Below are 55,329 nucleotides of genomic sequence, written 5' to 3'. Positions count from 1 at the left end.
ATCCTGCGCGACGACACCGACCGCGCCGTCCTGATAGCCGAACGGCCCGAGCCGGTCCGATTCAGCAAAGGACTCCGTGTCCTGCCGGACCACACACTCGACGATCATCCACCGCTGGACGTACTGCTGATCCCGGGCGGGCGCGGCGCACGAAAGGTGGAGCCGTACAACACCGTCGTCACCGAATGGATCGCCCGGACAGCCGCAGATGCCGCGTGGGTTGTCAGCGTCTGCACCGGAGCGTTCCTGCTCCACGCCGCCGGCCCAGCCCGGGGACGCCGCGTCGCCACCCACTGGAAGCACGAGGACGAACTCGAAGCGCTCGGAGACGTCACCGTCGTCCGAGACGCACGATACGTCATCGACGGCAACATCCTCACCAGTCAAGGTGTCTCGGCTGGCATCGACAGCGCGCTGTGGCTCGTCGGCCAACTCCACGGCCGCGCGCACGCGCGGGCGGTGCGTCGCGAAATCCACTATGACCCGGCACCGCCCTACCTCGCCGACGAACCCGGTGTCCGGTGAGTGTGCGATCGATGACGAGACACCAGCCGGCGCACGGCTGTTGCCACGCCGAGCTGCCGGTGAACGGTCGTCCAGAGCACTGCCGTTGAACTCATCCGTGTGGCGGCGACCGCATCCGGGATCGCCGCCGCACGCTCCGGCGTCCGACATCACTTGTGGTCGACCGGACCGGTCAGCGAATACGTGGTCCAGGCTGCTCGCGCGGTGGGGTGGTCAGGGCCTCGATCCGCTTGACCGGCCACTGCTGACGCTTCTCGTTCTTGTCACCTGCCGCCCGATCCGATGGCTGCGGATACGCCTGCGGTATGACGACAGCCGTGCGTGGTCGAGGACGTTATTGATCGGAGCCCCCGGCGTCCCGGTCCCGGGTCGAACGTGACTTCTGGCGCTGGTAGTAGCGCGCGACCCGTGCGCGGTTGCCACATCGATCGGGTGAGCACCATTGCCTGCGCGGATGGGTGGGCAGGAACAGCATTACGCAATCATCGGCGGCGCAGCGTTTGAGCTGGGAGATGCGCGGGTCGGTGAGCAGGTCGATCGCCGAGTCGGCGAGCTCCGCGGCCACGCGTGCACCGGGGTCTCCGGCGCGGCGAGCGATTGCGATGACCGCGTTGCCGTTCCAGTCGAGGTGACGGGTGACCGGGGCCGCCTCTCGGGCGTCCTCCAGTCCGCGCAATGCCGCCGCAGGCGGGCGCTCCCCTCGCAGTAGTGCCTCGACCGCGGCGGTCAGGTACTCACGCACCGCCCGCACAGCGGCGAGGTCCTCGCCGGCCGGCGAGGAGAGCGATTCCGACAGGCGGCCGTTCTGCAGGTCCAGCCAGGCGGCGAGTTGCTGGGGCGTGCTCAATAGATCGGCCCCGAGGGGTCGGGTGTTGACCAGGTCCAGAGCCAGTGGTTCGCCGATCAGCGGTTCGAGATCACGCATGCACTAATGCTAACTCATCAGGTTGACGCATTAGAACCAATCGGAGTATCACTAATGTGACCTCGCGAAAGAAAGCATGTGAATAATGAATGAACTGCCACTGGTCCTGCACCGCCACCTCGACGTCGACGGTGTCGCGGTGTTCTACCGGGAGTCCGTCCCGCAGCGCCCGAACGCGCCGACCCTCCTGCTGCTCCACGGCTTCCCCTCGGCCTCTCACCAGTTCCGCCGCCTCATCGATGCGCTCGGCAACGACTACCGACTGATCGCGCCCGACTATCCGGGCTTCGGAAACACCATCACCCCCGCGGATTTCGAGTACCGCTTCGACAGGCTTGCCGATATCACCGAAGGTTTCGTCCAAAAGCTGGGACTGTCACGATTCGCGATGTACGTCTTCGACTTCGGAGCACCGGTGGGTTTCCGGCTGGCGGTGCGCCATCCCGAGTGGATCACCGGGCTGGTGATCCAGAACGGCAACGCCTACGAATCCGGGCTGTCGCAGGGCGCCCGCGAGTTCATCGGCCTGCGCCCCGACCAGGACGGGGCGCACGACACCATCCGCCGACTGCTCACCCTCGAAGGCACTCGCGGCCAGTACGAGGGAGGCGTCGCCGAGCCCGCACTGCTCGCACCGGATGGCTGGACATTGGACCAGTACTATCTCGACCAACCGGGACGAACGCGGGCGCAGGTCGAACTGGCCTTCGACTACCACTCCAACGTCCGCGCCTATCCCGGATGGCAGTCGTGGCTGCGGCGACACACCCCGCCCACACTGATCGTCTGGGGCGCGAACGACCCATTCTTCCCGGCGCCCGGAGCGCACGCCTACCTGGCCGATCTACCCGAGGCGCGACTTCACCTGTTCGACACCGGCCACTTCGCCCTGGAAACCCACCTACGCGAGATCGCCCCGCTCGTCGCGGACTTCCTCGACCACGACCTTGCGATGGAATCGGACTGACTGCGCGGACCGGGCGACCAACCTCACGACGCGCCCCGCCGAGCTGCTTCCCGAACCATCCCATCGCTCGACACTTCGCCCGAACCAGCGGGTCCGACCGAAAGGTGGTGATCCGGCCGAAGTTCGACTGGCCGAGCCCGGGTCCACAGGAAGTTTTCTCCACTGAACCCTTGCGCAGCACCGACATCAGTGCTATAAGAATCTATGTCTGGTGACACACTTAATCTGATTCGTTCTATTCAGGATAGAGTGAGTTGGAGGTGACGACCATGCTGATGCGCACCGATCCGTTCCGCGATCTGGAACGTCTGACGCAGCAGGTGTTCGGCACAGCGGCGGGCCCCGCAGTACTGCCGATGGACGCCTGGCGCGAGGGCGACCAGTTCGTCGTCGAGATCGACGCTCCCGGCATTGACCGTGATTCCCTCGGACTGGACGTCGAGCGCGACGTCGTGACCGTCCGCGCACGCCGACCGGAACTCGACGCACAGCGCGAGATGATCGCCACGGAACGCCCTCGAGGCGAGTTCAGCCGCCAACTGTTCCTGGGCGACAACTTCGATACCGACCAGGTCCGTGCCGACTATGCCGACGGCGTACTCCGGCTGACGATTCCGATCGCGGAAAGGGCCAAGCCGCGCAAGATCGCCATCGGGCGCGGCGACGGGCACCAGGCGATCGACGCCTGAACGCTGCGGCGGGAGGCACCGTCATGACCGGTTCCGCTCCGAGCACGCAGTCGATCGACGAGTTCGACGCCTGGCTGCTCGATCCCGACCTGGAGCAGCTGTTCGCCGAGGTGGACGCGATTCTGTGCGAAGCCCGCGACCGTATGCGCGGGCGGCCATACCCTTCGGTCCCGGCGCCGCGCTCACGGCGCACGCCGAGCCCGCGACCCGGCCAGGACCCGGTGGGAACGCCTGGGAGGCGGCCCGGGGCGGGGCGTGCCAGCCAACGCGCTCCTCCGCCGAGCCGCATACGACGACGTAAAGAAGGGAGGTGATGCCCGGATTCGACTGATGGAAAGGAGTTCCGCGGCGAGCCGTCGCCGCCCCTGCGCCAGGCGCATTCGAGCACAGCGTGCGACCCTGCTCCGCGCGCACCGCCGCATCATGCGGCATGGCAGGGAGGACGGCATCGCCGCAGGGACAACCTGCTCGTAGTCACGTCACTCTTCTCCAGGCCGGGGGAGGGACACAGGGCCCTCCCCCGGCCTGGGTCCGTACCACCGGTCAGCAGAACGAAAGGAGATTCGTCATGTCCGCCTTCCCCAGGAGCAACGACGCCGACTACGCCGAGCAAGACGTCCTCGCCTACCATGCCGACCACGACTTCGGACTCGACACCACGACGCTCACACCGCTGGCCGAACGCATTCGTACCGCGTTCGACACCGCTGGTATCGCCGACCGTATCGATCAGTCGCTGCTCACGCCGCTCCCCGACGAGGACTATCCCCTCGCCTACTGACTTCGACCGAAAGCGGTCCCCGGCACCGTCGCCTGGTTCATGCCCAGAAATCGGCGTGCACCGAGCCTGCCGACGCATACGCGCAAACTCCGCCAGCGATCCTCGGTCACCCATCGCTCGTCGCGCTGCTCATGCTGCGGCTGTCGGCGCCTCCGTGGTACTCACCTCGCCGGCGCGGAACCCCGCCCGGCACCCCGGTGCCGGCCGCAAGCACCGCCGACCTCGATCAATCACCGGTAAAGCCGGGGGTGATTCGGAACGCGGTGGGTATCTCCCTCCAGCCGAGACGTTCGCTCCACCCGCCGCCGCTACCCCGGAGAGACACAGCCGCGATCAGTTCGGAGGTTGTCGTGACCAGTGATCCACAACAGGCCAAGCGCCCGGTCAGCGGGCTGCTGGCAGGCCCCTACGGGCATCCTTTCCACCCGATCCTGGTCACCGTGCCGATCGGCACCTGGGTGGCGAGCCTGGTGTTCGACATCGGTTCACGGATCGTGGACGATCCGGACTTCCTCGCGCAGGGCGCGCTGTGGTTGATCGCGATCGGCGTGCTCGGCGCGGTGGCCGCGGCCGCCGTCGGATTCCTGGACCTGTTGGCGATCCCGAGCGGCACCCCGGCGTTCCGAACAGGTCTGCTGCACATGAGCCTGAACATAGCCGTCACGGTCGCCTTCGCGATCGGCTTCCTGTGGCGCCGAGCGGGCGACGGTCCGCACGGTCCCGTGGCGCTCGGTCCGCTCCTGCTGTCGGCGATCAGCCTCGTGGCCTTGGGCGTGTCGGGCTACCTCGGCGGAAAGCTGGCCTACCACTACGGCGTCCGCGTGGCCGACGAGGCGAGCCAAGCCGCGGGCTTCCGGCGCTGATCCCCATCCGTTCCGACCGAAAGGAGATCGTCATGGCCATCGCGGCATTGATCACCTGGCTGCTCACCGCAGGAGGCGGATTCGTCCTGCTCGCCTCGTGGATCTCGAAAGGCGGCACTCGGGAGCAGGGTACGACTCAACTGCCGCCCCCGGTGGTATTCGGCCACTTCCTGCTGGCCGTCGCGGGTTTGATCGTCTGGATCATCTACCTCGTCGTCGACGAGGACGCGCTGGCGTGGACGGCATTCGTCCTCCTGATCCCGGTAGCCCTGCTCGGCTTCTTCATGCTGGCTCGCTGGCTGCCGGTGTACCGCGAACGGGCCGCGGCCGGTCCACCGCAGACTCGGGCTCCGGCCGGCGCACAGCAGACTGCCGAAAGCCACTTCCCCGTTGCGGTCGTCGCCGGTCACGGCGTCTTCGCCGTCACAACGGTGGTACTGGTACTGCTGACCGCCCTCGGGGTAGGGGGAAGCTGACAGCCGCCGAAGTCGGACACCCGGCACTGGCACCTCGCTGACCAGGCGGGTGTGCCAGTCCGCGGACTCGGCCGCATCGGCGCACACACCGGTGGGGCCCCTGTCGCGTGACAGGGGCCCCACGGGTCGCGCTATGTCAGGGCTGGCGGGGGTGGGTGCCGGTGGTGGGAACGGTGCGGTTGTCCTTGCGGCGAGCCAGGCCGGTCAAACCGGCGAGCCCGAGGAGGCCCAGCAAGCCCCACAGGCCGGTCTTGTCACTGCTGTCGTCATCAACGTGGATGTCCTGGGCCAGCGGTGATGGCGAAGGGATGGGGGCTGCTTCGGCTACCCCTACCCCGCCGAGCGTGAGGGTCAAAGCGGTCAATGGGATCGCGATGGTCTTGCGCATCTTGCATCACTCCCTTTCTCTCGATGACCCACGGGCGGTACCCGGTGTGCGGGATCGGAAACAATGCGGGATCCGACAGTTCCCGGCCCACTGGCTCCCGGTCTGCCCGGACCCCCGACGGTCACCTTCCCGGGGCGCACGCGGTCGACTTCACCGGACTCGCGCGAAATATCGGACCGGCATTCGAGGCGACGGCAATGCTCCCCCGTCACATGGAGGCCGCTGCCGATCGGCGATCGAAACGTCATCGTGGGGTACGCGACCGCGCCTGTCGGCGGGGCGATCGGCCGAATATCGACTTCACGCGGTTCAGCAACGGGGCGAAGGGGCGTGGATCGACGTCGCGCAGTGCCTCGGTGAGCAGTCGGATGGGTTCGGAGCACGAGTCGTAACGGGTGCCGGGCTTCTTGGCGAGCGACCGGTGCAGGATCGCGTCAACCTCACGCGGAATCCAGTGATGGCGTTCGGAGATGTCGGGGGGTGCGTCGTGCAGGTGGGCCTCCGCGGTGGCCATGAGGTTCGGGTTTGGGAACGGCGGGAGGCCGGTGAGCAGTTCGACGGCCGCGCAGGCCAGCGAGTACTGATCGGTCGCCGGGGACACCGTGCCCGCCCGCAGCAGTTCCGGCGCGGCATACGGCACCGACGCCACGATGAAACCATCAGTGGCCAATGGTGGTTCGGGCCGGTTCAACCACCGGGCCTGATCGAAGTCCGAGATCTTCACCGTCGCCGGGTCGTCGGCGCCGAGCAACACATTCGCCGGTTTCACGTCGAGATGCAGGACATGGTTGGCGTGCGCGAAATCCAGCCCTGCCGCCATATGGGTCAGCATGTGCAGTACCCGGGGCAGGTTCGGGTGCTGGTGGGGCATGCGCACCAATGCCGCCCCCGTCGTGCCTGCCACGTACTCGCGCGCCGACCACAGTCTTCCGTCGCATTCGCCGTGGGCGTACATCCGCACGATGTCGGGGTGCCGCAAGGCGGAGAGGATCTCGAATTCGTGCACGAATCGCGCACGCGCCACGGCTGACCGACTGTCGTCCGGACCCAAGATCTTCAGTGACACCGGCCGCGACCGTGCGGGGTCCTCGGCCAGGTACACCTCGCTGCTGCCGCCGTGCCCCAACCGGGCCCGCACGACGAATCCCGCGAACTGTTCACCTGACTCGAGTGCCACCGCCTCACCATAGTGTGGTGGCGCCGGTCGCATCCCCAGCTCTGCCCAGCTGTGGAATGCTGCCGATTCGGCCAGTCGAACCGTCACGCCGAACCCAGCGGACGAGCCGAGGGAATCCGGTGTACCGCAGGTCGCGATTATGGCGTCTTGCCCGGCCCTCCCGACGAAAGCGGACCTACAGAAATTACAACAGGGTGTCATCGGGCTGCCCGTTCAAGCGGATGCCGGGGAACCGATCGAGTGCGCTCGCGCGATGACCTGGCTCAAGCCGTATCCATTGACGATCGGTATGCCATAGCGGTCTTCGAACTCCGTTTTCAATTCGATCCCGGCCGGCGCCGCGCAGCAGATGGCGAACCGGACGGACGAGATCGTTCTCGGAATCCGTCCGGGCAGCTCGGACAGCGCTGCGTACAGGCTGGGCACCGCAGAGAAGTAGGTGGGTCGGGTGCGCTCGATTCGTTCCAGGAACGTTCTCGGGTCTACGGCACCCCCCACAGTGGCGCGCCCCCCAGCGACCAGCGGTGACAAGGCTCCCACCAAGATGCCGCTCATCTGCCACATAGGCATGATCGACAGGCTGTGCTCGGTGTCGGTCAAGGCGAAGACCTCGATCACCAGCCGGCACATGGCCTCGAGGTTCCGGTGGTCGAGCACGGTGCGTTTGCTGCCTCCGCCGTATGTGATCAGCGCCGGTGCCTCCGGGCTGGGCGGCGCTGCTTCGGTGGCGCCGGGTTCTGCGACGCAGAGTTCTCGGACCGAGGTGACAGTTCGAACCGACAGGGTATCCGCCAGTGAGCGCTGCGCGATGAGGATCTCGGCGCCCGCCTCCGCGATCCGCCGACTGGTCTCCGAGTCGGTCAGCAACGGGTCGACCAGGCTGGCCGTGGCACCCGAACGCCAGGTGGCGAACAGCGACACCAACAGCTCGATGCTGTCAGGCAGCATGATGGCGACAACATCGCCGGTCGTGACGCGCGCGGCGCGCAAGCCCGCCGCGGCACGCCGCACGGCGGCCAGAAATCCGGCGTTGTCGAGTTGGTTGCTGTCATCGGCAAGCGCGGGAGCGTACGGCGCGGCGACGGCGCGACGGTCCGGGACGGTAGAAAGCGTCATGCGACATCCTCCAGCAACGGTGTAGGGGGAATGCTGACCACGGTAGGAACCACTGCGCGGGTCGGCACCGTCGCGAATCGATCAAATTCTTCGCCTGCTTTGTCGCCACGAGACAGTATCGGGCTCGCATGCGGCGTGCCCGCTCCACGACGAGGTAACTACTATCGAATGGTGACGGGTTCTCGTCGCAACGGCGATATCGAGCCCGACCGTATCGTCGCAAGAATCGCCGCCCGCATGACCGAGCGGGTGGCGGACATCAGCGCGAGCATCTACCGCGGACTCGGGGACGATATACCCGAACTGGGTGCCGATGTTCCCACCATCGAACTGCTCCGGGCCAGCGTGCAGGGCAACGTCGACACACTACTGCACGCGTTGCGCCACGATATTTCGGTGTCACGGATATACCTGCCTTCGGCAGCGATCGAATACACCAGGCGGTTGGCTCAGCACGGCGTCCCGCTCAATACCCTGGTTCGGGCCTATCACCTCGGCCAGCGGCGGGCAACCGAACTGATATTCGCCGAAATACAGGCTGCCGATATATCGCCTGCGGATCGCTTTCTCGTCGGACGCGCGATCAGCACCAGGCTGTTCCAGTACCTCGACCACATCATCCAGCAGGTCGTCGCCGCCTACGAAGAAGAGCGCGAGCAGTGGTTGGAAACTCGCAACAGTGTGCGCGCGTTGCGCGTGCGCGAGCTACTGGCGGGCAAGAAGGGCGTCGACATCGACCGCACGATCGACCAGATTCGCTATCCGCTGCGTTGGCACCATCTGGCACTCATCGTCTGGTACCCCGATACCGGGTCCTACGGTGACAGACTGCCCGAGCTGCAACGATTCGTCCGTGAATCGGCCGAGACAGCGCGAACCTCCGCGAGCGCCCTGTTCGTCGCCGACGATCAGATGAGCGGCTGGGCGTGGCTGCCCTACCGTTCGGCGCAACCCGACGCGGTCGACAGTGTCCGGGGTTTCGCGGCCACACAGCCGGATGCGCCATGGGTGGCGATCGGAACAATGGCGCCTGGTTTGGCAGGGTTCCGCCGGTCTCATCACCTTGCTTTGAACGCCCGCGCGGTCGCGCTGGCCCGGGCGGATGGCGAACAGCGCATCACCGCGGCCGGTGACTCCGGATTGTCGGTCGCTGCTCTACTCGGTGGCAGAATCGCGGAGGTCTGGGAATGGGTCGGCGAGGTGCTCGGCGACCTGGCCTCCGCCGACGAGAACGACGCACGGCTGCGCGAGACGCTCCAAGTATTCCTGCGCGCCGGTTCGAGTTACACAGCCGCAGCGGCAGAACTCGACCTGCACTACAACTCGGTGAAATATCGAGTGGGACGGGCATTGTCGCGGCGCGGCAAACCGATCGCCGACGACAGACTCGACATCGAACTGGCTCTTCTGATCTGCCAGTGGTACGGACCACCGCGGCGCCGCCACGAGAACGGCTGATCCAGCGTAGGCGCTGTCCGGCGCGGCAGTGACGAGCGCTCCGGCCGACGGCCCCACCTGCGGGGTTCGGATCAGCTCGTGAGGCCCACGAAGAACTCTTCCACCTCGTTCCGGAAGCCGTCGAAGTAGGACGGGACGCCCGGCCACAGTTGCCGGCAGTCCTGTTCCAACTCGATGAGGTAGTCGTACACCTGGTTCCAGAGCCCGGGTGCGAACTCGAGGTAGCTTTCCATCGCGTTCACGATGGTGACACGGCTGTCGGGATATTCGTCGCCGAGGTCGCACAACCTCGTCGTCAGATCATCCGTGGTCGCGTGGAACCGCGTCTTGTCGTCCGCGATTTGCCGAGCGATCAGGTCTGCGAAATCCGCTCTGCTCATCCGGCCACTCGCGCACCTATCGGCGGCGGGAGCGAGTCTCTGTTCGTTGTCGAGGAGTTGATCTCGCATGGGCGCGCGTCCGAAGTCGTCGAAGACATCCCGGACCGGCTGCGGTAGTCGATCCAGCCGCGCCGGTTCAAGGTGATCGGGTAGCGGGTAGGCGGGCAGCGCACCGTGGCCGGCCGCAATGGATTCTGTTGCCGCTCTGCTATGGGCACGGATGGCGTCGAGGAGGCTCCTGAACTCTTCTGGCGACAGCAGACCGGACGCGGTGGGTGTTGCCATTGCTCTCCCCTCTCCGGATGGCTCTTCGGTGGGCACAGGGCAGTGTATGAAGCGCCCAGCAGAATCGGATTCACCTCTGACGGGTGAATCACTGCGCAGAAGCGACGCTGCGCGACAGGTGGCCCGGCGGGTTTCGTCCACGTCGTTCCCACCGGCCCCGAACTACGATCGTGCGCGTGACGGCACCGAGACTTCGAGCATTCGATGCGAGCGGACGGATGCTGGATGATCCGAGCGACATCGAGGCGCACGACCTCGTCGCGAGCCTGAACGCCCGCTGGACGTACGCGACAGTGGAAAGGCTCGATCGCGAGCCCGCAGGCCAGTTCTACTTCCAGATTCCTCTCGATTACGGCGGTGACCAGGACGCGGACGCCGACGAGGAACCCCGCGACGATTACGACGTCGAGTTCCGCGATGGTGGCCCGGACAAGCACCACTGCGCCCGGATCACCGGCTTGTACGGTTTCGCCGGAATGGATCTCGTGCACAGGGTCTATCGCGCATGGCGCGCGGAAGATCCCGCGCTGCCCGAGCTGTTGTCGTGGAAATTGCTGGAGCAGTGCATGGGAAGGACAGGCTCCGCGGCATAGCGGAGCCTGATCCGCCCCTCGGCGAGCGATATTCCGCCGACCCGTTCGCGGCAGGTCAGCGACGGAACAACCGTCGGATGGATCGAGTGACACGGGAGAGTACTCGCGGTTGCGCAGCGGTTGGTTCGACTGTCTCCCGAGCCGACGCCGCCTGGGCGAATCGCGCATGTAGTTGTTCCCGGACCTGGTCGGGCGTGTAGGCGCGGCGGCGGCGCTCGGCGCGCACCACCACGACACCGGTGGCGACCACACCGGCCGCACCCGCCAATCCCACTGCCTTCCACCACCTCATACCGCATAGGCTACGACCATGACGGGTACGGGCATCAGTCTCGACCGAGCGGTCGAGGTCACCAGAACAGGTGACATTTGGCTTTTCCGTGGCCATTCGACAGTGGACCGGGTGATCCGGATGACGACGAACAGCCCGGTCAACCATGTCGGGATGTCCGTCGTGATCGACGATCTACCCGCACTGATCTGGCACGCGGAACTCGGGCGGTCGCTTCCGGACATGTGGTCGGGATCCGCGCACCGTGGCGTCCAGTTGCACAACTTGCGCGACGCGGTGCTGGTGTGGGCACACCGCTACGGACAGCAGGCCTGGTTGCGCCAGTTGAACCCTCCTGCCACCCAGGAGATGGAGGACAGCGTGTTGCGCACCATCGCCCGGCTCGACGGCACCCCGTTCCCCTCCACCGCCGGTCTGGCGGGACGCTGGCTGCGCGGCCGCACACGCCTTCCCCGCCGCAAGCCGAGCCGGTCGGCCGCCCGGGGGTTGGAGAACGCCTACTGCGCCGAAATCGTCGCTGCGACATACCAGGCGATGGGCTTGCTCCCCCAACGCCGTAACCCGGACTGGTACGACCCGGGCCGGTTCTGGAGCGGAGACCGTCTGCGGCTGTCCGGAGACTACGACCTGAGTGGCGAAATAGCCGTTCGGATACCGGCTCGGACGACTTCCTGACCACTCCCGGTCCGTCAATCTGGACTGAGAACTCCAGCCACATCCGGATCCATGCCTCGTCCGGAAACGAATCTCGACGGAGAAGTTCATGTCCGGTCGACGAAATCGGCAACGATGGGGCAGAGTTCGGCGCTCCGACGCGGCACCCGCGATCCGATATCCGGCGCGGCCCATCATCGATGCCTTGCTCCACGCCATGATCACGCGCCGCAGGGCTCCCCCACCACCGACGCGAGCCTCGTGCACATCTGGTCTCTCACCGGCACCGTCGAGGACGACGCCGGAAACACGGCGGGTTTCGCGGAATTCTCGCCGCGCGACGTCATCACGACCGCGGGCTCGCCGATCCTGGACATCGCCGGACCGATGATGGCCGGTATAGATCGAGCAACGGCTGCTGCGATGATCCCTGCGGTCCGAGCAGGAGATCGACCCTTGGTCGGCATCGGACTCTTCGGCCGGGTCATCGATCGCTACCGGCGCGCACCGGATGTCATGTCGACTCGCCGAATTCTCTTCGAGCACTGTTGATTACATGTACGGCGCGCTAGCATCTCTTCGGCAGTTCTGGAAGAGATGTCACTCGGCGGAGGTGCGATGCCACTCGGGCGATGGAAGTCCGCGACCCACCCGAAGATCGATGACGTATCGATCGACGACGTCCTGCACGCGCTCGCCGATCCGACCCGACGGCGTATCGTGCGCGCGCTCCTGGACGGGGGCGATAGACCCTGCGGCACCTTCGGTCTCGGCATTGCGCCCTCTACGCTCAGTCACCACTTCAAGGCGCTTCGCAATGCCGGGATCATCCGCCAGTTCGATCAGGGTCGCCAGCGCATGAACACGCTGCGGCTCGATGAGCTGGATACTCGATTCCCCGGCCTGGTCGCCTCGGTCCTCGCGCACGCCGAGCCGAGTCGCCCGGCCTCGCCGATGGATGCCGACCTGTCGGGAAGTGCGCCATGACGCTGATCAACGTCGCCCGAGCCTGCGCCATCCCGGTCAGCCTGTGGTTACCGGCAACGCTCATCCTCGATCCCGGCTACCGCGCGAACAATATCTTCGCCGCCCCTGATTTCGGCTTCTCCCTCGTTCTGCTGATCGCCGCATTCCTCCCTCGGCGCACCGCGCTGCCCTCCCTCATGGCCGGGTACTTCTTCGGCTCCGGCGTCATCACCATCGCCGCACTCGACCGCTTCTACCGCAGCGAATCCTTCCGAGGAATCGTCGATTCGATCATCGCCGCGACCTACCTGTCCGTCGCGCTGCTGCTCTTCCACCGGATCGGACGCACCGGGACAGACGCGCCGCGGAACGGTGGAAGATCGCCACAGCCGACCGCTCTCACCGAGTTCGAATGAAAAACGGCGATTCCGGTTTGGTGTTTTCGACCCCGGGTAGCCGCTCCGAGACCGCATAGGACGTGCGCAGCGGCGATGGCTTCGCTCCCTCTGCGAATAGCACCTGCGCCCTGCGCACCACAGGGAACGGCACTTCACGCGCGTCCAGGACCGGAGAGCGAGAGGAGGCCCCGTGCACTACATCGATGAGACCAAACATTTGCTGAGCGATCTCGTGGGGCGAGTAATCGAGTCGGCGAGCAGCCACTCGAGCAGCCAAACCGTGACCATCGCCCGTCCACGAGCCGAGGTCGAGCGATTCTGGCGCGACCCGGAGAACCTGTCGGAGGTCCTGGGCGAGGTCGCCGAGGTCCGAGCGACCGAACCGTCGACCTACGAGTGGACGTTGCACTCGGGCGCCGACGGACGCGCCACCTGGAAGACCACGCTGCTCGAGGAGGACGGGCACCTCCGGTTCGTCGGCTCGACCGACGAGGACACCCCTTCCGCGCAGGGACTGGAGCTGGAAATCAGCTTCCGTGACGCGCCGCGGGATCTCGGTACCGAAGTGACGATGCGAGCGCGGACCCCGCTACCCGACCTGCTGACCGGCGCGGGGATGTTCACCGCTCTCTACCGAGCCCGCGCTCGGCTGCAGACCGGCGAAATGCCCACCCTGGCCCACAACCCGAGCGCTCGCTCCACGGCTCGGTGAACAGGAGTTGACATGCATGCGCTCTGTTGGAACGGCGTCGACGACCTCGCCGTGGAAACCGTGCCCGACCCCGTTCTGGTCAACCCGCACGATGTCATCGTGCAGGTCCGCCTGACCGCCACCTGTGGTTCCGACCTGCACTTCATCGACGGATATCTGCCGGGAATGCGGGAAGGCGACGTCTTCGGACACGAGTTCATGGGTGAGGTGGTCGAAATCGGAGCCGAAGTCACCTCGACGAAGGTGGGCGACCGCGTCGTCGTCCCGTCCTTCATCGGGTGCACATCGTGCTGGTACTGCGACCACGAACTATACGCCCTCTGCGACACCACCAACCCGAACGGCGCACTCCAACAGCCGATTCTGGGCTACCCGAGCGGCGGGATCTACGGCTACACCCACCCCTTCGGCGGCTATCAGGGCTCTCACGCGCAATATATCCGCGTTCCTTTCGGCGACGTCAACTGCTTTCCGATCCCGGAGGGCATCACCGATGAGCAGGCGCTCTTCCTGTCCGATGCCGTGCCGACCGGTCTGATGGGCGCGGAATTCTGTGACATCCAGCCGGGCGACACCGTCGCGGTGTGGGGCAGCGGCGGCGTCGGATTGATGGCGGGACACAGCGCCCGTCTGCTCGGAGCCGACCGGGTCTTCGTCATCGATCGTTTTCCCGAGCGATTGAGCGTGGCGAGCGAGCAGTTCGGCGCCGAGACGATCGACTACACCGCCGTCGACAGCGTCCAGGAGACTTTGCGCGAGAGCACCGGCGGCCGCGGCCCGGACGCCTGCATCGATGCCGTCGGGATGGAAGGACACGGCACGGGACTGCAGCAGTTCTACGACCGGGCCAAACAGTTGCTCCGGCTGGAATCCGACCGCGCGACACCGCTGCGCGAAGCGATTCTCGCGTGCCGGAAAGGTGGCGTCGTCTCAGTGCTCGGCATCTACGGTCTGACGGACAAGTTTCCGATGGGCGTCGTGACGAACAAGGGCCTCACCATCCGGACCGCACAGCAGAACGGCCAGCGATACGTGCCCCGGATGTTCGATTACATCCAGCAAGGCGACCTCGACCCCTCCTACCTGATCACTCATGACATGCCGCTGGAAGACGCGGTGTACGGCTACGACGTCTTCAAGAACAAGAAGGAAGGCTGCATCCGATCCGTCTTCCGGCCTTGACGCCCGTCGCACCGGGACGGGCGGAGCCGGCGGGTAACCGCGTCGAGCCTGTGGAGCGCTTCGCCACGTCGATCGCGGACGTCGCCTGCGCGAGTTCGGCGGTCCCCGGCGTTGTTCTGGCGTCGATCACGTCATGGTGGAGCCGAAAACCCGCTACCGTCCGAGCTGGGTGACGGGTGCCCACCCCCTGAGGGCGCCCCACCCACCCGGGGGGTGGGCACCCTCCACCCCCCGGGGCCCCAAAGGGGGCTTGTGGGTCACGCGAGACGAATCGGTCTCGCGTGCGGTCAAGCAGGCACCCCGGACAGTCCCCACGCTTCGACCGGGTCACGGGAATACCAGTGACCGGTCCATTCCCGGCCCGACTCGAAGGCGTCATAGAACTCCTCGTCGTCGGGCAACTCCGGGCCGTGCGCGTAGACGACACCGGGACGGTCGCGGTGAAAGCGGCGGGCGCGCTCGGCCGCGCGAGCGGAGCGCTCGGCGAGATAGGCGCGCTGGGTGATCAGCCACTCCTCGCTCGTGTAGGCGTCCGGACCGCCGTAGTCGAGCGGATAGTGCATCTGGTACTCCAACCGGGCCAGCTGCTCGCCGGCGTGCTCGTACAGCCATACGATCCATCCCGGAACCTCCGGCTGCGCAGCCAGCGCCCGCGCAGCGAATCCACTACGCGCCGTCGCGCTTTCCGGATCACACTCCGCCGCGGCCGTGACCTGGGCAACAGACCCGGAGTCCAGGCGACCGCGCTCTCGGTCTTTTCGATGCCTACCTCCCATAGCCGATAACTCTAAGTCTTCGCACCGCCCCAGACGAGGGTTTGCTCGAAGTTGGCCCGCGACCCGCTCGACTCGATGCCCGGCCGGGCTGCCTGCGCTTACGTGAGGAACGAAGGCCTGCCCGGGATTTCGCTCCTCGCAAACCGGGCGGGGCCGGTCATGGCATCGCGGAACGGGTGTTCGCCCCACGGACTGGATGGCCGAGACCGAGCTGGATTCTCATGAGCCGTAGTCGGTTCGGATTCGACATCCGGATGGGCATCGAGCAACCGATCGAACAGCAGACCATTTCCCCGCCGTGCCGTCGATCGGGTGATTGCGCCGCTGCGTCCGGCGCCTCTGGAAAGCGATTAACAGAACCGGCATTCCGCTCACGCGGAGCTGCGGGCAAGGGCGTGGCCGCGCTCATGACTTTTCCGCCTCCGGCATCGATGCGATCGCCGCGCCTGCCGACAGCAGTCTCTCTGCCAGCACGCGACACCGCTTCCCGAGTTCCGGAGGGTCGAGCACTTCGAAGTCGTGCCCCAGCAGAAGCACGTGCATGAGTACCGTGTCGAGTCTGTCCGCGCCACTGAGCACCTCGCAGCGATCAGCGCCGCTCCGCCGTACGACGGCGGCCGCGGCCGGAATCTGCGCACGTACCGTGTCGGCCGAGGCGTACACGAGGAAGCGCGCCTGGTGCGGGTAGACCCGGCTCGCCACACCCTCCTGCACGTACGTCGCCGCGTCGGGTGCCGCGCGCGGGCGGAAACGCCAGGTCGGGCGGACACATCGACCCTCCGATCGACACGGAAGCTGCGCCAGTCATCGCGATCGATGTCGTAGGCGAGCAGGTACCAGCGTCGATCAGAAGCGACCAGGCGGTAGGGTTCGGCCCGCCGCCGTCGCACCCCGCTACCCGACGGGTAGTCGAAACCGACCTCGACCTCGTCACGGCAGGCTCTGGCCAGCGCCATCAGTGCCGCGGAGTCGACCGGCGTGCGACCACCCCCGAAAGACTCCACCGAGCCGGAGAGCGCGCGCACTTCGTGCCGCAACCGCGCGGGCAGCACGCGATCGAGCTTGGCCAGCGCCCGGAGTGCGGCGTCGCCCGCGCCGACCACAGCGCCTCCCGCACCGGCCAGTAGCGAAACCGCGGTGACGATCGCCTCCTCGTCGTCGAAAAGCAGCGGGGGCAAGTCCTGTCCCGCGGCAAGCCGATAACCGCCGCCGACGCCCTGGTCGGCATGCACCGGATAACCGAGCGCGCGCAGCCGCTCGACATCGCGCCGTACCGTGCGGGTGGTGACGCCGAGCCGGTCGGCGAGCTCGGGGCCGGTCCACACCTGGCGTTGCTGCAGCAGCCCGAGCAACGTGAGGACATGCTCGGTGGTGCCGCGCTCGTCACCGCTTGCCACGCGCATGTCGCTCAGCTTGCCAGAAATAGCGGACCGATACTGTCCGCCAGAGGTGTCAGGGTGGTCGTATGGATGCAGATGAATTCGACTGGAATCGCAGGCTGCGCGAGCAATGGGAATTCCACTGGAACCATCAGCTGCGAGGCCGCCTCGACGGCCTCACCGACGACGAGTACTTCTGGTCGCCGGTGCCGGACGCCTGGAGCGTGCGACCGCGCGGCAACTCGACGGCGCCCATGCAGGCCGGCGCCGGTGATTTCACGATCGACTTCGCCTTTCCCGAACCCGTCCCCCCGCCCTTCACCACGATCGCCTGGCGCCTGGGTCACGTCATCGTCGGGGTGCTCGCAGCGCGCAACGCGGCTCACTTCGGCGGGCCTGCTGCATCGTATGAGACGTGGGAATACGCGGGCGACGCGGCCACCGCGCTCGATCAGCTCGAGACGCAGCTCGAGGCGTGGCTGGCCGGGGTGCGCGGGCTCGGCGAGCCCGGGCTGCGGGTCCCGATCGGCGCGACAGAGCCCTTCCCCGAACTGCCCATGGCCGATCTGGTGTTGCACATCCACCGTGAGCTGATCCACCACCTGTCCGAGGTCTGCCTGCTGCGCGACCTCTACCTGCACACTCGGCATTCCTAGGAGGAAAACACACGGTGGTGCGGGGCCGAACTCTTCGGCGTACGGCACCGCACCCGCATCCGGGCCGATGAAGTGGGAACAGATCGAAGGGACGTTCGATACCGTATTGCGGCGCGCGCGGTCGGTGAACGATCGTGACCGCGCGGCGCTATTCTCGGCGAAGGATGGCAAATTGCATCGGATGCAGCTTCCATATGATCAGCCGCAAATCGAAACGGTCACTCGACAATAGGGATCGAAATGCTCTCCGCGGCATTGCCCCTGCCATGAGGTGATGGTTCAGCGCGACACCGCACGACACGAGCCAGGGCCGCGGCGTCGAGCCCAGCACGCCGAGGCCCCTGGGGGTGCCCAGACGGCTCCGGAAACAGACTCTTGACTCGTTCCAGAAAAGGGACGAGACTTCCGTGCATGCCAACGGCCTCGGAGTTCCAGCAGATGCTGCGGGGGGTCTCGCTGCGTGTGACCCGTCCCCGGGTCGCGGTGCTGAGCGCGGTGCACGACCACCCGCACGCCGACACGGAGTCGATCATCCGCGCTGTTCGATCCGATCTGCCAGAGGTGTCCCATCAGACGGTGTACGACTCGTTGAACGCGCTCACCGCGACCGGCCTGGTTCGGCGTATTCAGCCGTCCGGGTCGGTCGCACGTTACGAGTCGCGAGTCGGCGACAATCACCACCACGTCGTCTGCAGGGCGTGCGGGGTGATCGCCGATGTCGACTGCGCCATCGGCGATGCCCCGTGTTTGACCGCATCCGATGACAGCGGGTTCTCGATCGACGAGGCCGAGGTCATCTACTGGGGCCTGTGTCCCGCTTGTGTGGAAACACAGGCTTCCCGATCACCTTCGTGATCGCAGCCCACATCACTCATTCAGGAAGGAATGCTGTGTCATCCGATAGCCGCCCGCCCAATCCTGACACCGAAACTCGCAGCGCGAGCGAGAGCGAGAACCCGGCGATCCCGTCCCCCACTGCGAAGACGGATCATCGCCCCCGCAGCAACAAGGACTGGTGGCCGGAGCAGATCGATGTCTCGGTGCTGCACGCCCATTCGTCCAAGTCCAACCCGCTGGGTGAGGACTTCGACTACCCCGAAGAGTTCGAGAAACTCGATGTCGACGCCCTCAAGGCCGACGTCACGGCTGTTCTGACCAATTCACAGGACTGGTGGCCTGCGGACTACGGCCACTACGGCGGTCTGTTCATCCGGCTGAGCTGGCACGCGGCGGGCACCTACCGCATTGCCGACGGTCGCGGCGGCGGCGGGCAGGGCGCCCAGCGCTTCGCACCACTCAACAGCTGGCCGGACAACGCCAACCTGGACAAGGCGCGCCGACTGCTGTGGCCGGTCAAGCAGAAGTACGGCAACAAGATCTCGTGGGCCGACCTGCTGGTGTTCGCCGGCAACGTGGCCCTGGAGTCGATGGGCTTCAAGACTTTCGGCTTCGGCTTCGGCCGCCCCGACATCTGGGAGCCGGAAGAGGTCTTCTGGGGTCCGGAGGACACCTGGCTCGGCGACGAGCGCTACAGCGGTGACCGTGAACTGACGGGTCCACTCGGCGCCGTGCAGATGGGCTTGATCTATGTGAATCCGGAAGGGCCCAACGGTCAGCCGGATCCGGTGGCCGCCGCGCGGGACATCCGCGAGACGTTCGGCCGCATGGCGATGAACGACGAGGAGACCGCCGCGCTGATCATCGGCGGTCACAGCTTCGGCAAGACCCACGGCGCCGGGGACGCGAGCCTGGTCGGCGCCGAACCGGAAGCCGCCCCGATCGAGCAGCAGGGCTTGGGGTGGAAGAGCGCCTACGGCACGGGCAAGGGTAAAGACGCCATCACCAGCGGCCTGGAGGTCGTCTGGACGTCCACCCCGACCAAGTGGGGCAACGGCTTCCTGCAGAACCTGTACGGCTACGAGTGGGAGCTGACCAAGAGCCCCGCCGGAGCATGGCAGTGGAAGCCGAAGGACGGCGCAGGCGAGGGCGCCATCCCGGATCCGTTCGGCGGGCCCGCGCGTACTCCGACCATGCTGACCACCGACCTGGCGCTGCGGGAAGATCCGATCTACAGGGAGATCACCCGTCGCTGGCTGGATCACCCCGAGGAGCTGGCCGAGGCGTTCGCCAAGGCGTGGTACAAGCTGCTGCACCGCGACATGGGCCCGATCAGCCGCTACCTCGGCCCGTGGGTTCCCGAGCCGCAGCTGTGGCAGGATCCCGTTCCCGCCGTCGATCACGAGCTGATCGACGAACAGGACATCGCGGCCCTGAAGAGCAGGGTCCTCGAGTCCGGCCTGTCGGTCGCGCAGCTGGTCAAGACGGCCTGGGCGTCGGCGGCCAGCTTCCGCAGCACCGACAAGCGCGGTGGCGCCAACGGTGCTCGGATCCGGCTGGAGCCGCAGAAGAACTGGGCGGTCAACGAGCCCGACGAGCTGGCCAAGGTGCTGCCGGTGCTCGAGCAGATCCAGCAGGACTTCAACAGCTCGGCTTCCGGCGGCAAGAAGGTCTCCCTCGCCGACCTCATCATCCTGGCCGGATCCGCGGCGGTCGAGAAGGCCGCCAAGGACGCCGGGCAGGACATCACGGTGCCGTTCGCGCCCGGCCGGACGGACGCGACCCAGGAGAACACCGATGTCGAGTCGTTCGCGGTGCTCGAGCCGCGGGCCGACGGGTTCCGCAACTATGTGCGGCCCGGCGAGAAGGCTCCGCTGGAGCGCCTGCTGCTCGACCGCGCGTACATGCTGGACGTGACCGCTCCGGAGTTGACGGTGCTCATCGGCGGCTTGCGCGCCTTGGGCGCCAACTACGGCGGCACCACGCACGGTGTGTTCACCGACCGGCCGGGTGTGTTGACGAACGACTTCTTCGTCAACCTCCTCGACCAGAACACGGAGTGGAAGGCGTCCGAGTCGGCGGAGAACGTCTACGAGGGTTTCGACCGGTCCTCCGGCGAAGCCAAGTGGACCGCCACCGCCAACGACCTCGTCTTCGGGTCGCACTCGGTGTTGCGTGCCGTGGCCGAGGTGTACGCGCAGGCCGACGCCGGGGCGAAGTTCGTGAACGACTTCGTCGCCGCGTGGGTGAAGGTGGTCGACAACGACCGGTTCGACCTTGCCTGAGCTTTCGACCTTGCCTGAGCTATAGGTGAACTCCAGGCCGGCCCTTCGGGGCCGGCCTGGCTGCTTTTACCGACAGGCCGGAGCGACGCTGGGCACGCCCCGGGAGAACAGTCCTCGCCGGGCGGACCTGCGTAGCAGTCCTAGACGGGGGACTTCGTGGCCGTGTCGTCGGGGCGGTGGCCGGTGGTCATGTAAAGGGTGCGGCGGCCGACCTCGACCGCATGGTCTGCGAAGCGCTCGTAGTAGCGGCCGAGCAGGGTGACATCGACCGCCGCGGTGGTGCCGTTGTCCCATCCCTCGGCGAGAACCGCTGCGAACAGGTCTCGGTGCAGCTCGTCCATGGTGTCGTCGCGGACATCGAGGTCCGCGGCATCGACGGGATCGGCCGTGGTCAGCACGCCGACCGCGGCATCCGCGAGGTCGACGGCCGTCTCACCCATGTGCCTCATCAGGTTTCGCACCGCTGCGGGGACCGCGCCGCCCGGATGGCGGCGTCTGGCGGCGCGGGCGATGTGTTCGGTCAGCGTGCTCATCCGGGTCAGGTCATCGATCAGCTGCAGCGCGGTCACCACCTGCCGCAGTTCTCCCGCGACCGGGGCTTCGAGCGCCAGCAGCGTGACCGCGGCGTGCTCGGTGTCCTCACGCATCGCGACGGTTTCGGCGCAGTAGTCGATCGTCCGTTCGGCCAGCTCCAGATCGGCGCCGAGGAGCGCGTCGGTGGCCATCGCGATGGCCTCGCGGTTGCGCACGCACATCACCCGCAGTTGGTCGGCCAACTGCTCGAGGTGATCGTGGTAGCGGGTGCGCACCCCTCCATCATCGCGCAGTTCTGCCCTGGTAACCCACTTTTCGGTAAGCCGTGACGGGCGGGGTGATGTCCACCGGGCAGTCGGTGTCACGCTCGCCGCCTTCTTTTCCACGAGGAGGTGTGTCATGCCGCCCAGCCTGGGCGGGATGTCGCGAACGGATACGTCGATCCGGGGCGCCCGTCCGGCGGACTGACCGTGAGGTTCGGTTCGGTGTGGATCGCAAAGTCTATGTATGGCGGCGGAGCGCGTATCCGACCGCGGTAGCGCCTGCGACGAGCACCGGGACGAGTAGCAGCGCTCGCGGCAAATCGGCGACCTCGGCGGCGAAGCCGATCGCCGGCGGCGCCAGCAGGATCCCGCCGTAGCCGAGGGTGGTCGCGACCGCAACGCCATTCGAGCCGCCGCGAGCCCCCGCCGCCGCGACCGCGAGCGGAAAGAGGTTGGCAAGCCCCAGCCCGGCGATGCCGAGACCCGCGAGCGCGAGCCACGGCCAGGACGTGAGCGCGGCGACAGTCGTCCCGAAACACGCTGCCAGACCGCCGGTCAGCAGGACACACCCTGGCCCGGCCGCGGCGATCAGCGCGCCCCCCGCCAACCGGCCAACTGTCATGGCGCCCTGAACGAGCCCGTACCCCGCCGCCGCCAGCCCCTCGGTCGCCCCCAGATCCGCGCGCAGATGCAGCGGCACCCAATTGTCCAGGCCGCCTTGGGCGAAGGCCGCACATAACCCGACTACACCGAACATCGCGACGATCCAGGCCGGGCGATTCCCCGCTGCCGAGCCGGATGGCGACGACGGCGCGCGGGGAACGGGGTCAGCGCTCAATACCCACCCGGCCGCCGAGGCCAGCACGACGCCCAGCGGAGCCACCGACAGCAGGTGCCCGGCAGGCGAGAGGTGTGCGGCGAGCACCGCACCGACCGCGGCCCCGGCCAGGCTGCCCAGACTGTTGGCCGCGTGCAGCGCAGGCATCAGCGGGCGTTCCAGCGCGGCGACCAGGTCGACAGCTACCGTGTTGACGGCGACGTCGAGCGCTCCGAAGGCCACGCCGAAGACGGCCAACGCCAGAGCGAGGAGCGGCACGGACGTCGCCAGTGGCGGCAGTACCACCGTCGCCGACAGCATCGTCGCCGCCACGGCCGCCACCCGGGCGGCGCCCCAGCGTCGACAGATCACCCCACCGGCCGACATCGTTGCCACCGCTGTGACCGACATGGTCAGAAGAGCCAAACCGAGCTCGCCTGGTGCGGCGTGCAGGCGGTGCGCTACAGCGGGAATGCGCACCGCCCATCCCGCGAAGACGAACCCTCCGAGGGCGAACAAGACCGCCACCGCGGCCCTGGCATGCCGCAGCGGCGCGGAGCCCGCCCGCCGAGTGAGCACAGCCGATTTGTTACCAGTCATAGTCTTAGACGGTAAGCATTTCGACCTTTACCGGTCAACAGTTACACTGGTAAACATGTCGGGGACGAGCAACGCTCCCGGTCGCCTCGAGCAGGTCCGGACATTCCTGAATACCTGGCGGCTACCGCACGAGACCCGAACGCCCGCAGACGATCTCCCTTCGCTGATCACGCGGGCCGCGGACTGGCGCATCGCCCTGCCGGACATTCCGCTCCCGCGCACGCACGATCTGGACGAGTTGCTCGCGCTGCGCACCGACCTCCGCGCGGCACTCGGTCAGCCGTCCCCGGCCGGCCTGCGCGAATGGTTCGAACGGCACCCGGTGAACGTGACCGTCGAGGACGAAGCGCAACCCTTGCGCTACCGCCCCTGCGACCACGGCGCGGCGGCGACCATCATGGCGATGGTCGCCGCCGCACTCGCGGAGCATCAGTGGGCCCGGCTGAAATCGTGCCCCGACTGCCGCAACGTCTTCTACGACCACAGCCGCAACCGCAGCCGCACCTGGTGCTCTATGTATGCCGAAACGCCCGACGGGCGCGCCTGCGGCAGCATCTCGAAAGTGCGCGCGTATCGAAAACGTCAGCGCGGCGACTGATCACCGGTTCCCGTTGCCCCTTACCCGGCCGTTGTCGGGACGGGAAAGCGTCAGGGGTGACCATGGTCCCGTCAGTGCGGGCACGAGTCCTCTGACCCCTTCCGGCCGAGGCGAGGAGTCTCGCAGTATCGGCCGAGGCCTGCGGCTGCCGCAGGCACGGTCAACCGTGATTCACCCGGGAAAGGGACCCCCATGAGCTACCATCGCGACCCACTCGCACCAGCGATACACACCGCGCACGAGTGGCTGCGCACTGTCACCGAAGGACTCGCCACCGACGACCGGGCATTCGCACACCGCGCGCTACGCGCCTGGCTGCACACCGTACGTGACCGCATCGGCGTGAACGCGGCCGCGCACCTGAGCGCCCAACTACCCGAACTCCTCCGCGGGATCTTCTACGAGGGCTGGGTTCCCGCCCGTGTCCCCGTGCCGCACGACGTGCCGTCATTCCTCGGTCAGTTCGCCCAGGAAGCAGGCGTCTCCCGCGAGGAGGCCTACGCACTGGCCGGCGCGGTGACCGACGCGCTGGCCGACCTTTTCTCTCCTGGGCAACTCGATCACGTGTTCGCGTTGTTGCCGGAAGATCTGCGGGCCGTACTGCGCGGAACCGACCGCACCGGCGCCTTGCCGGAGGCCACCACAGCCACGCGTCCGGAACCGTCTCGTCTCGACGCATTGGACAACCGGCTACGGGCACTCACCGACGCGGTCGCCGTTCTGGCCCGCAGCCTCGAAGAAATCTCCGGTAGCGAACCCCAAGACCCCGCTCAGGCATCCGCCGCCCAGCAAGCTCACCGGATCCTGATCGCCGAAGGACTCACCAGCGCCGATGCACCGACGCGCTGACCCGATCGTGTCCGTACGCCCGGCGTGGAGCGTCGGTCCGGCAGGCTGACACACTCCGCGACAATTCACGCGGCCGCCCGAGCAGCGGCCATGTTCTGATGCCGGTTCGCCGGGAAGAGGACTTCGGTCGGTACCGAGCGTGCCGACCGATGCGTAGTGTCGACCACGCATCTCCTCCCCCGGATTGGACACCACCATGATCACGGTGTTTCTGGTCGACGACCATGAAATAGTCCGCCGCGGCCTCGCCGACCTGCTCTCCGACGACCCGGAGCTGTCCGTCATCGGCGAAGCCGGCGACGTCGCCCAGGCCCTCGCCCGCATCCCCGCACTCCGGCCGGACGTCGCCGTCCTCGACGTGCGCCTACCCGACGGCAACGGCATCGAACTGTGCCGCGACCTGCTGTCGAAACTCGACGATCTGCGCTGCCTCATCCTCACGTCGTTCACCGACGAACAGGCCATGCTGGACGCCATCCTCGCCGGAGCCAGCGGCTATGTCGTCAAGGACATCAAGGGCATGGAACTCGCCAAAGCCATCAAAGAAGTCGGCGCGGGCCGCTCACTGCTCGACAACCGCGCCGCCGCCGCTCTGATGCAGCGGCTGCGAGCCAATACCCACCACGACGGTCCCCTGGCCGGACTCACCGATCAAGAACGCAAACTTCTCGACCTCCTCGGTGAAGGATTGACCAACCGGCAAATCGCTCAGCGCATGTTCCTCGCGGAGAAAACGGTGAAGAACTACGTATCCCGCCTGCTCGCCAAACTAGGCCTGGAACGGCGAACCCAGGCAGCCGTCTACGCCTCGAAACTCCGGTCGCGGCCGTCCGGATCCACCGTCGATCTGTGATTGTCGGCTAGCGCTCGAGAAGTCGCCGCCTCACCTGAGCGACTCCCCGGCAGCGGGGACTCGTAGCCGACCACAACATCAGCCCCGCGTCGGCGCCCTGTGTCCGCACCCCCACCGATGCATGCTGGTGTAGATCCGCACGGGTATCGGTGCTGCGGGGCCGCACCGACATACCGGCACCGACGCACCACCTGATGTCGATGAAGGCCCGCCCTCTGAAGGGTTCGTTGTGGATTGAGCGGGCCTGCCATCACCGTGGTGTCGTCTGGATGACGGGTGCGTCGGAGGTCGTGCCCATGGCTTTACTTGCCGCGCAGCGCTGCTGGACGGTGGCCGTCCTCATGCGAAGCCCCAGGCGAGGAGAAGCGCCCGAGACCACGCAGATGAACGTTCTGCCTTGCGTGTGCCTGAAACCTCGGTGCACACATGTCTTTCGGCGAGTCGGGTGTAACAGGTGCTGCGCCGATTTCGAATACCCGAGTGGGTGCGACTGTTTCGGTCACCTCCGGTGGCCGGCGCCCGCCTCGGATACGCGCGCTGCCGCCGAACCAAGCACACGATTTCCCCCTGCCGGCGGCAGCGCCACCGGCCCCGCCTGCAACACCGGCGAGGCCGGTTCGCCGAACACGCCATCGACGTCCGCGCCGATACCGCCACCGTCAGCCAGGAGTACGCGCACGCCGCGGTGCGGCTGCTGGCGATGCAGGCTCCGGTGGCCGGGAAACTGCAGTAATCACCTGAACAACAACCAACCGTGCAGCAGGTGCCTCGAAGCGTGTTCGTGATCACTTTGCCGTCTGCTGAGAGTCCGCGATCCCGGTGAGGATGCGGCGCAACCCGTACGAGAACTGTTCAGCAGGGCTCAGGTCAGCGGATTCGGTCATGCGCGAAAGCCGGGGATATGCGCCGCTCTCGATGACCTTGCGCATGTAGGGGGCGACGGCGGCGCGCCACTGCTCCTCGGTCTGACCGGTGCGCCGCTGGGTCTCTTTCTCGGCGAGTTCGCGCATGACCGCGCCGCGAACGTAATCCCTGATCAGCCCGACGGCCGAGGCCGCGTCGGCGATGTCGGCGGTCAGCGGCCCGGCTGCGGTGAGGGCGTGTTCCAGACCGCGTAGCCAGTTGGGGCCGAGCGATGGCCGGGTGGCCAGCAGCGGGGCGAGCCAGGTGTGCCGCAACCACAGCTCGCGCTCGTGGTGGGCATACGCCTCGAGGTCGGCGCGCCAGTCTCCCGTCAGCGGCACATGGTCGCCCTGTACCGCATCGGCCATGAGGTCGAGCAGGTCGTCGCGGCTGTCCACGTAGCGGTAGAGCGAGGTTGTGCCGGTCGACAACTCGGCGGCGACGCGGCGCATCGACAGCGCGTCGAGCCCCTCGGCATCGGCGATGGCGACGGACGCGTCCACGATGCGCTCCACAGTCAGGGCCTGCCTTTTCGGCCGATACGGCTCACGCTCCCAGATAAGCGACATGGACAGAGTCTACTGGAGTGGATACAGTGTGCCCATGAACGGGCACGCTGTATCCACTGATGTTCTGATCGCCGGCGGCGGATCCGTTGGGCTGATGCTCGCGGTGCTGTTGCGCCACCACGGTGTCAAGCCCCTCGTCGTCGAGGAGAAGCCGGAGCTGTCGCCCCACCCCAGGGCCACCGGCATCGGGTCGCGGACGGTGGAGATCCTGCGCGAGGTCGGCCTGGAGCAAGCGGTCGACGAGGCCGCGGTCGACTTGCGGGCGGGAAAGATCAGAGGGCGCACACTCGCCGAGGCCGACTTCACCGAAAGCGCGGAGTGGAAGACGAAAACCGCGGACGAACTCACCTACACGCCGGCTCGGATCCGCGGCACCTGCCCACAGAACCGGCTCGACCGCGTGCTGATCACCAAGGCCGGCGACGTGGAGTTCGGCGTGGCGCTCGACTCGTTCGAGCAGGACTCCGGCGGCGTCACGGCGACTCTGTCCGATGGGCGTACCGTGCGGGCGCGATATCTGGTGGCGGCCGACGGAGTGCGCAGCCGGGTTCGGCAGGTCCTCGGCATCGGCCTCACCGGTCCCGGTGTGATCGGTGAGGAGACGACGAGTGTTCTGTTCGGCGCTGATCTGCGTCCGCGCAAGTCGTTCGCGATGTGCGATATCGAGCATCCCGACGCGACCGGCCTGCTGGTGACCGTCGACGGCGAACGCGAGTGGGTGTTCCTCACCCGTCTCGACACGGAGCCGACTCCCGACCTCATCCGCACCGCGCTCGGCGACCCGTCGATCGAGGTGGAGATCCGCAGTGTGCTGCGGTTCCGGGGACGCGGCCAGGTGGCCGATCGGCTCTCCGTCGGGCGGGTCTTCCTGGTGGGCGACGCGGCGCACGCGATCCCCCCACTGGGCGCGTTCGGGTTGAACGCCGGCGTCGCCGACGCGCACAATCTGGCGTGGAAGCTCGCGCACGTGCTGCGCGGTGAAGCCGGACCCGAGCTGCTGGAGACTTATCACGCGGAACGCCATCCGGTGGCGCTCATGACGATGGAGCAGGCGCGCCTGCGGTTCGACGATCCGTCCCTGCACTGGGGAAAGGACATGGCGCAGGCGCGCAAGGCAGCGGGGGTGATCAACGCGCCGGTGGTGCACATGGGATACCGGTACGGCGGCGCGGAGCTCCCCTCCACCGAGGACGTCGCCCTCGACCTCGACGGAGCGCCGGGGTCCCGCCTGCCGCACATGTGGGTGGCCGACGGGGTGTCCACGCTGGATCTCGTCGGATCGCAGTGGTGCGTGCTCACGGCCGATCCCGACGTGGAGGCCGACGTTCCGGTGCACCTCGTGGATGGCTGGCCGTACGGGACGGTGCTGGTCCGCCCCGACGGGTTCGTGAGCCGTTCGTACCGATAGCTCGTTGGGATCGGTCGCAACCGGTCGGATGACGTTCGTGCGCTGCGAGATAGTGGGTCCAGTCGCGGGCTGCGAGCGATCTCCAGCGCACCGCGGTGGAGATGTGGAAGTTGGCGGTGTGCGGCAGAAGCGGCCCTGGGAGCTCGCTGGCCAGTTCGATCAGCGCACTGTTGCGATGCGCGCGCACGCTGATTCCATGGGCGTTGAGCCTGGTCGTGAGCGTGCCAGCCGCAATCGGCGCGTCGACGGTGCGGGTACCGGGGAACAAGAACTGCCGCGGTGCAGCGGGCCCGGCGCGTCGAGGTCTGCGAGCCGGCGTGCGCAGCATCTGCGCCAGCGGTGGTGGCAGCAGCACCGGATGCCGGTCGAGGTCGAGAAAAGGAATCGGCGCCGATGTCGAGGATGTCCTCGGTGCTCCGGCGGTGGATTCGCGTCACTGGCAAGCCGTAGAGCAGTACCAGCGCTCCGGCAGCCCGGACATCCAGTGGCACAACGGAGTTCGGGTCGAACAGTGATTGCAGTGCTTGGCGATGGCTATCGGCGTCGATCGTGATCAACGGTAACGGTGAGGTCTGCTGGTGGACGCGCAGCCCCGTGGTGAGCTTGTGTGTCCGAGTCCAGGCGATGAACCCTGCGATACGCACGGCACGATCGGGGGTGCCTGCGACCCAGCGATCCAGCCATGCCTGAGCGAGATCACCGAGTTCACGGGCGTCGTCGGCGAGGTCGGTGAGCAGGGGCGATGGCGGTACGGATGATGCGGCGATCCCGTTCGGCTGGGTACAGGAGCATCCACGGCGACTTCCGGTGCGTCCTTTCCTGTTCTCCTCCGTCTGTCCTGGTACCCATCCCCACGAAGCCAGGAGTCACCATGACCCACCCGAATGAATTCCAGTCCTCGGCGGCAGAACGCATGGACGCATCACGGCAGTCTGCGGCACCGGCGTGTTGCAGCACCGAACGGCAGACCACGTGCTGCGATGCCAGCGACAAGGCGAGGTGCTGCGCTCCGGCGGCCACGGCAGGCAGCGGCTGCGGCTGCCAGTAGCCCCTCATCCGGCACGGTGCGGTGCGCGCCTCGTATGGCTCGCACCGCGCCTTTGTCCGATCGTGGTGATCCAGCGGCTGACCGGCGGGGCGTTGCTGAACCGGTGTGCCGGTCTACGGGGCGGAGGGTGGTGTGGCACCACAGCCGCAGCCCCCGTCGCTGCTGGCCGCGCCGCCACATGCTCCGTCGCGGGGCTGGTAGTCGTGCACGTGGCCGGTGCGGTCCTGGCTGATCTGACAGCAGGCACGCAATCGCGCCTGCAGGGCGGCGCGTCCGCGTTGCACGCGAGATTTCATCCCGGAGACCGAGATACCCGCCTCACCGGCAGCCGCGGCATGCGTGCGCGCGTCGAGGTCGACCATCTTCACCGCCGCGGCCTGCTCGGCGGGCAGCCCGGCAAGCATCGGCACCAGACACGAGGCGAGTTCTTTCTCCGCCGCCGCGTCGCTCTCGAGTTCATCCCCGTGCGCGGAGGGGTTGTCCGGGACGGCGTCGACGGGTAACTCGCGGCGATGGGCCGCGGAACGGTAGTAGTCGGTGATCGCGTTGCGGGTGATGGCATACATCCAGCCAAGCAGCCGGCCCTGCTCGCGCAGATCGTCCAAGCTTCTGGCCATCCGCAGGAACACGATCGACAAGATGTCATCGGCGTCTTCCGGGCGTGAGACACGGCGGGCGATGAAGGCCCGCAGGTCGCCGGAAAAGCGGCGCCACAGCTGGTCGAGATCGCCAGGATGCGGCTGTGGTGTGGTCGCGGTGGTGGCCGTTGGCTGGCTCATGATCGGGGTTCCTCTCCCTCTCCAGCATCCTCGCCTGCCGTCGTGGTGGCGAGCCTTGATTCCTCAGCACAGATACCGACGGCGCTGACCGCGATCGGACGCATCCGTGCGTCCCGATCCGGAGTGTCACGTCTGTATGGGTGTCGAAGTCGATTTCGGATCTCTGGTTCGACAGACCCCGTCAGCGCGGGGAGGAGGTGAGAGCGATGCTGACGACACATCTGCTGTCGGATCTGACCGACGAAGAGGTCGATCTGATCGTGGCCGAGGAACTGCATCTGCTCGACGCCACCACATGAGCGCCATCGACGCCTGTAGCGGGCGTATCCGCTGAAACAGCAGCCCACCTGTGCCCGTACGGTAGGTGGATCTCGACGCCGCTGATCGTTGCATCCCGACGTCGCATCGAACTGCGAGATTTGATATCGGTGAACTCTGAGATCCCCGCAGCCATGACCGGGAGGCCCCAGTGCGGGGCGTTAACGTCTCACCGTGTGAGCGAGGCGGTTGAGGACCCGGCAGCATCGACGTCATCGGCCGCAGCGCGGCGCGATGCGCTGCTGCTGGTGTTCGGCTCGGGTGCGGTGATCGGCGTCCTGGGCGGTTTGATCGGGATCGGTGGCGGGGAGTTCCGGTTGCCGCTGCTGGTCGGGCTGTTCGGATTCGCGGCCTGCACGCGGTGATCCTTAGCAAGGCGACGAGCTTGATCGTCGTACTCACCGCGCTCCTGGCTCGGCTGACCGCCTCACCCTACGACGAGCTCAGCCAGCACTGGACGATTGCGGCCAACCTGCTGATCGACAGCCTCGCCGGGGCCTGGCTCGGGGCCGACTGGGCGACAACGCTTCATTCGCGCACCCATCGCCGCAGCCCTGGCAATCAGTCACTTGGGCCAGGTCGGAACTCTCGCACTGCCGACGGCGGCGCGGGTTGGCGGCGCGGCACTGGCCGGTGTCTGCATCGGGATCGTGGCCGCGTTGATGGGTGTAGCCGGCGGGGAGCTGCTGATCCCGACGATCGTGCTGCTGTTCGGAGTCGACATCAAAGTCGCCGGAGCTTATCGCTGATGGTCTCGCTGCCAACAATGCTGGTCGCGTTCGCCCGCTCCAGCCGGGACCAGAGCTTCCAGATCCTGCGCGCCGACATCGGATTCGTCCTCGTCATGGCCGCCGGGTCGATCACGGGACCATCATCGGTGGGCTGTTGCTCGGCGTCGTCCCCAGCGCCGCGCTCATCCCGATTCTGATCGCGCTGCTGCTCGCCTCCGCGGTCAAGGTCTGGCGCCACCAGTGGTACCGGAACGCGTGAGGTCGGAATTCGCCGAGCGGACTTACCCTCTCGCCTCGCCTCGTCGTCGCCGAGTTCCAGCATGAACGACATCCGAAATCCGCTGAAACAACCAGCCCTACCCCTTTCGCGAGGTAGGGACATGGGAGTGGTCTTCAGCGAGCGCTCGCCGGCCGAAGCAGACGCGTCAGAACGGGGATGATGGTGACCGCGGCCCACAGTCCCGTCGCCGCGACCAGGGCGGTGGCTGTGTCGGCGACGGTGGCGGTGCCGAGCACGTGCCCGCGCAGGGCGTCGGTGGCGTGTGCGACCGGATTCACCGTCGCGATGGCCTGCATCCAGCCGGGCATGGTCTGGATAGGCGCGAACGCGCTCGAGACGAACATCAGCGGCATCATCACCATCATTCCGGCGAACTGGACCACGTCCGGGCGGCGTAGCCGGTCCCCGATCAGCCCGAACAGGGCGCTCATCGCTCCCGCTAGCACGACCAGGACCATCACCGCGGCGACGGCATCGATCGCGTTGCCGTGGAAGTCGAAACCCAACAGGACGGCGGCGATCCCGAGCAGCGCGGCTCGCGCGAGGGTGAACACGGCCTCGTTGATGGTGCGCGCCATCCCGGGTAACGTCGCTCGCATCGGCAGGGCCGCGAAGCGGTCGTGCATGCCGTTGGTGTGATCGATCGCGGCGGAGACTCCGGCGTTGGTGCCGGCCATCACCGTGGAGACCGCGAGCATGGCCGGGGTCAGGAAGTCGATGTAGCTGACCCCGGCCGGGAAGCCGGGCCCGGCGGCGACGCTGCGGAACACCTGGCTGAACAGCACGAGCATCGCCATCGGCATGGTCAGCGAGAACATCAGCAACTGCGGGACACGGGCGCTGGTGCGCAGGTTCCGCACAGTCAGTGCGGCGAGCTGGTCTCCGATCGGGGAACGCCCGATCGCGGTCGTCGTGGTGGTCATCGGTGGGCTCCTGTGGTGTGGGCGAGGTGAGTGAAGACGTCATCGAGGCTCGGGGAAGTCACATCCAGGTCGGTGACCTCGATACCGTCGCGGTGCAGGTCGGCAACCAGCGCGGTCGCGGTGGGGGCGTCATCGACGGTGACCGACACCCGCACCCGGGTGCCGTCGACTCGCTCGGTGTCCGGGGTGAAGGGCAGGTCCGCGATCTGCCGGGCGGGGACGGTGGCGTGCAGGACCTTGCCGCCGACGATCCGCTTCAACTGGGCAGGGGTGCCTCGGGCGGCGACCCGGCCACGGCTGAGGACCACGATCTGGTCGGCGAGCCGGTCGGCTTCCTCGAGGTATTGGGTAGTGAGCACCACGGTGGTGCCCGCGGTGGTGAGCTCCTCGACGACGTCCCATAGTCCGGCACGGGCCAGGGGGTCCAAACCGGTGGTCGGCTCATCGAGGAACAGTACCGACGGGTCGCCGACGAGGCTTGCGGCCAGATCGACACGGCGGCGGGAGCCGCCGGAGAGTTCCCCGACCCGCCGGGCCGAGTACTCACCCAGCCCGAGCCGGTCGATCAGCGCGTCGGCACGTGTACGGGCGGTGCGGCGCAACCCGTTCAGGCGGCCGATCAGCTCCAAATTCTCCCGGGCGGTGAGGAATGCGTCGAGTCCGGCATATTGACCGGTCACCCCGATGCGTCGGCGAACCTCGGTGGCATCGGCGATCACGTCCAGACCGGCGATCTGCACGCGGCCGACGGTGGGCCGCACCAGAGTGGTGAGGGCGCGGATCAGGGTGGTCTTGCCGGCGCCGTTGTGGCCGAGCACCCCGAGCGTCGTCCCAGCAGCGACTTCCAGGTCGACACCGTCGAGCGCCCAGGTTCTGCCGTAGGCGACGTGCAGATCCTCGACCACGACCGCCGGGGCGGTCATCGCACACCCCCGACGCGGTCAGCGAGGTCGTTGAACAGGTGAATGGTCATCGAAAAGGTTCCTCTCTAAAGAAGTGCTCTCACACCCGGGCGGATGCGAGTCCGCTTCCTCAGACGAACCAACCGCGAGATGGACGCAACGACCGCCGGTGAGGGCCGGCCGGTCAGGTGAGCACTGGTATCTCTGGACGCAGGCGGCGATCCGAACAGCGGCCAGCAGGGTAGACCAGATGTCATCTGGCTTAGGGGCCGTGCAAATGGGCGGTGTGCTGAAACCCTGTAACCGGGCCGTTGTAGTGCGGTAGTGGCTTACCTGCCTACGGTGTAGACCAGCCCGACACCCGGCCGACTCACCTCCCCGATGTTCCGAAGGTGCGGCATCGGGGCTGGATCGTCGGTGGGCCCTGAGAGTATGCCCGCGAACGTTGTCGAACATGGGAGAAGTGCATGACGGACAAGGCTTTACGGGTGATCGGCGAGCTCATGGGTTCGGCGTCGTCGGCGGGCTCATTTGCTGCGCGTCGGACCGGGTCGGCGGAGAACCTGGTGATCGAGGTAGATGGGGTGGGGCCGATCCGGTTGCCGGTGACGCCGGCTCAGGCGCGGCGACTGTGCGAGGTCGCGCGGCCGGCGCGGTATGGATTGCGCGAGCAGACCCTACTGGACGCGAACGTGCGCGACACCTGGGAGATTCCGCCGGACCGGGTAACGGTCGACGAGCGGCAGTGGCGCCAGACGTTGCTGCCCATGCTGGACATACTGCGGTCGGAGCTAGGTCTGGCGCCGGACTGCGAGTTGTCGGCGGAGCTGCATTCGATGCTGGTGTATGAGCCGGGACAATTCTTTCGGCGTCATCAGGATTCGGAGAAGGCCGACGGCATGATCGGCACGTTGGTGGTGACTCTGCCTTCGGCGTTCACCGGCGGGGAGCTGGTGATCGAGCAACAGGGGACGAAGGTCACCGACCAGGGGTCGCCGGAGGAGCTGTCGTTCGTCGCGTTCTATGGCGACTGCGAGCATGAGGTGCTGCCGGTCACCGACGGTTTCCGGATCACGCTGACCTACAACCTGGTGGCGAAGGGGCGTACCGGCCCGGACGCCGCCGCTTTCGCTATGCATCCGTCGGTCGCGTTACTGGCCGAGCAGTTACGGACGCATTTCACCACACCGATCGAATTGCCGACGTGGCGTACGCACGGCGAGCCGGCGAAACGCCCACCTCGTCAACTCGTCTACCTGTTGGATCATCAGTATTCCCAGCACGGATTCGGATGGGATCAGCTCAAGGGAGGCGATGCTTCACGTGCTGGGCTGATGCTCGCGGCGGCCGACATCGCGGGATACGACACGTCGCTGGCGCTCGCGGAGGTCGAGGACTCCTACGAGGAGGACTACACCTCGTGGATGATGATCTATCGCCAACGTTGGGAGCGCGTCGAGGACGGGTGGAAATGCGTCGAAAGTGCTGACGTGGAGTTCGATGAAGACGGGGAAATGGTGGAGCCTGTGCCCGATGACCCCGCGAGCCTTCCGGTGCGCTCCAGCCTTCCTTTGGTCCCGGGATCGGAAGATCTCGGCGAGTTGCGCTGGTCGACCATCACATTGACGTGGCTGATCGACCGGTCAGGGGCGGCCGGTGTGCCCGCTGTGCGGGAGGTCCGGGATGAGGAGTTGTGTACGGGCGGATCGAAGTCGACGCTGGAGCCGTTCGCGTCGGAAATCGAGGGTTACATGGGCAATGAAGGAAACACCGCCAATTTCTGGTATAGGCGCGCGGCGATCATCATCCGGCCCCGTCAGTAGAACGGCCCGGCATGCAATCCTCCGCGTCAACCTTCGACGCGGAACGACCTGTCAGCCCACGGGCTGACGAGTCGGCGGGTTGCTGTTGGGCAGCCAGCAGGGGCATGCCGCGCATCTGGAACCCGATATGTCGTCCGAGGTATGCAGGATCCACATGCCGACGACATATTCCGGCTCACCGGCACGCTCCGGCCCCGGCTGGTCGCGTGGAGGTCGTGTGCTCGGCGAGTGGACCGCGGGTGTCGGCGTGGGCGCAATCATCGGTCGCCGTCCGATCACTGCTCCTCGTGCGGACTAGTGAGCCGTCTCGAGGCGTGCGGCCGCCGAGTCCATGAGTACTGCCGCCTTGTTCGTGAGGTCGTCGTGGACCTCGGTTGCACGCCCTGGTCGAGTCCTCGCCGACATCTCAGTCCTTCGGCGCGGGGTTGATGGTGTCGCCGTCCCAGCTCAGATCCGAATTCTCGGTGATCTCGAAGGCCTCGAAACGATCGTCGGCCACAACCGCGTCGATCAGAGCACGTGAGCCGGCGACGATCGTGGAGTCGAAGTCGATCTCGCTGGCCACGACCCATGCGTGGTCGGCCGGCCAGAGCAGCTGCGGCGTCACTCCGGGGAAGTCGGTCGTCCATCCCAGGCCCGCCGCATGCACCCACCTGGGGTCGGCGAGTTCGGAGAGACTGGTGTCGAACAGCATGAAGTCGCGTCCCGGCCACTGCAGGAAAGGCCCCGCCTCGACCGCCCGTCCGACTTGCGGCGAGACAGAGGCAGCCAGCTCGGCGTCGATTCGAGCTCGCTCGCGCTCGAGGTTGCGCGGATCGCCGTCGGTGGAGGCGACGAACACCGCGCCCGAGGATGTGTGCAACTCGCCGAATCCATTCCAAACTCCAGCCGTCACCTCTTCCGGTGTCTCGGTGGCTGCGCGAAGGTGGACAGTGAGCGCGGCCAGCAGGCTCGGGTCGAACCATCCCTCGACGGTCTGGCCGACTTCCCAGCCGTCGTCGAACGACATCGCCGCCTCGTCCTCATCATCGGTGAGGTTGCGCCACTGCACCAACGGATGCATCACTCTGCCGTTGCGCGCGGCGACCTCGGCCCACGGCCACATCGCCTCCTCCACGATCGCCGGATTGCCCCACTCGTCGGTGACCGTGACGTCGCGGCGGGTCGCCTCGACCGGATGCAGGATCCGCGCATAAGCCTCGAAGCCGGTACCCGCGATGCCGCCGACCCCGTGTTCGCCGACGCGCGCCAGCAGCCACCCACCGCGCTCGAAATCCGTTGTGAACTCCACCCAGCCAGCCTAGAGCCACGCCTGTCGGGCATCTCTGTCTCTGACGTCAGCTCCATCGGGCTGCTGTAGCCAGGCGAGGACCGACCGTGCCTGCCGCGCGGTGACGCTCACCTCGCCGACCGGTTCGGCGCCATGGGCGGAAACTACAGAGCCTGTCCGGGCGCACTGCGAATTCGCTACGGATAGCAGCGCCGGTCCCGCTGTCTTCAGCCTGCGGACGCCCCTGCTCAGCACTGGGTTGCCCACAGGCTCCGTGGCCCGCGTGCGGGATCCATCCGTTCGTTCTCCGCCGGCGGCTGTCCTCGTCCTCGACGGTCTCCGGCTCGAACGCACTTCTGGGCTGCCGTGGATCCACTGCGTCGCCATGGATTGGCCGCATCCTCGGGCGGGGCAGGTCGATGCCGAAGCCGTCCGCGACGTACCGCTCCAGCGACAGCTGCTTATGGTCGGCGCCGTCTCGGCAGGACTGCGGCATGCCCGCGTACGCCAGGAACTGCGTTCCAGGGGCAGAGACGTGGATCCGATGTCACTCACTGGTGACAACCGAGCCTTAAGGACTTCGCTAGCTCGACCGGAGATCATGACGTGGCAGAAACACAGCGGACGAATGGATCCTGATGTCTCCCACCGAACACCCTGACAGCGCACAGCCGTGGCGAGGTGTCACGCCACGGATGGGCAAGCCACGCGTATCGCGCCGGATACTGTGGATCTCACTGCTGATTGCGGGAATGGTCGTCGTCGCGGTCGCCGTCATCGCGTTCGACTCGGTGTCCTCCGGCAAGCTGCCCTGGACGAAGACGACCTACGCCGCGGAAAACGCGACGGACCCCTGCGGCCTCATCGACGGCTCGGTGCTACGAAGATGGACCGGCACCGAGTCGACCACGCGAGAGGGAGACTACAACCCTGTTGTCGGCGATCGCTACCACGACTGCACTGCATCGAGCGTTATGCGCGGTCGGTATGCACAGGCTCCGGAGATAGAGGGAACGGCCATAGACGCAACGATCTCCGTCTCCACCTCCGTATGGCCATCACACCGCCGTGCCGGCACCGTCTATGAGAGCCAGGCGAACCCCTCATGGGAGCCTCACATGGAGTACAGGTCGAGGGGTGGCGTGCCTGATCTCGGGCAAAAAGCATACTTCGAGCGCGATGTCATCGAATTCGGGGAGAATACCCGGGTCGATTATCAGATCGGTGTCCTCGACGACAACCTCTATATCGAAGTGTCCATGAGGTTCGAATTCAGCCACTCCCATGGTGTCGCGCCCACAACCACCGCCGACATCGATGACATCCAGCGGACTACCGAACAGCAGGCCAGGCGCGCGATGGACAAACTCCGGCGATAGCCGACGAAATCGTCGTCCTCCCGCGGACCCTTCCGGCGTATTCGGTCGACACCGGATCGGGCGATGGTGAGCGGTTCCCGTTCACCGGTCTCGAGACAGCGCGCTGTTTGTGAAGCGAAATTGATAAGCGCTTCTCGCATCGAACAGAACGGCGACCCCGGCAGGGACGATGCCGACGAGCGTGTTGCCCACCATCGGCGATGTAGTCGAGGCACTGGTCACGTTGACCGGCGAGCCGCACCCGCTGCTGCCTGACACCGAACCACATCCCCTGTCCCCCAGCCGACGGCAAAGCCTCGGCGACCCCGAACCATGAGGTAGCCCAACGCGCTATGAACCCACATACGTGGCGAAATCGCTGCCGAATGGGTGTTCTAACAACAGGTAGAGACCGGTGAAGGTGAAACCGACCATAGTGAGCATCAGAGCCAGTTGACCGGTGAGCCGGTGCGCGGGCGGAAGCAGTCGCAGGCAGCGGTCGTGGGCCGCGGCGACACCGAGGATGTGGCCGACCACCACGGCCGAGACCTTGATCGTCCCCAGCGCCGCGGGGTGGGTGGACAGGAGGTAGGCGACGTCGCGGTCGGCGAGCCCGGCGAGATTCCACCCTCGTCCGAACGGATCCGCGAACAAGAGCATCGTCGCCTGCCCCTTCTCCACCAGGAACGTGAGGTAGTGGGCCACCAGATAGCCGGCGACGATCGGGGTCAGGCTGTGTGCCAGACGAGCGGGAAGTCGTCTCCGCTCGTCTTCGGGCAGACCTCCGGTCGCTCGGGCGGCGATTCGGAACGCTACCCCGACGACAGCGATGAAGCCGAGCAGCCCCAATGTGTTCAGTACGGTCGGCAGGACTTCGGATCCGTTGCTGCCCGCCTCGGCGAGCACGCTGCGCCAGGACGGGAAGGTGGTGAAGCTGTCGAATGCCGTCGAGCCGAGCAGGGTGGCGGCGACGGCCACCCCGCCGATCCGTGCCGGAGTGCCCGCCAGGTTGTCCAACGGTGAGCGCAGCACGAGCTCACCGGTTTCGCGACGTCCGAGCGGACTCAGCCTGCCCAACAGGCTGCTGTACACCTCGAGCGGGTCGGCCCGCTCGGCCCATGTCGTGCCCCACACGATCAGTCCGATCGTGCTGACGACGAGGTATGCGACGAGCCAGGTGGTCACCGCGGCCACCGAGCCCGGTTCGGGGTAGGCCAGTTCGAGCCACACGAAGGAGAACAGGCCGAGCACGGCGGGCCACTGTCCCCAAGAGCTGGGATAACGGAGCAGACCGCGAGTGGGCGGACGGCGCGACACCAGGCAGACGACGCGGTGCACGGCACGCGCCGGGGACAGGATCTTCCAAACGGGTCCGGCGATCAGCGAGGCGACCATGACACCGACCCACAGGAAGATGTAGACGACACCGGGGACGGGATTGCGTCCCGGGTCGGAAGGTCCGAACACGCCGATCGCGACGACGGCGAGGGTGACGGCCGCGCTCACCACCGAAATGCCGATCCGAATCGGCTCGGCGTCCACGATCGCTCCGACTACCGAGGGGAGCTCGAATCCCGGTGATCGTGGTTCCAGCCGCGGTCGGCGCCAGGCGACCGCGAGGACCGCGAACGAGAAGGTCAAAGCCCAAGCGGCGCCGACGAGCGCGTACGACAGCGGGATCGGCAGGTCGGTGGCACCGCCGATGCCGTGGGCCAGAACTGTCATCCGCGCACGAGCAGTGTCGCCACCGTGCGCCGGGCGTGGTGCAGCTCGATCTCCACCCGTCCCGGCACCTCTACGGTGAAGCGGAACCGCTGGCCTGCGCCCGGGGTGATCGGGAAGGTGCGCTCTGGTGTGGCGTGAACGTGCATTTCGTCGTCGGTGTCGCTGTCGACCACGATCTCGATCGGTCGTCCTACCCGGGTCTCCAGGCGGACGTCGGCCGGACTCACCGAGCCTGCGGCGATCCGTACTGCGACGACGAGGCTGTCCGTGTCCCCAGCCACCGCGGTCGTCGACGCGGAGGGCGCGGGATCGGATGAAGCGCAGCCGGTCACGAGCAGACCCCCGAGAATCACGAGCGCGGACCAGCGCCGCACGGATGCCATCATTCCTCCTTGTCCGCGCCGTGTTCGGCCGTCGACCCCGCCGTCCGTTCGTGCTGGTGCGCCCGACGGTCTCGCAGGGCGACGAACACGACGACGGCGACCACGAGCAACGCGGGCAGGAAGGCCGGGATCGCCAGCAGAATCGAATGATCGGCCAGCACGTCCACGCCGTCGTATTCCGGGTTCATCGCGACCCCACGGGCTCCGGCGTCACCGTCCGGCCGACGTGCGGGTACCGGTCGTTGATCCGCGCCGCACCCCAGGACAACGCCCCGACGAGGACGAGGCTGCACAGCAGTACGACGAGCGACGCCGCGGCGAACAACCAGGAGGGGTGGTCGAACGACCGCTCCCGTTGCAGCACGGTGATCTCGGAGATGAACGGCCGGGTGAACGAGGCGAGCGCGGGAACCTCTTCGACGCCGATGCCGGGGTCCGCGGGCATGAAGATCGGCGCCGCGGTCAGGACGCGCCCGTCCTGCAACCGCAGGACGGTCTTCCACGACCCGTGCGCCGGAACGGGTTCGGTCGAGACGTAGTGGCCGGGGCCCACTCGCCGCAGCTGGTCGACGACCAGTCCGCGACCGGGACTGTCTCCCCCGATCCCGCCTTGCCAGGCCAGGACCTGCATCCACTCGGGGTCGGAGCCGACGAGATCGGTGGGCGTGAGGCGAACGTCCGCGAGCACCATCCTTGCGTCCGTGGCGGATTCGGCGTCGCGCAGTGTGACTGTGGCCTCCGCCCGCTCCGGTACGTCCATGAGCAGACCGTTGGCAGTCGCGGCCGCCACGATCGCGACCGCGGCGACCATCAACCCGCGGCGCACCGGCGGAAGCGGCAGCGGTTCACCCCGTAGCGTCATCGCCAGCAGCGCGCCGACGACACCGCCCGCGATGCTCGTGGGGACAGCCATCGCCAGGAGTTCCGGCCACATGGCGGTCGGCCACGGATTGACGAACATCGCACCGATCCAGAGGGATTCCAGCCATAGTCCCACCGTCGCGATGCCGAGCCCGCACAGCGCACCCCACCAGATCGGCCGCCGGGTCAGCGGCAGCAGCGCGAGCAGTTCGACCACGACCGCGCAGCCGAGATAGAGCGGGAATACGTTGCGCGGCGCGTCGATGACCGGCCCGCCGACCAACACGGCCACCACGGCACGGACCGATGCGGCGAAGCCCACAACGACCAGGGTGCTCAACGGCCCGAGGCTCGCACGGGCAGCGACGAGGGAAATGGAGGCAGCCGCGACGATGAGCATCGGCTGCAGGACGAGCCGGAACTGCTGCACGCCGAAGTCGAACTCCACCTGGAACACCGAGAGCCCGATGAGCAGGCCGCCGAAGGCGAAGGCCCGCAGCAGCCACATCCGCCGCCCGTCCGGACGGTCGGCCTCGGGCCGGCTGTGCCTGCCCTCGAACTCCAGCAGCAGCACGCCTACCAGCGATAAGCCCGCGCCACCGATGAGCATCAGATGCGTCGGCCCCCACAGGGTGACATCCTGGCCGAACAGCCGATGCCAAAGGTCGTCGAGGGGGAATCCGATCAAGGCGTACAGGCCGGCGCCTGCGATGAGGATGCCGCCGACGGGCGCGTACCACGTGCGGGTGATCCGCACTGCCGCGGGCCCGGGCTTTTCGTCCAACGGAAGCACGATCGCCGACATCCCGGCGGTGAACAGGAAGAACAATCCCGCGAGGATGAAGTAGTGGGCCGGGTTCGCCAGCGGCCCGTCATCCCGGCCGTTGCCCACGTGCAGGCTGACGTCCCAGATGAATCCCAACAGCGCGGTCAGGATCGTCGCGAGGAACAGCGCGAGCGGAAGAGCGACCCAGCCGGGGCGGTTGAACAATCGGCCGAGACGGTCGGCGATCCGCTGGAGCCAAGTGATGCGCCGGGTGCGGTGCAGATACCCGATCCAAAGCAGAACGACGGCGACGAGCCCCGCGGCGCCGGTCATGGCCGCTACTTGGTCCAGCGCCGCTCCGCCGCCCTCGGTGCCCGGGGCGGCCAGCGATCCGAACCTTTCATGCGCGATTTCGCGCATGGGAGACCTCCATCACACGAACGAATATATGTTACGAACGGTACCATAAAAGGGGCCGGCTTCGGGCGCAAACGGCGGTCAGCCGACGATCGGCAGGGTCCGCTCGTCATCGAGCTTGGTCAGCGCCCGTTGCATGGTTCCGGTGACGAACTGGTAGGCCTGCTCCAGATCGAGTTCCGGACCCAAGGCCGCCCGCAGGTCGATCGGGTCCAGGAACTCGACGGTGATCTTGCTGGGCAACGGCAGATGACCGGCGAGATCTCCTACGTCGAGCCCCCATGGGAGTGCGAGCGAGATCGGGAAGACCTTCAGCCGCAGCATCCGGTCCAGCCGAAGCAGGCGTGCGATCCGGTCCCCACGGGTGAGTACCAGCTGACTCTGCTGCGCACCGATATTCACCACCGGCACGATCGGGACCCGCTCGTCCCAGGCCAGGCGGAGAAAACCGGTACGACCGGCGAAGTCGATCCGGTCCTCCTCCCAGGTCGGGCGGTGCACCTCCCAGTCGCCGCCGGGATAGACCAGCACCGCCGCGCCGTCGCGCAGTGCTCGCGCGGCGTTGGCCGCGTCGGCGTTCACCGTACCGAAGCGGCGCAGCAACGAGCCGATCACCGGGTAGGCCATCACCATGTCGTGGGCAAGCTGGAAGAAGGGCCGCTGCGGGCCGAAACGGCGGACGAACGCCAGGGTGGTCACCATGACCTCCGGCGACACGTTGCCGCCGGAGTGGTTCGCCACCAGCAACATCGGCCCTTCCTCGGGTATCCGCTCCAGGCCGCGCACCTCCGCCCGGAAGTAGAGGCGCGCGAACAGCCAGCCCAAACCCATGGTGTCGCCGATGAATTCCGGGTCGCGGTCGGCGGGATCGGCGGACGGGATCCGCGCCTTCACCTGCTGGGCGACCCAATCCGTCGCTTGGTCGACCGTGCCGGTGACCAATCCGAAGACACTCATGGGTTCGCTCCGGCTAGGCGCCGGTCGAGAGCAACTGATCGAAGAACGCCCGGTAGCCGCGCAGCACCTGCCGGAGGTTCTCGGTGTCCGCCGTGTCGCCGCGCCGCTCGTCCAGTTCGCGCTTGCGCTGCTGGTAGGTGGCGATCATCTGCTCGATGGCGTCGTTGACCAAGTCGTCGGCGCGTGCGACGGCAGCCCCGGGATCGTCGACGAAGGTGACTTGGACCTCCCGCCACTGGGTGCGCAGGCGATCGAAATCGGCTTCGGCGAACAGCGGAGCGGGCTGATCGCCTGCCACGGGAGCGGCGCTCGGCCCGACGCCGGCTCCCGGCACCGAGTCCCGGGACTCGGATGGCACGGCGTTGCCTACCCCCGTGCCGTCGATGGGTTCCCCGCGCTGGGTGTCGGTTGCGGACTCCCCTGCCCGAGCATTCGCGTGCACTGCGTCCGATCGATCGGCTGCGTGAGAGGGGCGGTCTGCCTCGACCTCATCGCCTGCACGCCGCTCGCCTCCGGAACCGACCACGTCGGGGTCCGCACTCCGCTCGCCGCCGTGCGATACCGCTCCTGGTTCACCGACCCGCTCGGCGTCGGTCTCGGGGCGACGGCCCGTCTCGGGAGTTCCCGCGCCGTACCTGTCGTAGTCGGCGCCGGTGCCCGTCGTGGTCGCCGACTCGTTTCGCGTGCCGTCGCCGGGGAATCGCCGCTCGGACTCGGTGCTCATGATTTCACGCCCTTGCTCTCCTTGCCGGCCACGCCGAGCAGGTCTTCGAACAGTTCCCGGTAGTGCACGATGGCCGTGCGCCGGTCTTCGGTGGACACCGCGGTGCCCGTGGGTCGCGTCGCGATTTCGCGCGCGGCGCGATAGTGGCCCAGCGGCGCGGCGTGCTCTACGGAAAGATCGGCGATCTGCTGCTCGTAGTTCTCCGTGGGATAGCCGCGCTCGGCCATGATCGTGGTGACGAGGCGGTCGGCTTCCGTCAGCGCCCCGGCGGGGTCGTCGATGAATCGCTCCTGCACCTCTACCCAGCGGGTGGTGTAGACCCGCTTCTCGTCGTCGGATAGTTCGCGTAACCGCAGTTGTGCGTGCCTGCGTTCGCGTTCGGCGAGTTCGCGCTCGGCGGCCTTGCGGTCCTCGTGTGCCCGGACCGTCCGGTCGTACTCGGGGCCGAACTTGCGGCGTAATCGCTGTCTGCGCAGCGCAGGCCACACCACGAACGCGACAAGGGCCGCGACGACGACAATGGCGATGACGACGATGATTGCCCATACTGCAGCCGACATCTGAACCTCCTTGTCGAGCTTGTTCGCAGGGGTAATGCCTCCTGGAGGAGCTTCCAAACCGGTGAGCGTCTGCGGAACAGCTGGGCACCTCTGCCCACGGTGGGTAGGTGCCGCGGGGAGAGGCCGGACTGCGGCGAGCCCGGCCAGCCCTTGTCGGCTTGGGCAGCGGGCCGCAGCAGGCGGCAACTGTCAGACCGACACTCCGTAGCGGGTGGCGATCGCGACGGCGCGGTCGCGCAGGCAGGCGCGTAACCACTGCGGGGCAAGGGCTTCCGCGTCCGTGGCGAGTTGCCACAGCGCCCACTCGGCGTGTCTGGGATCTTGGAAGGTCACCTCCAGCCGCAACCAGCCGTCCGCGTCGGCGTCTTCGGCGCGGACGGCCAGCGCGGTGCTCACCAGCTCTTCCCGTCGCGCCGGGTGCACCCGGACCAGCACGGTGACTTGGTCGCCGCCGGTCCGGAAACGCGTGCTGCGTTCCCGCCAGGCCCGGTCCAGATCCACCCGGTCCGGTCGCTGTGCGGGATCGGGCAGTTCCTCGGCGGCCAACACCCGCGACAGCCGATAGGTGCGGTCCGCCCCCGATCTTGTTGCCAGCAAATAGCCCTGGTCGCGCACGGTGACCAGACCGATCGGGTCCACCGTGCGCCACTCCGGAGTCTGATCCACAGCCGCGTAGTGGACGCGCAGCTTGTGCCCGGCGAGGACCGCGCGCCGGATCTCGGCCACTACGGCGTCGGACACCTCCTCAGCGACCAACCGGCGCGAGAAGAGGTCGGTCTCCGGATCGATCAGCAATCGCTGGGCCGCGCCGGTCGCGGTGGCGCGATAGCTTTCCGGTAGCGCGTCGACCAGCTTGCGCATGGCCGAAGCGAGCGCCGAGCCCAGGCCGAATGCCTGCGCGCCGCGCCGTGACCCGGCGACCAGCAGGGCCAGCGCCTCGTCGTGATTCAGTCCGGTGAGCTCGGTCTGGAAACCGGGTAACAATGCGAAACCGCCGTGCCTGCCGCGCTCGGCGTAGACCGGCACGCCTGCCGCGGACAGCGCCTCGATGTCGCGCAGCACCGTGCGGGTGGAAACCTCCAGTTCGCGGGCCAGCGTGGTCGCGGACAACCGACCGTGCCGGCGCAGCAGCAGCACCAGCGAGACCAGACGGTCGGCGCGCATGCGAAAAACTTTAGCGGAATACACGACACAGGATGTCGTGATTCGTTGCGAGGCTTACCACCACGGCGTCACAGACAGCGGCTATCGGGCCGATGGACGTACGTACTTCAACGAATCGAATGGAGCTGATGTGGTAGCGGAACGAACGGCAGTCAACCCGGTGACATGGTCGGTGCAGATGGGATTCAACCAAGGTGAGCTCGTCTGCGGGCACACCCGGACCCTGTACTGCTCCGGGCAGACCGCGATGAGCGGTGACGGCAAACCCCAGCATGCCGGTGACATGGCAGCGCAGTTGACGCTGAGCCTGGACAACGTGGAGGCCGTGCTCGGAAAGGCCGGCATGTCCCTGGCGAACCTCGTCCGGCTCAACGTCTACACCACCGACGTCGATCTGCTCTTCCAGCACTACGGCGTGCTGGCGTCGCGGTTGGCGGCTTCCGAAGTGGCACCGACTACCACGATGCTGGGGATCACACGTCTGGCGATCCCCGGCCAGATGGTCGAACTCGAGGCAACCGCCGTCGAGTGATACCGACTCGCCGCCTCCGGGGCTGCCGGAGGCGGTGAGTAGCCCAGCCCGGGGTGGGCCGAGATTCCGGGCCGAGGGGGTGACTGTCAGCGTCAACGTGCTGACGATCTTCCGGCCGGGCGTGCCAGTGAAGTCCTCTGGTCTTGGTCCGGATCGAGGCGACAGGGGCGCGGTGACTCCGGCCTAATACCCTAGGGTGGTATCGTACCTAGCGATTCAGCTGCCCGGAAGGATCGCATTGCCGCAGATGTCTGGTCGGCCGAGTGCCACCCGCCCGCCTCACCGTCCCACTCGAACGGGATGCTTTCCGGCGCCCGCAAGCTTTCGCATCGAAATCTCGTCGCTAGGGTGGATTCCACAGTGAAACTTATCGGATGGTTGCGGCCCAGCGGCTTGACGCTGGCGATGCTTGCCGCGGCGCTGCTCATGGCGCCGTTGCTGCACTGCACGCTGCTGGATGCCGATGACCACTCCTCCACGGTCGCGCGGCACGTCCATGCGGCCGTGACTCCGACCCCGGCGGCCGTGGTTTCGGCGCTGGACTACCACTCGGACGTCAGCACCGACGCGACGCACCGTCACGGTGTACCGCACGCAGTCCACTGCGCCATCACACCCGCGCTCCCGGCCGGGGGCGGCAGTATCGCCCCGCCGCAGTTGCTCCTATTGATGCTGGCCGCGGCCGTAGTCCTCGCGATTGCGGGCCGGGCGGGTTCCGCCGGAGTACGCGGTCCGCCCGTCGCGGCCGTTCCCGTCGTCAGCGGCAGAGTACTGCTGACGCGCTTCTGTATCGCCCGACGCTGATCGGTCAGCGCCAGGTCGGCGGGTGTCGTCCCCGCGTCGGCCGGTGTCTGTTCCCGATGCACGTCTGCGCCCTACGGGGCGGTTTCGATACGGAAAGCGAAGGTCATGGACAAGTATGTGCTCGATGAGCGCGCCGGGGTGCCCGCAGCGCTGGTGCCCGCCCCGGACGCGGCGCGGCATCCCCGAGCGCTCGTCGGCAACACTCCCGTGTTGTGGGTCGGCGCACCGCTGGCACCCGCCGGCCGAGGGTTCTGGGCCAAGCTCGAGGGATTCAATCCGGGCGGGATGAAGGATCGTCCCGCCCTGCATATGGTGCGGCGGGCCAAGGAACGCGGCGATCTGGCGCCCGGCGCGCGGATAGTGGAGTCCACCAGCGGCACCCTCGGTATGGGGTTGGCCCTGGCCGGGATGATCTACCACCATCCGGTGACCGTGGTCACCGATTCCGGTCTGGAGCCTCTTGTCGCTCGGATGCTCACGGCCTACGGGGCGCGAGTCGACGTGGTCGACCAGCCGCACCCGACCGGCGGCTGGCAAGAGGCGCGCCGCGTCCGTGTCGCGGAGTTGCTCGACCGCGAGCCCGGCGCGTGGTGCCCGGATCAGTACAGCAACCCGGACAATGTCGACGGCTACGAATCGCTGGCCATCGAGTTGATCGAACAACTCGGCGGAGTCGACGTGCTGGTATGCGCGGTCGGCACCGGCGGCCATTCGGCCGGGGTGGCGCGGGTCCTGCGCCGGTTCAATCCCGATCTGAAGCTGATCGGCGTCGATACGATCGCATCCACCATCTTCGGGCAACCGGCTGGTACGCGGCTGATGCGCGGCCTCGGCTCGAGCATCTACCCACGCAACGTCGACTACGCCGCCTTCGACGAGGTCCATTGGGTCGCGCCCTCCGAAGCCGTGTGGGCGTGCCGCACGCTCGCCGCGACCCACCATGCCAGCGGCGGATGGAGCGTGGGTTCGGTCGCTCTGGTGGCGGGATGGGCCGCCCGCGGCCACGACCCCGAGGCGCGGATCGCGGCCGTCTTCCCCGACGGGCCGCACCGCTATTTCGACACGATCTACAACGACTCCTACTGCGAGGATCTGGGCTTGTTGGACGCCGATCCGCCGATCGAACCGGAGACCATCAGACACCCGGCCGAGCGGGTCGTGCGGTCCTGGACACGCTGCACCCGTGTCCTGGACCCGAGAGCTGCCGCCTTCGGACGGAAGCAGTCGCGATGACGGGATTCACGCAGTTCCGCAGCTTCGATCTCGCCGCTCGGCTGCTGATGGTCAATCAGTTCGGCATCAATTTCGGCTTCTACATGTTGATGCCGTATCTGGCCGGCTACCTGGCCGGCCCACTGGGCTTGGCCGCGTGGGCAGTCGGGCTGGTGCTGGGTATGCGGAACTTCTCCCAGCAGGGCATGTTCCTCGTCGGCGGTACGCTCGCCGACCGGCTCGGTTACAAGCCGCTGATCGTGGCCGGATGCCTGTTGCGCACCGGCGGTTTCGCGCTGCTGGCGTTCGCCACGTCGCTGCCGGGTTTGCTGATCGCCTCGGCGGCAACGGGTTTCGCCGGAGCGCTGTTCAATCCCGCCGTCCGCGCGTATCTCGCGGCCGACACCGGCGAACGACGGGTGGAAGCGTTCGCGGTGTTCAACATCTTCTATCAGGCGGGCATTCTGGCCGGGCCACTGGCCGGACTCCTGCTGATGACGTTGGATTTCCGCGTAACGGCGGGTGCGGCGGCGGCCGTGTTCGCGGTGCTGACGGTCGCGCAGTTGTTCGCGCTGCCCACCCGGCGCGCCGCGCTCCCGGCGGAAAAGACCTCGGTGCTCGAGGATTGGCGCACCGTCGTCTCCAATCGCCGGTTCGTGGCCTTCGCGGTGGCGATGATCGGCTCGTATGTGCTGTCGTTCCAAGTCTATCTCGCGCTGCCGTTGCAAGCAGGCTACATGGCAGGCGCGCGATCACAGGCCCTGACCTCAGCGGTGTTCGTGATCTCGGGTGTGGTCGCGGTGGCCGGACAGTTGCGTATCACCGCGTGGTTGCGCTCCCGCTGGAGCTCCGGCCGCAGCCTCGTCGTCGGCATGAGCGTGCTGGCGGTGTCGTTCCTGCCGCTGGCGATCGTGCCCGGACCCCAGCGGTTCGGCGTGGTCGCGGCCGTGGCCGCGCTCCTGGTGACGGCGGCGCTACTGGCGGTCGGGACGGCGGCGGTGTTCCCCTTCGAGATGGACACCGTCGTATCGCTGGCCGAGGGCAAGCTGATCGCCACGCATTACGGTTTCTACAACACTGTCGTCGGCGTCGGCATCCTGGGCGGCAACCTCGCCACCGGCGCGGTGGTCGGCGCCGCCCACGCCGCGGGAGTCGAGTGGGCGGTCTGGGTCGGTCTCGGCGCGGTCGGCGCGGTCGGCGCGCTGGCCTTGCACAGGCTCGACCGATCCGATCGTGCGAAGCGTGCGGTCGCCGGTGGCGCCCATGGCGATTCCACGCGCGGTCGGCACGTCCTCGAGGTCGAGGACCCGGTGGAGGTGATGAACTCCCGGCGATAGCTGGGTCACCACCTCGACAGCGGCCGCCGCGATGACGGCGGTAGCGCGGGATTGCTTTCGCCCTTGCGCCCACCTCGTCACACCGTGGCGGCCGCGGGCGAGGACGAGCCAATCTTCGGCGCCAGGCAGATGGAGCCGCCGTGACACGCGGGAAGCTCCGGGCAGCCAGGTCAGGACGGCCAACGCCGCGGTGGCGACCGTCGAGTCGACACCGAAGTACGTCCTGACCCGCACCCCCAGGTCGCGACCCAACGAGTGCTGATCCGAGAAATCGACCCGATACAGTCGTCGACGGCGTTGTCCGGGAAGGTCGAACGTTTTCGGATCCGTGTAGTTGCGGACCATTCGCTCGCCATCGTGAAAATAATTGCCCAGCAACCGATATGTCCATTCCGTCGCGGCCGCCCCATGCCGCTCCCCCGCCCCCAGCAGCACCACCAGATCGATCGGTCCGGGCGAAGCGCGATGCACGGCGGCAGCGAGCAGGTTCGTCAACCCGGGCGCGAGCCCCACATCGACGACCACCGCGGCCGCAGGCGCGAGCCGTTCCAGCGCGGCGACATATTCCGTCGAGGCTGTGACGTCTACGAATGGGATTCCATGTGTGCCTGCGATTTCGGCGAGCCGAGGATTCTCGGCACCGGACGCATTGACCACCACATCGATACTCGCCAGAGCGGCGCGATAGGAGCGCAGATCAGGTTCGGTCGAGTCCACCGTCCGGTCCGCGCGGGCAGGGTCGCGTCCGGCCGCGATCGCGTGCACTCCCCTCGCGCGCAATTCGGCCATCAGATGGACACCGACAGCGCCGTACCCACCCAGTACCAACACGTTTCTCACAACCACCACCATCTGCTGAGAAAGCACCGTCAGCTCGCTACCACGGTCGGCCCCCGCAGCGCGGATTTCCTGTGGTGGGCGACGATTTCGCTGAGCCGGAACATCTCACGCGGGTCCGGCAAGACATGTCGAATCGCGAAGACCGCGACCCGGGTGATATGACGCGCCGCGTAGCTGAAGGCTGCGGGCGGTTGTGGGATTCCGAGGCTTTCGATCACGTGTTCTTCCGACAGCGCCAGCGCCAGCCAGCGTCCGAACCAGCGCAGCGGCCGTGGAAACCACCGCGTGGCGAACTGATCGATGAGCGCATTCGCCAACCGCTGCCCGGCCTCGGAGCAGGCGAAATCCGGGCCGTGCTCGTAGGAGTGGAGAAACTCTTGCATGTCGTGCCAGGTCTGCGGAATATCGGCGACGCCGAGCCGTGCCGAGACCTCGCGCCAGTGGACGAGCTGGGCGCGGCGCTCCTTCTCGCTGAGCCCTGGCGCACCCGCGACCTGCCGCAACAGCCGATCGTAGATGAGCGTGAACACCGCGGCGCTGTGCTGAAAAGTGTGCAACGGCATGGGCCAGTTCCGGGCGACGGTGGAATGCCAATTCCGGACATAGTCCAGGCTCTGGCCGGTCACAGGGCTGGAAACGCCGTCGTCGATCCAGGAGAACAGGTGAAACATGGTCTCATCGGCGCGTCGGATACCTTGCTCGTAGAGCATCCCGGTGCCGTTGCGGTCCACCGAGACCGCCGACGCGGGCGGCCCGGCGAAGCGCACGAAACCGACTGTATAGAACAGGTGCACCACGAGCAGGCTCCTCGGCACCAGCTGACAGCTCGTCAACCGCACGATTCGCTCGCTGTCCACCGCGGGATCGAGCCGTTCGATCTCCGCTTGAATCCATTTTCTACCGCGCTTCGCCTGCCGAGCCGCCACAATCCAACCACCTATCACTAGAGGTTCACTACAGTGAATTTTTCACTGTAGTGAAGCTCTAGTCAAGGGGCCGCGCGAGGATCAGCCGTGGGAGGCGGACTCCTCCGGAGTCAGGCCCATGCCTGCCGCCCGCTTGCCAGCGGCATCGGCGGGAAGAGTTTCGCCCAGAACTCGTGACGCACCGCGTCCCACAGCCTGGTCAGCTCCGGAAGGAGCTCTCGCGCTTGCGCGAGGTCGGGATAACCGCCGGGGCTGAACGACACTACCGGCGAAGCGTCGGACGCATGGTCCACGGCGACGATGGCGATCAAGTGGTGCTGAACGAAGCGCCAGGTCACACGCAATCCGTCGACTTCGGTTCGGTGCACATCATCCATCTCGGCCACTCCTGCGCCGTGCGCTCACCCGACGGGCGCGCGGGCCACTACCGGTCGGCCACACTCGGCCGTGCGCCACCATTTCGGCGGACGATCCGGCCCGGTCACGGGCGGCCCACCCTGGGCGCTCGCGGTGAAAGATCTGATTATCGGACATCAGGGAATCCTGCTTCGATCGTGACGTCGGCGCGTCAAGGTGCTCGGGGAGGCAGTTCCACGGCATTTAACCTAAGACATTAGAGTTCATAGTTCAAGGGTTCATTGTTAGGATCAGGTGACATCCCCCACCGAGGAGTCGCGTTGTCGAACCGGGAGAGCGCCGGATTGACCGCTTTGGGCGCCGTGCTGTCACCTCTCGAAGGTGGCGGTCCGAAGACCGATGCCGTGGTGGAGCGGCTGTGCGCCGCGATCAGCCTCGGTCTGATGACAGACGGCCAGCAACTGCCGAGTGAGACCGATCTCGCCAACCAGTTGGGTATATCGACGATGACCCTGCGCGAGGCACTTGCCGTACTCCGGCAGCGCGGGATCGTGCACACCAAGCGCGGCCGCGGTGGTGGCAGCTTCATCCGCGGTTCGGCGGAGGTTCTCGAGAGCGCCTCGCTGGCGCGATTGCAGCAGATGAGCATTCAAGAGTTGCGCGATCTGGGGGATGAACATTTCGCCGTCACCGGAGCGGCCGCCGTGTTCGCCGCCCGCCGCGGGTTGCGGGCCGATATCGCCCGGCTCCGCTCCCTGGCCGACCGGCTGAAGGACAGCAGCGAACCCATCTCCGCACGCCGCGCCGACAGCCGGTTTCATATCGAAATGGCGGTGTGCGCGCAGTCCACCCGGTTGACCCGCGCCGAGGTCGCATTGCAAGCCGAACTCTCCGCGTTGCTCTGGTTGCCGCGGCTGAAATTGGACCCGGAGGCCGAGGCGACCGCTCATCGGAATTTGGTGGACGCGATCGAACGAGAAGACGATGCCCGAGCGAGAGAGCTGGCAGAATCACAAACCGAATCACGCATCCGCCGCCTCGTCGCCCTACGCTTGGAGCTCAGTGATCGATGAGGGACACCGATAATTCCCCCACCCCGGTGACCGTCGAGTCGCTCGCTCATACCGTCGGAAAGCTGGCCGACGAGGTTTTCCGATCACTGGGGATCATCGGGACGGCGCTGGCAACGCTGTGGGAAGATCTCGCCGATCAGCCGCGGTCCACTCCACGGTCGACCGACCTCGTTGCGCTTCGCGACACCATTGTCGGTGAACTCGAGCGGCATGGGAAACTCCTCGAAAGCGCGGGCGTAGTGCTCGCTGATGGCATTCTCGCCGATCGTCCCCGTCACCTCGAATGGTGGTTGCTGGACGCAGAGAGCCGACCACAACGCCTGCTGCTGGAATTGAACCCGCACAGCGAATATTTCTACGACTACACCGGAATGGAATGGTTCGCGATTCCGCGTGACCAGGATCGGCGATGGGTGCACGGCCCCGCCCTGGATTACGCGTGCACCGATCAATACGTTTGCACATTCGCTGTACCGGTCACGATTCCTTCGGGAACCTTCCTCGGAGTCGCCGGTGCGGATGTCCCTGTCGCCTCGCTCGAGGAGATCCTGCTCCCGCGGTTCCGGGCATCCGGTCAGCGGGTGGTGCTGGTCAACGGCGAGGGCCGCGTGATCATGGGCACTGATCCGGAATTCACGACCGGATCCAAGACGAGCCGAATGGACCGGCCTGCCGCCGCGGTGCCGATCGAGACCTTGCCCTGGTCGTTGCATCCGTTGGGATCCACGGCATCCCACTGATTACCCGCGCGACAGCGCGGCGCGCCCCGATGACTGGGGTCGTGCGACCCAGCGAAGTTCGCCGAATACTCGTGTCCATGAAGGCGATCACCGCAGGCCTCCTCCTGACGGCCACACTCCTCGCACCCCCGTCGGCCGCGTCCGCCGCGCCGCTCGAAGAGCCGTCGACCGTCGCCGAAACCGGATCGGCCACTCGATCGCTGTGCCTGCTACTGCGCATCTTGCGCGCGGGGTACGTCGACAGTTCGGCCGGTGGCCCTGCCTGCACATTTTTCTGACCCTGCGGACCGATGACCGGTATGGGTGCGGCCCGCTGCATCACTGAGGCCGGGCCCGATCGCCGCCCCGGATGTCAAGGCAGCGAGCTGATGTACAGCCCTGCGGCGCTTCGACTTCCGCGAGTGAGATGACACGTTGCGCTGCTGCCCACAAGGTCGGGCGAACCGAAGAAGCAGGCGGACGCAGCGACACGTGTGTGGCGGCACTGCCGCGAAGCACACCGGCGGAAAAGATTTGAGACACAACATATTTGGCGCGGCACCGCAGTATGCCGCGCCGTAGGCGGCTCTCCCGCTATGTCCCCGACGGGGAACAGAAACCTGACTGAACGAGATATCACCGGTCTGTCTGCGACACCATTGCCAGCCTGTAGCGACGCTGTGGGTCGGCTCGAAACGTTCGTCCGCGAGTCCAGCACCTGAAGGAGTAAGCACCCGAAATGAAGATGGACCGCCGTTCTGCGCGTGGAAGTCGCCGTCGCCGTTCCGGCGGTCCACTCTTCGGCCAACTGCTCACCGCCGCAGTCGAATCCGCCGCCGACACGGTCGCGATCCGGTTCGCCGCGACAGCTGATTCCGCCGAAGCCGTGGAGCTGACCTACCGGCAGCTCGATGAATCGTCGTCACGGTTGGCGCGGGAGTTGATCGACCGGGGGCTGGGACCCGGCGACGTCGTGGCCATCGGCATCCGGCGCTCGGTCGAGTCCGTGCTGTCGGTATGGGCGATCGCGAAGACAGGCGCTGCCTATGTGCCGATCGATCCCACCTACCCGCCCGAGCGAATCGCCTACATGGTGTCCGATTCAGGGGCCGCGATGGGCCTCACCACCTCGGCGTACCGAGAAGCGCTGGGCACGTCCATCCCCTGGATCGAACTCGACGACCCGCGACACCGAGAGCGGATCGCGGAGCGGCCCGCGCACCCGGTCTCGTACACCGATCGGGTGCGGATGCTCACCGAGCAGCATCCCGCCTACGTCATCTTCACCTCCGGATCGACCGGACGCCCCAAGGGGGTCGTGGTCACCCATTCGGGACTGGGAGCGATGGTGGCGTCCGAGCGGGAGCGCTACGGTGTCACAGACGGCTCCCGGGTGATGCATATCTGCTCGCCGAACTTCGACGTGTCGGTGCTGGAACTGCTGCTCGCCTTCGCCACAGGATCGACTCTCGTGATCGCGCCGCCGACGGTGTTCGGTGGATTCGAACTCGCCGATCTGCTACGGCGCGAACACGTCACCCACATGCTCATCACACCCGGGGCACTGGAGTCCGTCGACCCCGCGGGTCTCACGGACCTGCGAGTCGTCATGGTCATCGGTGACCGGTTCGGGCCGCACCTGGTGCACCGCTGGACCGGCGGCGGCCGCGCCATGATCAACGGATACGGGCCCACCGAGGCCACGGTCATCGCGACCAGCAGTGCACCTCTCGTGCCGGGTGAGACGATAACCATCGGCAGCGCCATACCCGGATTCGGTCTGTACGTGCTGGATTCCCGCCTGCGCCCGGCCCCTGCCGGAGTGGTCGGCGAACTGTACCTGTCCGGTCCCGCGCTGGCAGCGGGTTATCTGAATCGGCGAAGTCTCACCGCGGCACGCTTTGTGGCCAACCCATTCGGCGGCGAGGGCGGCAACCCGGGCTCACGGATGTACCGGACCGGCGACCTGGCGCGCCGTCTGGGCTCCGGCGGCATCGAAGTCCTGGGACGTTCTGACTTCCAGGTGAAGGTGCGTGGCTTCCGCGTCGAACTCGGCGAGATCGATGATGCGCTGAGCCGCCATCCCGATATCGAGTTCGCGGTGACGTTGGGCAAGCGGCAACCCAACGGTACGACCATGCTGGTGTCCTATGTACTGCCCAAGGCGGCAGAACTGGCAACGGAATTCGACACCGCCACACTCGTCGACTTCATCTCCGAGACATTGCCCGCGTACATGGTTCCCACGACGATCATCGTGCTGGACGAGATTCCGTTGACGCCGGTGGGCAAGCTGGATCGGGCGGCTTTGCCGGAGCCGGTGTTCGCCGCTCGTGCTTTCCGTGCGCCGTCGACTCCGACGGAGGAGGTTGTGGCGGAGGTGTTC

At 67.0% G+C, this 55,329-nt stretch carries 59 protein-coding genes and 1 pseudogene (1 of these 60 only partly in view); 34 read left to right on the top strand and 26 right to left on the bottom strand.

The window, feature by feature from the left end:
- A protein-coding gene (locus M8859_RS21135) for a DJ-1/PfpI family protein (protein ID WP_249644752.1) crosses the window boundary here: on the top strand, positions 1-525 show its 3' portion. The gene continues 84 nt to the left of window position 1, outside the view; 525 of the gene's 609 nt are visible here — the last part of the coding sequence; its start codon lies beyond the left edge, outside the window; it ends in the stop codon at positions 523-525.
- Between the two features lie 334 nt (positions 526-859).
- Here the strand turns inward: M8859_RS21135 and M8859_RS21130 are convergent, their stop codons facing one another.
- On the bottom strand, positions 860-1,450 hold the full coding sequence (locus M8859_RS21130) for a CGNR zinc finger domain-containing protein (RefSeq protein WP_249644751.1): 591 nt from the start codon (positions 1,448-1,450) through the stop codon (positions 860-862).
- Between the two features lie 85 nt (positions 1,451-1,535).
- Here M8859_RS21130 and M8859_RS21125 point away from each other — a divergent pair, with 85 nt between their 5' ends.
- The 5 genes from M8859_RS21125 (at position 1,536) to M8859_RS21105 (ending at position 5,226) form a co-directional block, all read left to right on the top strand.
- Positions 1,536-2,417, top strand: a complete 882-nt coding sequence (locus tag M8859_RS21125; RefSeq protein ID WP_249644750.1) for an alpha/beta fold hydrolase — start codon at positions 1,536-1,538, stop codon at positions 2,415-2,417.
- Between the two features lie 269 nt (positions 2,418-2,686).
- On the top strand, positions 2,687-3,106 hold the full coding sequence (locus M8859_RS21120) for an Hsp20/alpha crystallin family protein (RefSeq protein WP_159930224.1): 420 nt from the start codon (positions 2,687-2,689) through the stop codon (positions 3,104-3,106).
- Between the two features lie 568 nt (positions 3,107-3,674).
- Positions 3,675-3,887 carry an Rv3202a family protein gene (locus M8859_RS21115; RefSeq protein WP_249644749.1) on the top strand — a complete coding sequence of 71 codons (213 nt, stop codon included), beginning with the start codon at positions 3,675-3,677 and terminating at the stop codon, positions 3,885-3,887.
- 350 nt (positions 3,888-4,237) lie between these two features.
- On the top strand, positions 4,238-4,750 hold the full coding sequence (locus M8859_RS21110; protein WP_249644748.1) for a DUF2231 domain-containing protein: 513 nt from the start codon (positions 4,238-4,240) through the stop codon (positions 4,748-4,750).
- Between the two features lie 32 nt (positions 4,751-4,782).
- Complete coding sequence (locus M8859_RS21105) at positions 4,783-5,226, top strand: hypothetical protein (RefSeq protein WP_249644747.1); 444 nt, start codon at positions 4,783-4,785, stop codon at positions 5,224-5,226.
- A 136-nt stretch (positions 5,227-5,362) separates the two neighbouring features.
- Here the strand turns inward: M8859_RS21105 and M8859_RS21100 are convergent, their stop codons facing one another.
- From M8859_RS21100 to M8859_RS21090, 3 genes are all read right to left on the bottom strand, one after another.
- Positions 5,363-5,614 carry a WGxxGxxG family protein gene (locus M8859_RS21100; protein ID WP_195141055.1) on the bottom strand — a complete coding sequence of 84 codons (252 nt, stop codon included), beginning with the start codon at positions 5,612-5,614 and terminating at the stop codon, positions 5,363-5,365.
- 244 nt (positions 5,615-5,858) lie between these two features.
- Positions 5,859-6,791, bottom strand: a complete 933-nt coding sequence (locus tag M8859_RS21095; protein ID WP_159930196.1) for a serine/threonine-protein kinase — start codon at positions 6,789-6,791, stop codon at positions 5,859-5,861.
- Between the two features lie 213 nt (positions 6,792-7,004).
- Positions 7,005-7,907 carry an AMP-binding protein gene (locus tag M8859_RS21090; protein ID WP_223514581.1) on the bottom strand — a complete coding sequence of 301 codons (903 nt, stop codon included), beginning with the start codon at positions 7,905-7,907 and terminating at the stop codon, positions 7,005-7,007.
- Between the two features lie 171 nt (positions 7,908-8,078).
- Between M8859_RS21090 and M8859_RS21085 the strand changes: the two genes are divergently transcribed.
- Positions 8,079-9,365: a PucR family transcriptional regulator gene (locus M8859_RS21085; RefSeq protein WP_249644746.1), complete on the top strand. Its 1,287-nt coding sequence runs from the start codon at positions 8,079-8,081 to the stop codon at positions 9,363-9,365.
- A gap of 71 nt (positions 9,366-9,436) precedes the next feature.
- Here M8859_RS21085 and M8859_RS21080 read toward each other — a convergent pair whose 3' ends face one another.
- Entirely contained in the window at positions 9,437-10,030 is a 594-nt protein-coding gene (locus M8859_RS21080) for a hypothetical protein (protein WP_223514577.1), read from the bottom strand.
- A 176-nt stretch (positions 10,031-10,206) separates the two neighbouring features.
- Here M8859_RS21080 and M8859_RS21075 point away from each other — a divergent pair, with 176 nt between their 5' ends.
- Entirely contained in the window at positions 10,207-10,623 is a 417-nt protein-coding gene (locus M8859_RS21075) for a hypothetical protein (RefSeq protein WP_249644745.1), read from the top strand.
- 55 nt (positions 10,624-10,678) lie between these two features.
- Here M8859_RS21075 and M8859_RS21070 read toward each other — a convergent pair whose 3' ends face one another.
- Positions 10,679-10,915, bottom strand: a complete 237-nt coding sequence (locus M8859_RS21070; RefSeq protein ID WP_159930201.1) for a hypothetical protein — start codon at positions 10,913-10,915, stop codon at positions 10,679-10,681.
- Positions 10,916-10,933: 18 nt separating this feature from the next.
- On the opposite strand from M8859_RS21070, the gene M8859_RS21065 reads away from it, so the two are divergent.
- The 6 genes from M8859_RS21065 (at position 10,934) to M8859_RS21040 (ending at position 14,827) form a co-directional block, all read left to right on the top strand.
- Positions 10,934-11,590, top strand: a complete 657-nt coding sequence (locus tag M8859_RS21065; protein WP_159930202.1) for a hypothetical protein — start codon at positions 10,934-10,936, stop codon at positions 11,588-11,590.
- Between the two features lie 114 nt (positions 11,591-11,704).
- Positions 11,705-12,121, top strand: a complete 417-nt coding sequence (locus M8859_RS21060) for a hypothetical protein (protein ID WP_249644744.1) — start codon at positions 11,705-11,707, stop codon at positions 12,119-12,121.
- A 45-nt stretch (positions 12,122-12,166) separates the two neighbouring features.
- Positions 12,167-12,556: an ArsR/SmtB family transcription factor gene (locus M8859_RS21055; RefSeq protein WP_308221217.1), complete on the top strand. Its 390-nt coding sequence runs from the start codon at positions 12,167-12,169 to the stop codon at positions 12,554-12,556.
- Positions 12,553-12,951 carry a hypothetical protein gene (locus M8859_RS21050; RefSeq protein ID WP_249644743.1) on the top strand — a complete coding sequence of 133 codons (399 nt, stop codon included), beginning with the start codon at positions 12,553-12,555 and terminating at the stop codon, positions 12,949-12,951. The genes M8859_RS21055 and M8859_RS21050 overlap by 4 nt, the downstream gene beginning before the upstream one ends.
- A 172-nt stretch (positions 12,952-13,123) precedes the next feature.
- Positions 13,124-13,645 carry an SRPBCC family protein gene (locus tag M8859_RS21045; protein WP_159930206.1) on the top strand — a complete coding sequence of 174 codons (522 nt, stop codon included), beginning with the start codon at positions 13,124-13,126 and terminating at the stop codon, positions 13,643-13,645.
- A 12-nt stretch (positions 13,646-13,657) separates the two neighbouring features.
- Entirely contained in the window at positions 13,658-14,827 is a 1,170-nt protein-coding gene (locus tag M8859_RS21040; protein ID WP_159930207.1) for a zinc-dependent alcohol dehydrogenase, read from the top strand.
- 287 nt (positions 14,828-15,114) lie between these two features.
- On the opposite strand, the gene M8859_RS21035 is transcribed toward M8859_RS21040, so the two are convergent.
- Positions 15,115-15,603, bottom strand: coding sequence for a hypothetical protein (locus M8859_RS21035; RefSeq protein WP_159930208.1), 489 nt, complete (start codon positions 15,601-15,603; stop codon positions 15,115-15,117).
- A 405-nt stretch (positions 15,604-16,008) separates the two neighbouring features.
- Positions 16,009-17,006 (bottom strand): annotated as a pseudogene (locus M8859_RS21030) (helix-turn-helix transcriptional regulator).
- A 62-nt stretch (positions 17,007-17,068) separates the two neighbouring features.
- On the opposite strand from M8859_RS21030, the gene M8859_RS21025 reads away from it, so the two are divergent.
- The 3 genes from M8859_RS21025 to katG all read left to right on the top strand — a co-directional run bounded on the left by M8859_RS21025 (position 17,069) and on the right by katG (position 20,760).
- Complete coding sequence (locus tag M8859_RS21025; protein ID WP_159930210.1) at positions 17,069-17,638, top strand: DinB family protein; 570 nt, start codon at positions 17,069-17,071, stop codon at positions 17,636-17,638.
- A gap of 411 nt (positions 17,639-18,049) precedes the next feature.
- On the top strand, positions 18,050-18,493 hold the full coding sequence (locus M8859_RS21020) for a Fur family transcriptional regulator (protein WP_195071970.1): 444 nt from the start codon (positions 18,050-18,052) through the stop codon (positions 18,491-18,493).
- 35 nt (positions 18,494-18,528) lie between these two features.
- Positions 18,529-20,760, top strand: coding sequence for a catalase/peroxidase HPI (katG, locus tag M8859_RS21015; protein ID WP_195071969.1), 2,232 nt, complete (start codon positions 18,529-18,531; stop codon positions 20,758-20,760).
- A gap of 140 nt (positions 20,761-20,900) precedes the next feature.
- On the opposite strand, the gene M8859_RS21010 is transcribed toward katG, so the two are convergent.
- Positions 20,901-21,569, bottom strand: coding sequence for a phosphate signaling complex PhoU family protein (locus M8859_RS21010; protein ID WP_159930225.1), 669 nt, complete (start codon positions 21,567-21,569; stop codon positions 20,901-20,903).
- A gap of 226 nt (positions 21,570-21,795) precedes the next feature.
- Positions 21,796-22,974: an MFS transporter gene (locus tag M8859_RS21005; RefSeq protein WP_195071967.1), complete on the bottom strand. Its 1,179-nt coding sequence runs from the start codon at positions 22,972-22,974 to the stop codon at positions 21,796-21,798.
- Positions 22,975-23,029: 55 nt separating this feature from the next.
- On the opposite strand from M8859_RS21005, the gene M8859_RS21000 reads away from it, so the two are divergent.
- From M8859_RS21000 to M8859_RS20985, 4 genes are all read left to right on the top strand, one after another.
- Positions 23,030-23,572, top strand: coding sequence for a CGNR zinc finger domain-containing protein (locus tag M8859_RS21000; RefSeq protein WP_159930214.1), 543 nt, complete (start codon positions 23,030-23,032; stop codon positions 23,570-23,572).
- Positions 23,573-23,764: 192 nt separating this feature from the next.
- On the top strand, positions 23,765-24,421 hold the full coding sequence (locus M8859_RS20995; RefSeq protein WP_249644742.1) for a DUF2267 domain-containing protein: 657 nt from the start codon (positions 23,765-23,767) through the stop codon (positions 24,419-24,421).
- A gap of 196 nt (positions 24,422-24,617) precedes the next feature.
- A complete protein-coding gene (locus M8859_RS20990; RefSeq protein ID WP_159930216.1) occupies positions 24,618-25,274 on the top strand; it encodes a response regulator in 657 nt (218 codons plus the stop codon).
- Positions 25,275-25,782: 508 nt separating this feature from the next.
- Positions 25,783-26,007 carry a hypothetical protein gene (locus M8859_RS20985; RefSeq protein WP_159930217.1) on the top strand — a complete coding sequence of 75 codons (225 nt, stop codon included), beginning with the start codon at positions 25,783-25,785 and terminating at the stop codon, positions 26,005-26,007.
- 52 nt (positions 26,008-26,059) lie between these two features.
- Here M8859_RS20985 and M8859_RS20980 read toward each other — a convergent pair whose 3' ends face one another.
- Positions 26,060-26,746, bottom strand: a complete 687-nt coding sequence (locus tag M8859_RS20980) for a TetR/AcrR family transcriptional regulator (RefSeq protein WP_249644741.1) — start codon at positions 26,744-26,746, stop codon at positions 26,060-26,062.
- Between the two features lie 34 nt (positions 26,747-26,780).
- On the opposite strand from M8859_RS20980, the gene M8859_RS20975 reads away from it, so the two are divergent.
- Positions 26,781-28,154 carry an FAD-dependent monooxygenase gene (locus tag M8859_RS20975; RefSeq protein ID WP_195071964.1) on the top strand — a complete coding sequence of 458 codons (1,374 nt, stop codon included), beginning with the start codon at positions 26,781-26,783 and terminating at the stop codon, positions 28,152-28,154.
- A 1,161-nt stretch (positions 28,155-29,315) separates the two neighbouring features.
- Here M8859_RS20975 and M8859_RS20970 read toward each other — a convergent pair.
- Complete coding sequence (locus M8859_RS20970; RefSeq protein WP_159930220.1) at positions 29,316-29,981, bottom strand: sigma-70 family RNA polymerase sigma factor; 666 nt, start codon at positions 29,979-29,981, stop codon at positions 29,316-29,318.
- A gap of 494 nt (positions 29,982-30,475) precedes the next feature.
- Here M8859_RS20970 and M8859_RS20965 point away from each other — a divergent pair, with 494 nt between their 5' ends.
- On the top strand, positions 30,476-30,664 hold the full coding sequence (locus M8859_RS20965; RefSeq protein ID WP_201295390.1) for a hypothetical protein: 189 nt from the start codon (positions 30,476-30,478) through the stop codon (positions 30,662-30,664).
- Positions 30,665-30,868: 204 nt separating this feature from the next.
- Positions 30,869-31,048, top strand: a complete 180-nt coding sequence (locus M8859_RS20960) for a hypothetical protein (RefSeq protein ID WP_223514550.1) — start codon at positions 30,869-30,871, stop codon at positions 31,046-31,048.
- Here the strand turns inward: M8859_RS20960 and M8859_RS20955 are convergent.
- From M8859_RS20955 to M8859_RS20945, 3 genes are all read right to left on the bottom strand, one after another.
- A complete protein-coding gene (locus M8859_RS20955) occupies positions 31,023-31,361 on the bottom strand; it encodes a hypothetical protein (protein WP_249644740.1) in 339 nt (112 codons plus the stop codon). The genes M8859_RS20960 and M8859_RS20955 overlap by 26 nt on opposite strands.
- 62 nt (positions 31,362-31,423) lie before the next feature.
- Entirely contained in the window at positions 31,424-32,233 is an 810-nt protein-coding gene (locus M8859_RS20950) for an ABC transporter permease (RefSeq protein WP_159930221.1), read from the bottom strand.
- Positions 32,230-33,156 (bottom strand): ATP-binding cassette domain-containing protein, encoded by a 927-nt coding sequence (locus M8859_RS20945; protein WP_159930222.1) that lies wholly within the window; start codon positions 33,154-33,156, stop codon positions 32,230-32,232. The genes M8859_RS20950 and M8859_RS20945 overlap by 4 nt, the downstream gene beginning before the upstream one ends.
- A 446-nt stretch (positions 33,157-33,602) precedes the next feature.
- Between M8859_RS20945 and M8859_RS20940 the strand changes: the two genes are divergently transcribed.
- Complete coding sequence (locus M8859_RS20940) at positions 33,603-34,958, top strand: 2OG-Fe(II) oxygenase (protein WP_195071963.1); 1,356 nt, start codon at positions 33,603-33,605, stop codon at positions 34,956-34,958.
- A 406-nt stretch (positions 34,959-35,364) separates the two neighbouring features.
- Here M8859_RS20940 and M8859_RS20935 read toward each other — a convergent pair whose 3' ends face one another.
- Positions 35,365-36,249, bottom strand: a complete 885-nt coding sequence (locus tag M8859_RS20935; RefSeq protein WP_159930892.1) for a hypothetical protein — start codon at positions 36,247-36,249, stop codon at positions 35,365-35,367.
- Between the two features lie 674 nt (positions 36,250-36,923).
- On the opposite strand from M8859_RS20935, the gene M8859_RS20930 reads away from it, so the two are divergent.
- Positions 36,924-37,607 carry a hypothetical protein gene (locus M8859_RS20930; protein WP_159930891.1) on the top strand — a complete coding sequence of 228 codons (684 nt, stop codon included), beginning with the start codon at positions 36,924-36,926 and terminating at the stop codon, positions 37,605-37,607.
- 330 nt (positions 37,608-37,937) lie between these two features.
- On the opposite strand, the gene M8859_RS20925 is transcribed toward M8859_RS20930, so the two are convergent.
- The 8 genes from M8859_RS20925 to M8859_RS20890 all read right to left on the bottom strand — a co-directional run bounded on the left by M8859_RS20925 (position 37,938) and on the right by M8859_RS20890 (position 45,143).
- Positions 37,938-39,311, bottom strand: a complete 1,374-nt coding sequence (locus M8859_RS20925; RefSeq protein WP_195072392.1) for a hypothetical protein — start codon at positions 39,309-39,311, stop codon at positions 37,938-37,940.
- Complete coding sequence (locus M8859_RS20920) at positions 39,308-39,694, bottom strand: hypothetical protein (RefSeq protein WP_159930895.1); 387 nt, start codon at positions 39,692-39,694, stop codon at positions 39,308-39,310. The genes M8859_RS20925 and M8859_RS20920 overlap by 4 nt, the downstream gene beginning before the upstream one ends.
- Entirely contained in the window at positions 39,694-39,882 is a 189-nt protein-coding gene (locus M8859_RS20915; RefSeq protein WP_159930889.1) for a hypothetical protein, read from the bottom strand. Before M8859_RS20915 ends, M8859_RS20920 begins: the two co-directional genes overlap by 1 nt.
- Positions 39,879-41,741 carry a hypothetical protein gene (locus tag M8859_RS20910; protein ID WP_249644739.1) on the bottom strand — a complete coding sequence of 621 codons (1,863 nt, stop codon included), beginning with the start codon at positions 41,739-41,741 and terminating at the stop codon, positions 39,879-39,881. The genes M8859_RS20915 and M8859_RS20910 overlap by 4 nt, the downstream gene beginning before the upstream one ends.
- A 78-nt stretch (positions 41,742-41,819) precedes the next feature.
- Complete coding sequence (locus M8859_RS20905) at positions 41,820-42,695, bottom strand: 1-acyl-sn-glycerol-3-phosphate acyltransferase (protein WP_249644738.1); 876 nt, start codon at positions 42,693-42,695, stop codon at positions 41,820-41,822.
- 13 nt (positions 42,696-42,708) lie between these two features.
- Positions 42,709-43,419, bottom strand: coding sequence for a hypothetical protein (locus M8859_RS20900; protein WP_249644737.1), 711 nt, complete (start codon positions 43,417-43,419; stop codon positions 42,709-42,711).
- A complete protein-coding gene (locus M8859_RS20895; RefSeq protein WP_195072394.1) occupies positions 43,416-43,979 on the bottom strand; it encodes a hypothetical protein in 564 nt (187 codons plus the stop codon). The genes M8859_RS20900 and M8859_RS20895 overlap by 4 nt, the downstream gene beginning before the upstream one ends.
- A 189-nt stretch (positions 43,980-44,168) precedes the next feature.
- The gene (locus M8859_RS20890; protein WP_195072395.1) at positions 44,169-45,143 is read right to left on the bottom strand and encodes a helix-turn-helix transcriptional regulator; all 975 of its coding nucleotides are present in this window, start codon (positions 45,141-45,143) and stop codon (positions 44,169-44,171) included.
- 178 nt (positions 45,144-45,321) lie between these two features.
- On the opposite strand from M8859_RS20890, the gene M8859_RS20885 reads away from it, so the two are divergent.
- The 4 genes from M8859_RS20885 to M8859_RS20870 all read left to right on the top strand — a co-directional run bounded on the left by M8859_RS20885 (position 45,322) and on the right by M8859_RS20870 (position 49,028).
- On the top strand, positions 45,322-45,675 hold the full coding sequence (locus M8859_RS20885) for a RidA family protein (protein WP_159930893.1): 354 nt from the start codon (positions 45,322-45,324) through the stop codon (positions 45,673-45,675).
- A gap of 360 nt (positions 45,676-46,035) precedes the next feature.
- On the top strand, positions 46,036-46,479 hold the full coding sequence (gene lpqS / locus M8859_RS20880) for a putative copper homeostasis (lipo)protein LpqS (RefSeq protein WP_249644736.1): 444 nt from the start codon (positions 46,036-46,038) through the stop codon (positions 46,477-46,479).
- Between the two features lie 105 nt (positions 46,480-46,584).
- Positions 46,585-47,712 carry a PLP-dependent cysteine synthase family protein gene (locus M8859_RS20875; protein WP_159930883.1) on the top strand — a complete coding sequence of 376 codons (1,128 nt, stop codon included), beginning with the start codon at positions 46,585-46,587 and terminating at the stop codon, positions 47,710-47,712.
- Complete coding sequence (locus M8859_RS20870; RefSeq protein WP_249644735.1) at positions 47,709-49,028, top strand: MFS transporter; 1,320 nt, start codon at positions 47,709-47,711, stop codon at positions 49,026-49,028. Before M8859_RS20875 ends, M8859_RS20870 begins: the two co-directional genes overlap by 4 nt.
- Positions 49,029-49,897: 869 nt before the next feature.
- On the opposite strand, the gene M8859_RS20865 is transcribed toward M8859_RS20870, so the two are convergent.
- Positions 49,898-50,794 carry an oxygenase MpaB family protein gene (locus tag M8859_RS20865; RefSeq protein ID WP_159930881.1) on the bottom strand — a complete coding sequence of 299 codons (897 nt, stop codon included), beginning with the start codon at positions 50,792-50,794 and terminating at the stop codon, positions 49,898-49,900.
- Positions 50,795-50,904: 110 nt separating this feature from the next.
- Positions 50,905-51,171, bottom strand: coding sequence for a hypothetical protein (locus M8859_RS20860; protein WP_159930880.1), 267 nt, complete (start codon positions 51,169-51,171; stop codon positions 50,905-50,907).
- Positions 51,172-51,471: 300 nt separating this feature from the next.
- On the opposite strand from M8859_RS20860, the gene M8859_RS20855 reads away from it, so the two are divergent.
- From M8859_RS20855 to M8859_RS20840, 4 genes are all read left to right on the top strand, one after another.
- Complete coding sequence (locus M8859_RS20855) at positions 51,472-52,224, top strand: FadR/GntR family transcriptional regulator (RefSeq protein ID WP_201295435.1); 753 nt, start codon at positions 51,472-51,474, stop codon at positions 52,222-52,224.
- Positions 52,221-52,964, top strand: a complete 744-nt coding sequence (locus M8859_RS20850; protein WP_159930879.1) for a cache domain-containing protein — start codon at positions 52,221-52,223, stop codon at positions 52,962-52,964. The genes M8859_RS20855 and M8859_RS20850 overlap by 4 nt, the downstream gene beginning before the upstream one ends.
- Positions 52,965-53,041: 77 nt before the next feature.
- Entirely contained in the window at positions 53,042-53,242 is a 201-nt protein-coding gene (locus M8859_RS20845; RefSeq protein ID WP_159930878.1) for a hypothetical protein, read from the top strand.
- Positions 53,243-53,682: 440 nt separating this feature from the next.
- Positions 53,683-55,329: amino acid adenylation domain-containing protein (locus M8859_RS20840; RefSeq protein WP_159930877.1), on the top strand; the 1,647-nt coding region annotated here is incomplete at its 3' end.

This window comes from Nocardia sputi (assembly GCF_023501985.1).
The sequence above is the reverse complement of the archived record's forward strand: the minus strand, read 5'-3'. Positions and strand labels throughout refer to the sequence as shown.

Excerpts from the sequence above, each read along its gene's own strand:
- M8859_RS21130 (WP_249644751.1), bottom strand. The coding sequence starts at position 1,450 with ATGCGTGATCTCGAACCGCTGATCGGCGAACCACTGGCTCTGGACCTG.
- M8859_RS21125 (WP_249644750.1), top strand. The coding sequence starts at position 1,536 with ATGAATGAACTGCCACTGGTCCTGCACCGCCACCTCGACGTCGACGGT.
- M8859_RS21120 (WP_159930224.1), top strand. The coding sequence starts at position 2,687 with ATGCTGATGCGCACCGATCCGTTCCGCGATCTGGAACGTCTGACGCAG.
- M8859_RS21115 (WP_249644749.1), top strand. The coding sequence starts at position 3,675 with ATGTCCGCCTTCCCCAGGAGCAACGACGCCGACTACGCCGAGCAAGAC.
- M8859_RS21105 (WP_249644747.1), top strand. The coding sequence starts at position 4,783 with ATGGCCATCGCGGCATTGATCACCTGGCTGCTCACCGCAGGAGGCGGA.
- M8859_RS21100 (WP_195141055.1), bottom strand. The coding sequence starts at position 5,614 with ATGCGCAAGACCATCGCGATCCCATTGACCGCTTTGACCCTCACGCTC.
- M8859_RS21090 (WP_223514581.1), bottom strand. The coding sequence starts at position 7,907 with ATGACGCTTTCTACCGTCCCGGACCGTCGCGCCGTCGCCGCGCCGTAC.
- M8859_RS21080 (WP_223514577.1), bottom strand. The coding sequence starts at position 10,030 with ATGGCAACACCCACCGCGTCCGGTCTGCTGTCGCCAGAAGAGTTCAGG.
- M8859_RS21070 (WP_159930201.1), bottom strand. The coding sequence starts at position 10,915 with ATGAGGTGGTGGAAGGCAGTGGGATTGGCGGGTGCGGCCGGTGTGGTC.
- M8859_RS21065 (WP_159930202.1), top strand. The coding sequence starts at position 10,934 with ATGACGGGTACGGGCATCAGTCTCGACCGAGCGGTCGAGGTCACCAGA.
- M8859_RS21060 (WP_249644744.1), top strand. The coding sequence starts at position 11,705 with ATGGGGCAGAGTTCGGCGCTCCGACGCGGCACCCGCGATCCGATATCC.
- M8859_RS21055 (WP_308221217.1), top strand. The coding sequence starts at position 12,167 with ATGTCACTCGGCGGAGGTGCGATGCCACTCGGGCGATGGAAGTCCGCG.
- M8859_RS21050 (WP_249644743.1), top strand. The coding sequence starts at position 12,553 with ATGACGCTGATCAACGTCGCCCGAGCCTGCGCCATCCCGGTCAGCCTG.
- M8859_RS21040 (WP_159930207.1), top strand. The coding sequence starts at position 13,658 with ATGCATGCGCTCTGTTGGAACGGCGTCGACGACCTCGCCGTGGAAACC.
- M8859_RS21035 (WP_159930208.1), bottom strand. The coding sequence starts at position 15,603 with ATGGGAGGTAGGCATCGAAAAGACCGAGAGCGCGGTCGCCTGGACTCC.
- M8859_RS21025 (WP_159930210.1), top strand. The coding sequence starts at position 17,069 with ATGGATGCAGATGAATTCGACTGGAATCGCAGGCTGCGCGAGCAATGG.
- M8859_RS21020 (WP_195071970.1), top strand. The coding sequence starts at position 18,050 with ATGCCAACGGCCTCGGAGTTCCAGCAGATGCTGCGGGGGGTCTCGCTG.
- M8859_RS21005 (WP_195071967.1), bottom strand. The coding sequence starts at position 22,974 with ATGACTGGTAACAAATCGGCTGTGCTCACTCGGCGGGCGGGCTCCGCG.
- M8859_RS21000 (WP_159930214.1), top strand. The coding sequence starts at position 23,030 with ATGTCGGGGACGAGCAACGCTCCCGGTCGCCTCGAGCAGGTCCGGACA.
- M8859_RS20995 (WP_249644742.1), top strand. The coding sequence starts at position 23,765 with ATGAGCTACCATCGCGACCCACTCGCACCAGCGATACACACCGCGCAC.
- M8859_RS20990 (WP_159930216.1), top strand. The coding sequence starts at position 24,618 with ATGATCACGGTGTTTCTGGTCGACGACCATGAAATAGTCCGCCGCGGC.
- M8859_RS20980 (WP_249644741.1), bottom strand. The coding sequence starts at position 26,746 with ATGTCGCTTATCTGGGAGCGTGAGCCGTATCGGCCGAAAAGGCAGGCC.
- M8859_RS20975 (WP_195071964.1), top strand. The coding sequence starts at position 26,781 with ATGAACGGGCACGCTGTATCCACTGATGTTCTGATCGCCGGCGGCGGA.
- M8859_RS20970 (WP_159930220.1), bottom strand. The coding sequence starts at position 29,981 with ATGAGCCAGCCAACGGCCACCACCGCGACCACACCACAGCCGCATCCT.
- M8859_RS20955 (WP_249644740.1), bottom strand. The coding sequence starts at position 31,361 with ATGTCGTTCATGCTGGAACTCGGCGACGACGAGGCGAGGCGAGAGGGT.
- M8859_RS20950 (WP_159930221.1), bottom strand. The coding sequence starts at position 32,233 with ATGACCACCACGACGACCGCGATCGGGCGTTCCCCGATCGGAGACCAG.
- M8859_RS20945 (WP_159930222.1), bottom strand. The coding sequence starts at position 33,156 with ATGACCGCCCCGGCGGTCGTGGTCGAGGATCTGCACGTCGCCTACGGC.
- M8859_RS20940 (WP_195071963.1), top strand. The coding sequence starts at position 33,603 with ATGACGGACAAGGCTTTACGGGTGATCGGCGAGCTCATGGGTTCGGCG.
- M8859_RS20930 (WP_159930891.1), top strand. The coding sequence starts at position 36,924 with ATGGGCAAGCCACGCGTATCGCGCCGGATACTGTGGATCTCACTGCTG.
- M8859_RS20925 (WP_195072392.1), bottom strand. The coding sequence starts at position 39,311 with ATGACAGTTCTGGCCCACGGCATCGGCGGTGCCACCGACCTGCCGATC.
- M8859_RS20920 (WP_159930895.1), bottom strand. The coding sequence starts at position 39,694 with ATGGCATCCGTGCGGCGCTGGTCCGCGCTCGTGATTCTCGGGGGTCTG.
- M8859_RS20915 (WP_159930889.1), bottom strand. The coding sequence starts at position 39,882 with ATGAACCCGGAATACGACGGCGTGGACGTGCTGGCCGATCATTCGATT.
- M8859_RS20910 (WP_249644739.1), bottom strand. The coding sequence starts at position 41,741 with ATGCGCGAAATCGCGCATGAAAGGTTCGGATCGCTGGCCGCCCCGGGC.
- M8859_RS20905 (WP_249644738.1), bottom strand. The coding sequence starts at position 42,695 with ATGAGTGTCTTCGGATTGGTCACCGGCACGGTCGACCAAGCGACGGAT.
- M8859_RS20900 (WP_249644737.1), bottom strand. The coding sequence starts at position 43,419 with ATGAGCACCGAGTCCGAGCGGCGATTCCCCGGCGACGGCACGCGAAAC.
- M8859_RS20895 (WP_195072394.1), bottom strand. The coding sequence starts at position 43,979 with ATGTCGGCTGCAGTATGGGCAATCATCGTCGTCATCGCCATTGTCGTC.
- M8859_RS20890 (WP_195072395.1), bottom strand. The coding sequence starts at position 45,143 with ATGCGCGCCGACCGTCTGGTCTCGCTGGTGCTGCTGCTGCGCCGGCAC.
- M8859_RS20885 (WP_159930893.1), top strand. The coding sequence starts at position 45,322 with ATGGGATTCAACCAAGGTGAGCTCGTCTGCGGGCACACCCGGACCCTG.
- M8859_RS20875 (WP_159930883.1), top strand. The coding sequence starts at position 46,585 with ATGGACAAGTATGTGCTCGATGAGCGCGCCGGGGTGCCCGCAGCGCTG.
- M8859_RS20870 (WP_249644735.1), top strand. The coding sequence starts at position 47,709 with ATGACGGGATTCACGCAGTTCCGCAGCTTCGATCTCGCCGCTCGGCTG.
- M8859_RS20860 (WP_159930880.1), bottom strand. The coding sequence starts at position 51,171 with ATGGATGATGTGCACCGAACCGAAGTCGACGGATTGCGTGTGACCTGG.
- M8859_RS20850 (WP_159930879.1), top strand. The coding sequence starts at position 52,221 with ATGAGGGACACCGATAATTCCCCCACCCCGGTGACCGTCGAGTCGCTC.
- M8859_RS20845 (WP_159930878.1), top strand. The coding sequence starts at position 53,042 with ATGAAGGCGATCACCGCAGGCCTCCTCCTGACGGCCACACTCCTCGCA.